The organism is Oerskovia sp. PE-21s, assembly GCF_056158145.1.
Window position 1 is genome coordinate 168,064 of record NZ_JBUXJM010000006.1, and the last position, 57,671, is coordinate 225,734.

The following is a 57,671-nucleotide window of genomic DNA, read 5'->3' on the forward strand; positions in this document are numbered from 1 at the left end:
GGGACGGGACGTGGCCTGTCGGAGCAGGAGGAGCATCGCGAACGAGATCGCCGTCGCGGCGACCACCCCCGACGCGCCCCCCACGTAGGCCGTGGTCTCCGCCAGGTCCGTCATGCCCCAGCTCGCGGGGTAGACCTCGCGAAGGCACCAGGCCGCGACGAGCGCAGCCACGAGGCCGCCTGCGATGAGGAGCACCGACACGACGACCGACCCCGGGTAGGCGCCGCTCCGGCCGGCGGGGAGCTCGTCGAGGGCCGAGGTGGGTGTGAACGCCAGGACCAGTGCTCCCCAGGCGAGGACCACGAGCACGGCCGCGACCACGTCGCTCGGTCGGTGCCACTCCCCCACGAGCGTCGAGATGCCCGTGGCCGCCGTGTACGTGCCGCCGAGGAGCGCGACGACGGGGCGATAGCCGCGCGGCACCGCCATCAGCAGCGCGACCGACACCGAACCGGCGACGGTCGTGTGCCCGCTGGGGAGGCTGTTGCCGTTCCACCCGCCGATGAGGTCCGGGCGGTCGAGGACGACCTTCTTCGTGAGCTGCGTCGTGACGTTGGCTCCCACGACGAGGAACGCGACCTGGACCGCGAGGCCCCATCGACGCCGCAGGAGCGCGATGCCCATCGCGGTCCCCAGCCCGAGGATGACGAAGGACACCGAGACGACGTCGAGCACGGGGGACGCGAACGACCACAGCGTCCCCTGCCCGTAGTCGGCGCCACGGAAGGCCGCCTGGTCCAGGAACTGCCCCTGCTCGGTCGCCACGAAGACGTTCCACACCTGCCACGTGAGGACGACGGCGGCGGCCGCGGTGAGACCCGCCACGACGCGTCCCGGCACGTTCGTCGCGCCTCTGCCGGGTGCGTGCACGGGGCGTGCACCGACGGCCCGCGGGGGGGCCGGCGGACGTGCGGTCGGCTGCGTCGTCGAAGGAGGGGGGAAGCTCACCCGTCCACCGTAGGTCACCGCGTGTGGGGATCCGGCAAAGAGAACGGGCAGGTCAGGGCGTGGCGGCGGGTGGTCTTTCACACCCCCGCCGGGAGCGCCCTGCGACGAGCGCGAGCCGGCCGGCCCCCGACGCGGGGTGCCGACCGGCTCTGCTCGCGGGGACGACCGGGCGTCCCCGCGACCGAGGAGTCACCTGGGATCGTCGACCCCGGCGGCCCGGGCGCGACCCTCAGACGCGCAGCTCCGCGGGGACCTCGCCGTGCCCGTCGTGGAGCAGGCACGCGACCGACCGGCCCGGTTCGCCGACACCCGGCAGGCCCAGCGACGTGGGACCCAGCGTCGGGTGGACGTCGGCGCGCGCGTCGCATGATCCTGCCGAAACGGGGCCTCACAGTAGATTCATAGGAACACCACAGGCACGACCGAGACACCGCGCGCACCATGGACGCATGACCACGACCCCCGCGCCCACGGAACCCCTCGTCTCCCCGCGCGCCCCCGAACGCCTGACCCGGGCCGACGGCTCCCCGGTGCGCGTCCTCGTGGTCGACGACGAGCCCAACCTCGCCGAGCTCCTCACCTCGGCCCTGCGCTACGAGGGGTGGGACGTCTCGACCGCCCTCGACGGGCAGTCCGCGATCCGCACGGCCCGCGACGTCGGCCCCGACGTGATCGTGCTCGACGTCATGCTGCCCGACCTCGACGGCCTCACCGTGCTGCGCCGCATCCGCGCGACCTCCCCCGACGTCCCCGTCCTGTTCCTCACGGCCCGCGACACCGTCGAGGACCGCGTCGCCGGGCTCACCGCAGGCGGCGACGACTACGTGACCAAGCCCTTCAGCCTCGAGGAGGTCGTGGCCCGGTTGCGAGGTCTGATGCGGCGTGGCGGTGCGACGGCCGCCCGCGAGGACTCGACCGTCGTGGTCGGCGACCTGGTCCTCGACGAGGACTCGCACGAGGTGTTCCGCGGGGGCGACCCCATCCACCTGTCGGCGACCGAGTTCGAGCTCCTGCGCTACCTCATGCGCAACGCCCGGCGCGTCATGTCCAAGCCGCAGATCCTCGACCGCGTGTGGAACTACGACTTCCGCGGGCAGGCCAACATCGTCGAGCTCTACATCTCCTACCTGCGTCGCAAGATCGACAAGGGCCGCGAGCCCATGATCCACACCCTGCGCGGGGTCGGGTACGTCATCAAGCCCGCCGAGGGACCCGCGGGCTCCCCGGGAGCGGCGACGGCGGAGCCCGCCCGGCAGGCACCGTGCCCGACGGCGCCGCGAAGGCCTGACGCGTGACCTCACCCCGGGCGTCGCTCACCGCTCGACCGCACACCCTGCGCCGACAGCTCGTCACGGTCCTCGTCGGGATCCTGCTCGTGCTCAGCGTGGCGCTCGCGGTGAGCTCGACGCTCGCGCTGCGTCAGAGCCTGGTCGACCGCCTCGACGACGAGCTCGTGCAGGCGAGCCAGCGCGCCGAGCGCGGACCCTTCGACCGGCCGGGCGACGGTGCGCCCCCCGCCCAGGACCCCGGTGCCGGGACCTCCCCGGGGGAGGCGCCGTCGTCGGGCACGGGGAACGGCGACCCCCTGCCGCCCGGGCAGGGCGCCGGGACCATCAACGTCGTGTACGCGGACGGCGAGGTGCAGTTCGCGGGGTACGTCGACGACCGGGGCGACCGGCGCGAGCTCGACGCCGAGCAGATCGCCGACCTGGAGTCCGTGCCCGCGGACGGCAGGCCGCACGACGTCGAGGTGACCGACCTCGGGGCGTTCCGCGCGATCTCGACCACGACCGAGCACGGGGAGCCGTCCATCACGGCCATGAGCACCGCCTCGGTCAGCCAGACGGTCGAGGGCTACCTCCTGGTCGAGGTGATCCTGGCGGGCGTCGGGATCGTGCTCGCGTCGGTGCTCGGCACGTGGCTCGTGCGCCGCTCGCTGCGCCCGCTCGACTCGCTCGCCGACGCCGCCGTGCACGTGGCCGGGCTGCCGCTCGACCGCGGCGAGGTCGGCGAGATCCCGCGCGTCGACGAGCAGTTCACGGACGAGCGCACCGAGGTCGGCCAGGTGGGGGCCGCGCTCAACCGCATGCTCGACCACGTCGAGGCGTCGCTCACCGCGCGCCACGAGTCCGAGACGCAGGTCCGCCAGTTCGTCGCCGACGCGAGCCACGAGCTGCGCACGCCCCTCGCGTCGATCCGCGGGTACTCGGAGCTCGTGCGCCGCTCCCCCGACGACGTGCCGCCGGACACCCTGCGCGCGCTCGACCGCATCGAGTCCGAGGCGCTGCGCATGGGCGACCTCGTCGAGGACCTGCTGCTGCTCGCCCGGCTCGACGCCGGCAGGCCGCTCGACCGGGAGCCCGTGGACCTCGCGGCGCTCGCGATCGACGCGGTCGCGGACGCGCACGCGGCCAGCCGCGACCACGTGTGGGAGCTGGACCTCCCCGTGGCCGAGGGTGACGGCCCGGTGCTCGACGGTGACGAGGCTGCCGCCGAGGGCGACGTGCTGTGGACCGACGGCGACGACACGTTCGACCTCCCCGACGTCTCGGTCGTGGGCGACGAGGCGCGCCTGCGCCAGGTCTTCGCGAACCTGCTGGGCAACGCCCGCGTCCACACCCCGCCGGGCACGCGCGTGGTCGTGGGCGTCCGGCCCGACGGCGACGACCACGTCGTCCTGTCCGTGACCGACGACGGCCCCGGCATCCCGGACTCGCTGCGCCCGTCCCTGTTCCAACGGTTCAGCCGAGGCGACTCGGCGCGCAACCGGGTCGGGGGCTCGACGGGGCTGGGCCTCGCGATCGCGCAGGCAGTGGTCCAGGCGCACGGCGGCGAGATCACGGTGCGCGACGCGGCGGCGACGGACCTCCCCCGGCCGAGCCCTACGGGCACGGGAGCCGACGATGCGGGCCGGGCTCCGTCGTCGGGCACGACGTTCGAGGTGCGGCTGCCGCGCGGCTAACGCCTGTCGGCGAACATGCGGTTGACGTCCGCGGAGCATGCGGTTGACGTCCGATCCGGGCCGAATTCCGACGCCAACCGCATGCTCGGCACCGAAGAGGTACCTGGAGACACCGGTCAGAGGGCCGCGTGGGCCTCCTTCTCCTGCTGGTACTCCTCGATCGTCAGCGTCCGCAAGCGCGAGTTGCGGCCCGTCGGGTTGTCGACGTAGCCCACGGCCGAGATGTACGGCTCGATCACGTGGATCTTCTGCAGCGGCGTCACGATGAGGAGCTGGAGGCCCAGGCTCTTGAAGAGCTCGAGCGCGAACCGCGTCGACTCGTCCGACCCGCGACCGAACGCCTCGTCGATCACCACGAACCGGAACGCCTTGGACCGCACCGCGCCCCAGTCGAGCTTGAACTGGTACGCGAGCGAGGCCGCGAGGATCGTGTAGGCGAGCTTCTCCTTCTGACCGCCGGACTTGCCGCCCGAGTCGGAGTAGTGCTCGTGCTCGACGTCGTCCTCGCGCGACCGCTCCGACGCCGAGAGCACGAACCAGCTCCGCACGTCGGTCACGCGACGCTTCCACGCCTCGTCCGCCTCGGCCTGCCCCTCGCGGCCCCGGAAGCGCTCGACGATCGCCTTGACCCGCAGGAACCGCTCCTCCGAGTAGTACGCGACGGTCTCCTCGCCCGTGTCCTCGTCGCGACGCCCCTCGAGGTCGAGCCCCAGGGCGCCGTCGGTGCACGCCCGCAGGTCCGCCCGGAACTCGCGCACCTCGGTGTTGGGCGTGGGCGCCATCTCGAGGCGGATGTACCGGCCGGGGTTGTAGTCGATCGCGCGCAGCGAGTCGTTGATGATCTCGACGCGCTCGCGGATGAGGTCGGCCTGCTTGGACAGCTCGGCGTGGAAGCCCGCGATGTCGCGGATCGTGTTGGTGTTGAGGTACGTCTTGAAGTCGACCTCGAAGCGCGGCAGGTCGTCGCGCGTGAGGCGCTCGTGCAGCGCCCGGTACTCGGGGGCGGAGCGCACGTCGTTGTCGAGCTCGGTCGTCTCGACCGGGTACGCGGCGCGGAACGCCGTCATCTGCGCGGCGATGCGCGTCCCGAGCTGGCCCTGGCGCGTCTGCGCCTCCTCGACCCGGCTCGTGAGCCGGGTGCGCAGCGCGCTCTCGACCGCGTCGGGCTCGACGTCGCCCGGCGCGCCGCCCTGCGCGGTGGCCTGGGCGTCGGCCTCGGCGTCGAACATCCGGGCGAGCTCGTCGACCAGCTCCGCGTCGAGCGGTCCCTGCTCGGTCAGGACGCGTGCCGACCGGTCGCGCTGCGCGCGGGCGCTGTCGAGCGCGTGCTTGTCGGCGCCGGCCGCGGAGAGCAGCGCGTCGCGCTCGGACGCGATGCCCGCGGCCCGGCGTGCGAGGTCGCGGAGCTGGTCGGCGATGCGGCTGAGCTCGGTCGACGCGCCCTCGATGCGGCGCTTCTCCTCGTGGAGCTCGGCGATCGCGCGCACGGGCTCCTCCCAGTCGAGCTCGCGCCACTCGCGGAACACGTCGAGCCGGTTGAGCGCGCCCGAGCGCGAGATCGCCGCGTTCTTCTCGCGCCCGACCTCGTCGCGGCGCTCCTCGAGGGCCGTGCGCCGCGTCGCGACGTCGGTGGCCTCCTCGAGCAGCGCGTCGATCTTGGCCTGGTTGCTCCAGCCGAGGACGTAGCCGCTGCGGTCGCGGACGGCACGACGGTCGTCCTTCTCGTGGTGGCTCGCCGAGTGCTTGACCTGGCCCTCGCGCGTCACGGCGCGCGGCACGCGCTGGAAGTCGGCGAGCGTGTCGGCGCACACGTAGTCCGCGCGGCGTTCGAGCTCGTCGCTCAGCCAGGTCGCGAGGTCGCCGTCCTTGACCTCGAGCAGGTCCGCGAGGAGCGGCCCGTCGTCCCGGCTCGCAGGTGTCCCGACGGCGCCGCGTCCCTTCCCCGAGCGGCCGCCGGCGGGCGCGGGCACCCGGTGGTAGACGAGCTTGGACCGCAGGTCGTGCGCGTTGATCCATGCCGAGACGGCGTCGTAGTGCTGGGCGGGCACGAGGAGCGAGAGCGCGAAGCCGCGCAGCACACGCTCGGCGGCCCCCTCCCACTCGGCGTGCTCGGCGCGCACGCCGACGAGCTCCCCTGCGAAGGGCAGGTCGGCGTCCGTGAGCCCGACGTCGGAGCACAGGCGGGCACGCAGGTCCAGGCTCGCGCGGGGCAAGTTGGACTCGCGGTCGGCCAGGGACCTCAGCTCGGCGTTGATCTCGCGGGCCTCGGCCTCGACCGCGCGCAGCTCGGCCGCGACCTCCCCGGCCCGTCCCTCGATCTCGCCGAGGGCGTCCTGCGCGTCCGACTGGAGGTCGGCAGCGCGCTCGCGCAGGGCCGTGAACTCGTCGCGTGACGCCACCGTCTCCAGGCCCGCCGCGATCAGGTAGCGCGCGTACTCGTCGGCCTTGGCGCGGCGCTCGGCGCGTTCGACCTCGCGGCGGGCGACCTCGCCCTCGATCTGCGCGAGGCGGTCTCCGCCGTGCCCGGCGCGCTCGACCTCGAGGCGCTGGCGCTCGGCGTCGAGCAGCGCGAGCTCCTCCTTGAGCCGGTCGAGCCCGTCGGCGCGGGCCGCGATCGACGCCTCGAGCTCGCCGATGCGCGCGTCGAGTGCCTCGACCCGGCGGCCTGCGGTGAATCCCCGCAGGGCCTCGCGCTGCGCGGACAGGGTCCGCACCTGCTCCCCCGCGGCGTCGTACGCGTCGGCGTCGGCGAGCAGGGGTGCGAGCTGGTCGATCTGCGCACGGGCCTTGACGACGGCGTCGTGCGCGCTCGTGAGGTCGTCGAAGTGCGCGACGAGCTTCTCGGTCCAGCGGGCCGCGTCGAACGGTTCGAGCATGTGCTCGCGCACGAACTCGTTGAGGTCGCCGACCGACTTCATCGACACCGTCTGGTGGAACAGCTCCATGGCCTGCTCGGACTCGATGCCGAGCAGGCGGCGGAAGTCGCGCCCGTACTCCGGGAAGTGGTCGCGGATCTGCGCGCCGGACTCGCGCAGGCGGCGGCGCAGGACGTTGATGTCCCCGTCGAAGCCCGCGAAGTCGTCGGCGATCGTCATGGGCGAGGTGCTCGTGACGTAGAAGCGCTCGGGCTGGCCCTGCGCGCCGTCCTTGAGCCAGAACACCTGGGCCAGCACGGCGCGCGAGTCGAAGCCGCGGTTGGCGAACTCGCCCAGGATGACCGAGTAGGTGTGCCCACGGCGCAGGCCCACGTGCCGGGAGGCGCCCGTGACCTCGTTGCGCTCGGACTTGTAGTGCCCCGCGACGTAGGAGCGCAGCGTGCGCTCGCGCGTGTCCGCGCCCGCGGCCTTGTTGTAGCTGATGCGGTTCGCGGGGAGCAGCAGCGTCGTGATGGCGTCGACGATGGTCGACTTGCCCGAGCCGATGTCCCCCGTGAGCAGCGCGTTGCGTCCTTCGAGCTCGAAGCTCCACGCGTACTTGTCGAACGTGCCCCAGTTGAGGACCTCGAGGCGTTCGAGGCGGTAGCCCGACCGTTGGTCCAGGTCCGCCGCCGCGTCGTGCAGCTCGACCGCGCTGAACAGTGCCTCGGCCATCAGGCCTCCTCGTGGGTGGTGCCGGTGCCGGGCTCGGTGCCGAGCATGCGCATGGTCGGCGCACCCACGGGTGCTCCGCCGTCGGGCAGGAGCGCTCCCCCGTCGCGCGACGCGAGCTCAGCCGCGTACTCCGCGAGGCGCGCGTCGAAGTCGGCGAGCCACTGCCCGTCGACGAACGCCTTGAGGATGCGCCGCACCTCGTACGTGTCCGGGGTGTCGGGCACCGGTCGCAGGAACCCGAGCTCGATCACGCGGCGCACGTTGGCCTCGACACGGTCGCGCGCGCGGGCCTCGTTGCTGGACCCGGGCAGGAAGACCTTGACGAGGTCCACGATCTCGTCGCGCGTCAGGACCAGGCGCGTGTCACCGCCCTCGGAGTCGAACTGCGCGAGCCGCTTGCGCAGCAGCGCGAGCAGCAGGCTCACGTCGAACGACAGCTCGCGGCGCGCGACGAGGCGCGGGATGAAGGTGCCGTCGTGCTCGTCCTCGGGCTGCGCGCGCAGGTACGCGTACCCCTCGGACTCGTCGATCACGATCTCCAGGCCCAGCGTCGCGACGAAGTCCCGCGCCTGCGCCTCGAGCGCGAGCAGGTCGCGCCACGTGCGCGTGCCGGCCTCGCGGTAGACGACGCCCTTGACGAGCGAGGTCACGACGAGCGAGAGCTCGGGGCTGGGCCCACCGGTCTGCCCGGGACGTTCGGTCCGGACGGGCTGCTGGCTCACGGGGTTCCCTCCTGGGGAGACGGCTGGTCGGACGGCGGGCTGGGCGGGGCGGACGGCTGGTCGGGTGCGTCGGGCGGCGCCTGCGCGAGCGAGCGGGCGACCGCGCCCGCGAGGTCCTTGGCCCCCGTCCGGGCGAACGTGACGCGCGGGACGCGGGCGACGCGCACGCGCGGCCCGGCGGGTCGCACCGGGAACCCGTCCTCGTCCACGGCCGGGACGGCCTCGGCGGCCGTTGACTCGGTGGTCTCGCCCTCGCCGACGGGCGCCCCGCCGAGGCCGCCCGGCACTGGGTCGTCGACGACGTCGACGACCCACCGCACCTCGTCGATGTGCGCAGGGTCGTGCACGACGGCGAAGCGCGGGTCGTCGAGCGACAGGTACGTCACGAGCTCCGCGAGCCCCTGCTCGAGCGGGTTCTCCTCGACGAGCTGCGCGAGCGAGACCTGGCCCCGACGGCGCAGCGCGTCACGGACGGTGCGGCTCAGACGCTCGGGGTCGACGTGGACCTGGGTGAACAGGGCCGATGCGTCGAAGTCGGCGACGCCCGCGGTCACGCCCTCGCTCGCGAGCGGCTCCTGGTGCTGGGGCCGGTAGAGGGGGCGTTCGGTCGGCAGGTGCACGTCGACCGAGGTCGCGTCCATGGTCGTCGCGAGCGGCCCGGTCTCGTCCGCACCGAGCCGCAGGCGGTCCGGTGTGTCGCGCAGCGCGAGGGCGCGCGACTCGATGCTGCGCAGCACGTCGATGACGCGCCGGTTCTCGAGCCACACCTGGTCGTCGAGGAAGCGGCGGAGCTGCTCGGACAGGACGCGTACGGTCGACTGCGTGCGCTCGCCCGCGTCGAGCCAGTCGTAGTGGATGCGGCGCAGGCGGCGTCCGGCCGCACGACCCGTGACGCCGGGAGCCGCCTCGCCGTCGTCCCCGACCTGCTCCTCGAGCGCGGGCAGCGCCTGGACCTTCTCGACGAGCTCGGCGAACTCCTCCTGCCGCTGGCGGTCCAGGAGGAAGTCGTAGAACGCGTGGAAGCTGCGCCCCTGGTCCGAGTCCGCGATCGCGGACCTGCTCCCGACGACGGCGTCCAGCAGGTCGCCCTTGGCGCCGTCCCAGCCCGTGATGCGCTCGCGCATCTCGCGATCGAGGGTCCGGAAGTTCGCCTCGACCTCGCGGAAGTCCGCGAGCAGGTCCGCGGCCGTGCCCGTGAGCTGCTGGTACCGGTCGCGCTGGGCCGCGGCGTCGAGCAGCGAGAGCTGGCCCGCGCGCACGCGCTCGATCTCCTCGTCGATCCGTGCCCGCCGCGCCTCGAGCTCGCGCAGGCGCGCGTCGGCGTCGGACTCGGTGCCGACCGTGAGCTGGCGCAACAGCTCGAAGACCGTGTTGAGGCGCGACTCCGTACCCACGAAGCTCCGCTCGCGCAGCGCGGAGACCCACGAGACGGCCTTCTCGACGGCCGGGGTCGCGTCGTAGTGCGCCTCCTCCGAACCCGTCGGGTAGAACTTGCGCAGCCAGCCCTGCTCGGGTGCGGACCAGTGGTCGAGGTACGCCTTGGGCGAGCGCGGGTACCGGCGCGCCCCAGCCGCGGCCTGCCCTTCGGCGTCCGCCCCCTCCTGCCCGACGACGTCGCTCCCCGTCGCGGGCTCGTCACCCTCCGGGGCGGGCCGGGGCTGCGCGCGGGCAGGGACCGGCCCGTCGATCGCGTACAGCGCGTCGTCCAGGAGGGAGACCAGCTCGGCCTCACCGATCGAACGGACGTTCTGCTCGACGAAGACCGTGCCGAGGAAGCTCAGCGCGAGCGGCGCGTTGTCCGAGCGCAGGAGGCGCCAGGCGGGGGTGCGCCGCAGGGCGTCGATGTCGTCGTGCTGCACTCAGGCCCTCTCGCGCGTGTCCGGTGTCGGTGTCGACCGGGGGCTGGGTCGTGCGCCGGTCGGGGCGGTCGCCGCAGGGGATCGCACGATCAGCCGCACCGAGCATCCTAGGCGCCGGGTCCCACGATCCAGGGATCGCCACGGTCACCCGACGCCCCTGCTGCCGCCGACCGGGTCCCTCCGTCGAACGATGTACGCGCGGCGAGCGAAGATCGGCGAGGTGGGCGACGCCGTCGGGCCGGCACCCGACCAGCATGGACACCATGTCGAGCCTCCTGGAGAACCCGCTGGTCCTGCTGATCCTCGCGTGCGAGGTCGGCTTCTGGGTCGTGCTCGGCGCGGGACTGATCTCACGGTACGTGCTGCACCGTCGGCGGCTCAGCACGGTCCTGCTGCTCAGCGTGCCCCTCATCGACCTGCTGCTCGTGACCGTGTCGATCGCGGACGTCGCGAGCGGGTCGCCGCCCGAGGCCGTGCACGGGCTCGCGGCCGTCTACCTGGGGTTCACCGTCGCGTTCGGGCACTCGATCGTCTCGTGGGCCGACGTCCGCGCCGCGCACTGGTTCGGTGACGGGCCCGCGCCCGTCAAGCCCCCCAAGGGCGGCCTGGCGGGGCTCGTGCACGAGATGCGCGAGCTCGGCAAGGCGCTGATCGCCGCCGTGATCGCGCTCGGAGTGATCGCGACGCTCTCGAGCGTCGCGGGCACCGGGCTCGTGGCCCCCGCCCAGTGGCCCGACGACCCGCTGTGGGCCTGGGCGCTGCGGGTCGCGATCGTGCTCGGGGCGTGGGTCGTGTTCGGTCCCGTGTGGGTGCTGCTCGGGCTCGGGAGCGACGCGAAGGACGCGGGTGCCGGGCGGGGCGAGGTGCCGGACCCCGTGGACCTCGCCGGGCCGGTGGCCCCGGACGGGCCGGGGGAATCGGACCGCCCCGAGGATTCGCGGACCCCGGCGGACCGTATGGGTGGCTACCGGTCGGACGGGGCATAAGGACGGAGAGGCTGGCCGAGCATGCGGTTGGCGCCTGCCGACCATGCGGTTGGCGTCCCGTCCCGGCCGGATTCCGACGCCAACCGTATGGTCGGCAGCGAGGCTGGGCGGGCGGAGGGGGTGGGCAGGGGTTGGGGCTAGGTGGGTATCAGCCGTCCAGCCAGTCCTTGGCCGCCGCGAGGAGCTCCGCGTCGTCGAGCGAGGCGTCGAGCCGCAGGCGCGGGTCGGTCCAGCCCGCGAGCGCCCTGGCCCGCTCGGCGAGCGAGTCCCACCCGGGCTCCGGGAGCGACGGGTACCGCGTGCCCCGGGTCACGAGGCGCTCGCGGTGCAGCTCCTCGTCCGCGAGGTAGACCTCGACGAACCAGAGCCGGGTGGCCGCCCGCGCCGCGAGGTCGACCCACTGCTGCCGGGCCGCGGGGTGGTCGTTGACCGCGTCGACGATCACGGCGTGGCCCAGGAGCAGGTTCTCCTCGGCAGCAGCCTCGACGGCGAGGTACGCGCCCAGGCCCGTGACGTCGTCGTGCACCGCACCCGCGCGCAGGAAAGCGTCCTCGACGGGGTCGACGCTGAGCATCACCGCCCCCAGGTCGCGCGCGAGGAGGCGCGCGAGTCGACTCTTGCCGGTTCCGGGCAGTCCCGCCATGGCGATCAGCACGATCGTGAGACTAGGCCCTCGCCGACCGCGAGGCTCGCTGGACGTGCCGTCGGCGTCCGCCGAAGGTGCCGAGAACGGGGTCGAGGTCGCCACCTGACCGGTAGCGACCTCAACCCCGTTCTCGACCGAGGGCGCTACGGCGTCGTCGCTCCCAGCGTGTACGCGCCCGAGCCCGCGTACGCGTGGACCACGTACCGGTAGTACCCGGCGGTCCCGGTGTACGTGATCGCCTCAGCCGCGCCGGACGACGTCGACTGTGCGACGTTCGCCCACGCGGACCCGTTCCACTTCTGCAGGTACAGGTCGAGGTCCGTGCCCGCCGGGCCGCTCAGGCACACCCGGTGCGTCCCGTTGCCTGCCGTGACGTACGAACCGTTCGGCTGCGCGACCGAGGTCCCGGCCGCGACGCTGCCCTGGTAGGTCCGGGCATAGCCCGGGCACCCGGCCGGCGGCGGCTCGGTGCCCCCACCGCCCGAGGTCACGAGCGTGAGCCCGTACGCGCCGAGCGCCTCGTTGACGGGCTGGAAGTACGTCGTCCCGCCCGACGAGCAGTTGCCCGACCCGCCCGAGGTCACCCCCTGCGCCTGGTTGCCCGCGAGGAGCGAGCCGCCCGAGTCGCCGGGCTCGGCGCACACATTCGTGCGGATGAGCCCCGAGACGGTTCCCTGCGGGTAGGTCACCGAGCTGTTGTAAGCCGCGATGGTCCCGCAGTGCCACCCCGTCGTGGAGCCGGACCGGCAGACGGAGGCCCCGACAGGCGCGGCCGTCGAGCCCGCGACCGCGACGCGCCCGCCGCTGTAGTTGTTGACCGCACCGACCGGGGTGTTGCCCGCGTCGACCTGCACCCAGGCGTAGTCGTTGCCGGGGAAGCTCGACCCGCGGAACGTGCCGCTCGGCCCCGAGGTGCGGGTGCCGACCGTGCCGCAGTGCCCGGCCGTGATGAAGCCCCCGTTCACGGCGAAGCCGACCGAGCAGCGCCCGCCGGAGCCCATGGTGTACGCGTTGCCGCCCACCACGTCGATCAGCGGGCGAGGCGCCTCTGTCGTCGTCACGTAGGTGATGGCCTCGGTGGGCACGCCCGCGCTCGCGGCGGCCTGCTCCGCGAGGGCGCGGCCGCCGTCGTGCACGTTGACGACGACCTGGTTGGTCGTGACGTCGACGAACCAGCTCGGCACCGCGGCCGGGTCGGCGAGCTCGCCGTCGAGCGCCGCCTTCCACGTGTCGAGCTCGGCGAGCGTGTGGTCGACGACCACGGGGGTCGCGCCCGCCGCACGGACCTCCTTGGCCTCGGCGTCGTCGGCGACGCCCACGTACAGCGTGTTCTTCGCGGGGTCGACCCAGGCGCCCGCAAAGGCGTCCAGGCTGTCGGCGAGAGCGTCCTCGGTGCTCGCCGCGTCGGACTGGAACGCCAGACGCTTCGTCGCGTCCTTGGCGCTCAGCCCCAGGTCCCGCTGGAGGGCACGGAGCACCTCGGGCGAGACCTTCGAGGAGGTCTGGGGTGAGATCGTCGGTGCATCGGGGCTGGGTGTCGCCGCGTTCGCGGCGAGCGCTGTGGGTCCGGCAACCATCGCCGTCGCGGCGCACGCCGTGGCGAGCGTCCTCCAGAATGATCGTGCCATCTCGCTGTCCCTTCGTCGGGTCCCGGGATCGCCGGGTGAACGAGGCCCACGCTAGGGAGCGGGACGCGGGCGGCACAGATGCCAGCCGGGTCATACCGGGGCGTTATGTACGGGTCTCCCCGTAGGTGTCGAGCCAGCACAGGTAGCGCGGGCTGCGGCTCACGGCGTCGTGGTGGGACCGGACGGCGGCGTCGACCATCACTTCGACGGGCAGGTGCGCCGAACCGCTGCGCCAGCCCACGTAGTGCGCCCACCGCAGCGGGGCGCCGTCGAGCGGGACGACCTGCGTGCCCGGGGTGTCGGGGAACGTCGGCTGGACGAGGGCGACCGCGTGGCCGGCCTGGACCAGGTCGATCACGGTCGGCCGGTCGGCCTCGCTCAGGCCCGACGGCGTGAAGCCCGCCCGCGCGCACGCCTGCGCGAAGCAGCGCTCGAAGCAGCCGTCCCCGGGCCCGCTGAGCCACACCTCGTCGGCGAGCTCGCCCAGCGGGACCGACGAGCGATCGGCGTGCGGGTGCGCGTCCGGCAGCAGGACGAACACCGGGTCGACGTCGACGCGCCACCACGCGACGCCGCCCGTCGTGGGCGGGATCGCGTCCGAGCACAGGCCGACGAGCGCGACGTCGAGCGTGCCCACCGCGACCTGCTGCGCGGTGTCGTCCACGGACCAGCTCGTGGCGGTCGTGACCCGGACGTCGGGCAGTGCCGTGACGAGGCGGTGCACGAACCGGCCCGCGAGCGCGCTCGCCACGGTCCCGACCCGCAGCGTCCCCGGGCCGTCCTCGTCACGGTTGACGTGCTGCTGGACGTCGTCGAGGAGCGAGGTCATGGCGGGCAGCACCATGCGGGCACGACCCAGGACGAGCTCCCCCAGGGCCGTGGGGTGGGCGCCGCGCTGGTCGCGCGTGAAGACCTGCCCGCCGAGCGCACGGTCGATGCGGTTGAGCTGCGCGGTCAGCGCGGGCTGCGCGATCCCGAGGGCCGCCGCGGCCCGTGTCACGCTCCCGTGGTCCGCGACGGCGACGATCAGCCGCAGGTGACGGAGCTCGAGGTCCATGCGCCTGAAACTAGCGCGGCGGGTGACGATCCGCGCCTCGTCGGGCGGAGGGCCGACCACGGCACCTGGGCCGGGGTCAGCCCAGGCGTCGAGCCGCCCGGCGCAGCATCGCGGTCAGCACGGGACCGTGGGCCAGCCGCACCGGGACGAAGTAGGCGCGCCCCTTCCAGCCGTGCAGACGCACGACGGTCGTGACGCGCACGAGGCGAGCGGCGCCGTCGACCCCTACCGCGCAGCGGAAGTCGAGGTGCGTGTCGTCCGCGACGACGAGTGCTTCCTCCCCCTCGACCCGGGAGACGTCGAACACGCTCTGGTCGCCGCGACTCACGCCGATGAGCGGGACGAGAGCCTGCCGCAGGACGAACGCGGCGCGCACCCACAGGGGCGTCGAGCGGACGTCGAAGATCGCGCGGGCCCACGCGGCAGGGTCGGTCGTGGCGCCGTCGGGCAGGGGCACGACCACGACGTCGGCGTGGTCGGGTCGGGGGACGTCCTCGAACGCGAGCGAGGAGAAGTGGGGCTTCGCGGGTGCTGCGGTCATGGGGATCGCCTTCCTCGAACCGGTCCGTACGGCACCGTACGGTGTATCCGTACGGTAGCGTACGGACCATGCCGCCGACCACCCGCCTCGATGCCGCCGCCTGGGTCGACGCCGCCTACGACGCCTTCGCGACCGCCGGGCTCGACGCCGTCAAGGTGGAACCCGTCGCGCGCACGCTCGGCGCGACCAAGGGGTCGTTCTACTGGCACTTCGCCGACCGGCAGGCCCTCGTCGACGCCGTCCTCGCCCGCTGGGAGGCCGAGACCGCGCGGATCGTCGAGGAGGTCGAGGCCACGCCCGGCAGTCCTGCGGACCAGCTCGCCGCGCTCTTCACCGCCGTGACCCGCCGCCGCTCGCCCCGCACGGGCGAGCAGCTCCTCTACGCGCAGACCGACCTCCCGGGCGTCGCCGAGGCCATGTCCCGCGTCACGGCCCAGCGGCTCGACGTCGTCACGCGCCTCCTGCGCTCGGCAGGCTTCTCCCCCGGCGAGGCCCGGGCGCGCGCGACCATCGCGCTCGCGACCGTCGTGGGCGCCGAGCACCTGACGCTCGCGACCCCGGACCTGGCGCCCACCGGGGACGACGCGCGGGCCGTGCGCGAGCTGAGCCTCGCGATGATCCTCGGGCGGGACTGACGGCACGCTCCGCAGGGGCCCCGCGGGCGGCCCCGCGCTGCCGAGCATGCGGCTGGCGTCCGTCGAACATGCGGTTGGCGTCGAAAACCCGCCGCTTCACGACGACAACCGCATGCTCGGCACCGGGAGGGAGCGGGCGGCTCAGCCGCCCTGGGCCGCGACCTCGGCGTCGCTGCGCAGGATGCAGAACTCGTTGCCCTCGGGGTCCGCGAGCGTGACCCACCCGGAGCCGTCGGGTCGCCGGTGGTCGGCGAGCCTGGTCGCCCCCAGGCCGACGAGCCGTTCGACCTCCTGCTCGCGCGTCCCGTCGGTGGGCCGCAGGTCCAGGTGGAGCCGGTTCTTGATCTCCTTGCCCTCCGGGACCTCGATGAACAGCAGGCGTCCGCGGGACTCGGCCGGGGCGTGGGTGCCGGCGGGCGGGAAGATCATGCACTCCTCGTGGCCGGGCAGGTTCGGGTCGTCGGGGTCCTCGACGTAGCCGAGGACCCCGCACCACCAGACCGACTGCGCGTAGGCGTCGCGGGCGTCGAACGTCGTGTGCTGGATGCGAGAGGTCATGGGCTCAACCTAGGGAGGCGCGGGGCGCGCCGCACGGCCTTTCCGGTCGCTGCAGCCGACCAGGAGGTTCCGTGCGGCCGAGCACGAGGTTGAGGCCGTCATCGCCGGGACAACGACCTCAACCCCGTGCTCGGCACCCTAGAGGCAACCCCGAGCGTCACGGGAGCAGGAAGCCGTCCCTCACCAGGCCACGGACCGCCGGGAGGAGCTCGCCCGCCAGGTCGCCCGTCGGGACCTCGAACAGCGACGCGATCGCCCCGATCAGCTGCCCGACGGTGAGCTCGCCGTCGCTCGCCCCCACGAGCGCCGCGAGCCCGGTCGACGCCTGGATCCCCCGGCCCAGGCCGTCGCCCTGCCGCACGATCACGACGTTCGGGTCCTCGGCGCCGGGCGTCAGGTAGCGCTCCTCGGTCACGTCGGGAGCCACCGTGAGACGCGAGGACGCGAGCGCGGCGTCGTCACGGGCTGCGAGCCAGTCGTGGGCCGCGAGCGAGGCGGCCAGGTGCCCGCCGAGCGGCTGACGCACCGACCCCGTGTGCTCCTCGAGGCGGCGCAGGCTCACGCCGTGCCCCTCGGCGGGCTTGCGGAGCGTGACGATCCCGAAGCCCACGGCCTCGACGTCGCGCGTCGCGAAGTCGTCGAGCCACGCCTCGTACGACGCCGCCCACGCCCCGGGCTCGCGCTCGGGGGTCGTGCCGCCGTCACGGATCCACGTCTCGGCGTACTCGGCCGGGTCCAGCACCTCGCGCTGGATGACCCAGCCGTCGAGCCCGGCCTCTTCCAGCCAGGCACCCACTCGCTCGGTCCAGGGCTCGCCGCGCCGGTGCTCCCAGTTGCCGAGCATCTGCGCGACGCCGCCCGGCGCCAGCACGTCCCCGACGCCTCGGACCAGGTCCCGCACCAGGTCGTCGCCCGCGCGCCCACCGTCGCGGTACTCGTACTCAGGAAGGGCGCTGGTCGCTCCCGAGGTCCCGCGCGGCGTGATGACGAACGGCGGGTTGGAGACCACGAGGTCGAACTGCTCGCCCGCGACCGGGTCGAGCATCGAACCCTCCCGCAGGTCGAGGCGCACCCCGTCGAGGGCGGCGTTGAACTCGGCGAACCGCAGCGCACGCCGGGAGATGTCGGTCCCGACGACCGACTGCGCGTGCCGCGAGGCGTGCAGGGCCTGGATGCCGCAGCCGGTCCCGAGGTCGAGCACCCGGCCCACCGGGGTACGCATCGTGACCTGCGCGAGCGTGATCGAGGCGCCGCCCGCGCCCAGCACGTGGTCGCCCGCGAGGCGTCGCCCGGTCGCGAGCTCGCCCAGGTCGGAGGCCAGCCACCACGTGACCGGACCGGCCGCGTCGGCCGCGGCGTAGGGGCGCAGGTCCACCAGGGCGCGGACGCCGTCGTCGGGCCCGTTGCCCGCCGCGGCCACGAGCCCGAGGCGAGCGGCGCCGTCGGCCCCGACGCCCGGCAGGGCGGCGTCGAGGTCCGCGCGCCGGACCTCGAGGCCCAGCAGGAACAGCGCGGCGAGCACCGCACGGGGGTCCTTGCGGCCCGACGACGCCGCACCCGTCGCGTCGTCGAGCGCGGCCCGGGCGACACGCAGGGCGGGCACTGCCTGCTCGCGGTGCAGGGCCGCCGCCGCGAGCGGACCGAGGAAGTCCTCGACCCCGTCGACCGTGTAGGAGGCGGCTGCGAGGTCGTCGCGCAGCAGCGGCAGGAGGCGTGGGTCGATCGTGGGTTCACCGAGGGACATGCCCCTATCCTCCCCCGAGCGGCCCGCGGGGCACCCTGCCCCCGGCACCCACGACGAGGGGCCGGCCTCGCAGCGCGCGCTGCGTGACCGGCCCCTCCGGGACTCTCGGGTCAGGCCTTGCAGTTCTCCGCGGAGAACGTCTCGAGGTTCTTCATCGCGGCCGTCACCTTGTCGCTCTCGATGTCCTCGCCGACCGCGGTCGCCTTGTCGAGGAAGGCCGGGTCGGTCGGGTCGAGGTCGTCGAGCTCGGTGAACGTCGCACCGGCCCCGGACATGGCCTCGGTCAGGACGGTCCAGTCGGCGGCGACCTCGTCGGGGGCGGTGATCTTCTTCATCTCGGCGGCGAGGGTCGTGAACGCGTCACCCGTGCTCGCGAGGTCCGACGGGTCGACGTCGGCCATGGTGGCGTCGAGGTCCTCGCCCGCCTTGCAGAACGCGGCGACATCGGCGCCACCGCCGCTGCAGGCTGCGAGCGAGAGGGTCAGGAGGACGGCGGTCGCGAGGCCGCTGACGGTCGTGGTCGAGCTCTTTCGGTTGGTCACGGACCCCATCCTGGAGCATTGCTGAGAGCAACGTCGCCAGAATTCGCCCCGAGGGGACTTCTCCCCATCCGGTTCACCCGGTGCAGGTGGTGTCCAGGTAGGCCGTCACGCGGGCCGACGCCGCCGTCATCGCATCGGTGTCGAGGTCCTTGCCCGCGTCGTCGAGCGCCTTGACGATCGCCTTCGGGGAGTCTCCGTCGGCCTTCGCGAGCGCCTTGGCGGCGGTCGAGACGTAGGACGTCACGGTCTTCCAGTCGGCCGCGACGTCCGCCGGGGGCTCCACGCTCGTGAGCGCGACCCGGGCGTTCTCGAAGCCGGTCACCAGGGTGCGCGGGTGGTCCACGCTCATCGACACCTGCGCGGTGTTGGCCGCGGCCCATGCCGTCTCGGTCGCGGCACAGAACGACGTGTCGACGGCCGGTGCCGCCTCGCCGCCCTCTGCCGCGGCGGCCGCCCCGGCGTCCGCGTCCGCCGCGGAGGCGGCGTCGGTCGCGGCGTCGACAGCAGCGCTGTCGGGCGTGCTCTCGCTCGCGGCCGCCTTCGGCGACGAGGCGGACGACGCGGCGTCGTCGCCTCCCGAGCAGGCCCCCAGGGCGAGCAGCGCGACGACGGCGAGCGCCGTCGTCGGGCGCTGGAACGAGGTCTTCATCCCTCCATGATGCGGGCTGGTGACCCTGCGCAGAAAATCCGCCACCGACGACCGTTCCCGCCCTGCTCCGCGACCGTCACCGGTCCTCCACGGCGTTCGTCGCCCCCTTGGTCCGTTTCCTCCCTAGGATGACCGCGTGAGCGCGACGCAGCGAGAGATGGTCGACCCCTCCCACGACACCGGGCCGGAGGTCGATCCCCTCCTCGCACGCCCTGACACTCCCCTCACCGGCCCGCCGGACCTCGCTGCGGGCGCCCGCCGCCGGAGCACCGACGCCCGCGTCCCCGTCCAGGCCCGCAGCAGCGACCGCCAGCGCGTCATGGTCGAGGCCGCCGCGCGCCTCCTGCTCGCCGAGGGGTTCCCCGCAGTGACCCACCGACGGGTCGCCCGGGCGGCGGGCGTGCCGCAGGGCTCCGCCTCGTACTACTTCCCGTCGAGCTCCTCGCTCGTCACAGCCGCCGTCGAGGCCGCCGAGGAGCTGCGCGGCACGGCCGCGACCGAGAAGGCCGCAGGCCTGGCGCGACGCGACCGCTCGACCGCGAGCACGGCTCGGCTGCTCATCGAGACGTTCTACGCGCCCTCGGTCGACGACCAGGTGGTCGACGTCCGGCTCGACCCCGTGCTCACCGCGATGCGCGACCCTGCGCTGCGCCCCATCCTGCGCGCGTCCCGCCCCCGGCTGCTCGCGGCCCTGCGGACCGTGCTCGAGGCGAGCGGGTACGACCACGTCACCGACGTCGACCTCCTGGGGCACTTCATCGACGCAGCACTCCTGTCCGCGGCGGCCGACGGGACCGAGGACGTCCTCGACAAGGCGACGGGGACGACGGCCCGGCTGCTCGAGCACTGGCGCTGACGCGGCGATACCCCACCACTCGCCGCACCTGACAGGTCAGGCCGGGTCTCCGCCGGCGCGACGGGAGAGCACGCGGTACTCCGGTGGGAGCGCGCCGAAGTGCAAGCCGTTCTCGTCGAGCGCGTTCTCGACCGTCAACCGTCCGTCCTCGAACGTGAGGCTCACCGCGACCATGCCGTTCGCCATGTCCGCTCCGCGCCACTCGACGAGATCGACCGCGAGCACGTGCTGTCCGTGGAGCCGGGAGAGGTCCTTGACCGCGTCGTCGCGCCACACGAGGTCGAACTCGACGTCCGGCCCCATGTCGGGGAACGCGACGGCCGCACGAGGGTCCACCGTGCTCCATGTCAGCGAGAGGTCGTCGAACTTCGAGTGCTGGATCTCGAGCTGCACGCCGTCGAGTTCCAGCAAGACCGGCGCATCGGCGAACCAGGTGTCCTCGTGGAGGTCCCAGAGCAGCCAACCGCGCGTGAGGGGACGCCCCACGAGCGCGGAGAGGCGTGCGCCATGGGCGGCGACGAGATCGCCCACGCCCCTGAGATCCGCCGGGCGGTAGCCCGGAACGCCAAGGAAGCTGTCGCTCATGGTCGCCCGCCTGCTCTCATGCTCCGCATCCTGACACGGCCCCGATCGGCCCGGCGCATCCACGGACGCGCCCACCCCTCTGCGCTCGTGTCATGCCCGCCACAGATCAGGAGAGTGCCACCTGACCGCTCCGACCGGGCATAATGCCCTCATGACGGGGGACGATACGAGACCGGAGGGGCCCTTGTCGCTCGCCGAGCACGCCCGTGGGCTGGATGCGGCACATCCCGTCGGGCCTCTTCCCGGGAACGGACGCCCGTTGCCCGACGACGCGGCCCACCGCACCCGGCGAGCGGTCCCCGAGCCCGACCCCAGGATGAGAGGCGCTGCGGCGGCCGATCTGCTCGCTGACTACTTCGCGGCGCCGCACGGGGACGTCGCTCGGCTGGAGGCCGCCCTGCACGCGGTGGACATCCCGTACCGCAAGAACGACCACGTCCACTCGGTGGCGTTGCGCGCGGACCCGGACCTCGTCCTGTCCACCGGGCGGCGGCTCGTCGAGCACGGACAGGATCGGTGCGGGGTCTCCATCGGCCTCGCCCTGCTCGCAGTGCACCGGCTCCCGCCCGAGACCGTCGAGGTCGTGCTGACCATCGGCCTCCTGTCCGAGACCTTCGCGCCGCTCGCCGCAGAGGCGCTCGTGCGGGCCAGGGGCGGTCACCTGCACCTGCACCGGCTCGCGGAGCGCTCCACCGGCTGGGGGCGCGTGACCTACGTCGAGGACCTCCTCAGGTGGGGTGGGAGCCAGCGCGACTGGCTGCTACGCCACGCGTGCGACGGAGACTTCCGCAACGGCTACTTCGCCGGCGCCGTCGCACTGCGGGCCAGCCTGCACGAGGCGATCACACGCGAGTCGGCCGACGACGCTCTGATCGACCACACGGGGCGGCTCCTGCACGTCATGTCGTACGCCACCGGCATGGGCATCGACCTCGCGGGCTACCCGCCAGCGCCCCTCGTGCTGGCAGCGTGGGTCCGTCACCTGTCGGGCCAAGAGGCGACAGGTGAACGCGCGTCGGTCGCGATCGCGCTGAGCCACGAGCTCCGGTCGCGCGAGCCGGCGCGGGTCGGGTGCACGCCCGACGAGCGAGCCGCTGTGCTCGACGGCCTCGACCGAGTGCTCGAGCGGTCCAACTGGGTCGTCGCCGCGGCGGAGGAGATCGACTGGAGCACCGAGTGGACGCGGTGGATGATCGACAACTGCCACCTGCCGATCGCGCTCCGCGAACGGGTCGAGGGCGCCCGCTGACGGGGTCCGCTGCGCCCCGCGACTCCGGCGCCGTCACGGCCCGGGCTCTCGACGGTCTCTGACGTGTCAGGACGAGCGTGACCTCGGGGCCACGCTCGTCCTGACCCCCCGGAGGGCGCGACCTCAGCTCGTCCGCACCGCCTGCGGCTCCTCCGACATCTGCTCGCGGTCCACGCGCGCAGCGCGCAGCCTCGACAGGATGACCGCCCCAAACGCGATGCCCGCCGCGATCACGGCGATCCCGATGCGCAGGGCGTGGTTGGCGTCCGCGGGCACGCTCAGCGCGACCACGGCGGGAGCGATGAGCACCGCGACCAGGTTCATGACCTTGAGCAGCGGGTTGATCGCCGGACCGGCCGTGTCCTTGAACGGGTCGCCGACGGTGTCGCCGACGACGGTCGCCTCGTGCGCCGGGGACCCCTTGCCGCCGTACGCGCCGTCCTCGACGATCTTCTTCGCGTTGTCCCACGCCCCGCCCGAGTTCGCCAGGAAGACGGCCATGAGCACGCCCGCCCCGATGGCCCCCGCGAGGAAGCCCGCAAGCGGACCCACGCCCAGCCCGAAGCCCACCGCGATGGGTGCGAACGCGGCCAGCAGGCCCGGCGTCGCGAGCTCGCGCAACGAGTCGCGCGTGCAGATGTCGACGACCTTGCCGTACTCGGGGCGCTCGTCGTACGTCATGATCCCGGGGTGCTCGCGGAACTGCCGGCGCACCTCGTAGACGATCGCGCCGGCAGCGCGGGTCACGGCGTCGATCGCGAGGCCCGAGAACAGGAACACGGTCGCGGCGCCGAGGATCACGCCGACCAGGGTGATCGGCGAGATGATCGAGTAGTCGAGCATCGAGACGACGAGGCCGCCTGCCGGGTTCGTGATGTCCGCGAGCGCCCCGCCCACGGCGTCGGCGTACGACCCGAACAGCGCGGTCGCCGCGAGGACGGCGGTCGCGATCGCGATGCCCTTGGTGATGGCCTTGGTCGTGTTGCCCACGGCGTCGAGGTCGGTGAGGATCTGCGCGGCCTCCGGGTTGCCGTCACCGGCCTCGCCGACGGACATCTCGTAGATTCCTTGCGCGTTGTCCGAGACGGGCCCGAACGTATCCATCGCGACGATCACGCCGACCGTCGTCAGGAGCCCGCAGCCCGCGAGCGCGATGAGGAACAGCGACAGCCACACCGAGCCGCCCGCGATGAGGAAGACCCCGCAGATCGCTGCCGCGATGATGCCCGCGGTGTAGACCGCGGACTCGAACCCGACCCCGATCCCGGACAGGACGACCGTGGCCGCTCCCGTGCGGGAGGTGGCGGCCACGTGGAGGGTGGGCTTCGACGTCGTGCCCGTGAAGTAGCCCGTGACCCACAGGATGATGCCCGCCAGGACCACGCCGATGAGGACCGCGAGCGCCGCGACCACGCGCGGGTCGCTCGTGACGTCGCCTAGGTCCGCGGTGCCCGACAGCTCCGAGAACGACGACGGCAGGTAAGCGAACGCCGCGACGCCTGCGAGGACCGCGCCGAGCAGCGCCGAGAGGTAGAACCCGCGGTAGATGGCCCGCAGGCCGTTCTCGCTGCCCCGCACGCGCGTGATGAAGACGCCCAGGACCGCGACGAACGCGCCGATGGCCGTGACGATCAGCGGGAAGACGAGCCCCTGCTCGCCCATCGCGGCCTTGCCGAGGATGAGGGCCGCGACGAGCATGACGGCGTACGACTCGAAGAGGTCTGCGGCCATGCCCGCGCAGTCCCCCACGTTGTCGCCCACGTTGTCCGCGATGGTCGCGGCGTTGCGCGGGTCATCCTCGGGGATCCCCTGCTCGACCTTGCCCACCAGGTCCGCACCGACGTCCGCCGCCTTGGTGAAGATCCCGCCGCCCACGCGCATGAACATCGCGAGCAGTGCAGCCCCGAACCCGAACCCCTCGAGCACAGCCGGAGCGTCCCCTCGGTACAGCAGCACCACGCCGGCCGCACCGAGCAGGCCTAAACCCACGACGGACATCCCCACCACGCCACCGGTCCGGAACGCGACGCGCGCCCCCTCGGCCCGTCCCCCGGGCCGGGTCGCGGCGGACGCGACGCGCACGTTCGCGCGCACCGCGAGCCACATCCCCAGGTAGCCGATGCACGCGGAGAACCCGGCACCGACGAGGAACGCGACCGACCGGCCCACCTTGATCCCGGCGTCGCCGGGCAGGAGGAACAGCAGGCCGAAGACGATCACCGCGAACAGCGCCAGGGTCCGGAACTGCCGGTTGAGGTAGGCCGAGGCCCCCTCCTGGATGGCCTGCGCGATGTCCTGCATCTTCGCGGTGCCTTCGGGAGCGGCCAGTACCTGGCGTCTGAGGACGAACGCGAAGACGAGCGCGGCGAGGCCTATGGCCCCGATCACCGCGACGATCGTGAGACTGGTGGAGCTGAGCGTGAGCATCCGTCCTCCTTGACGACTGCTGGACCGGGGTCACCGGCTGGTCCTCCGGCACCCCCGGAGGATGCGCCCGAGTCTAGCCATGTGTGGCGTGCGTCACGAGACGTCGTGCGCGACGTCGCAGAGTGGGCGTCGAGCCGTCTCGTCGTGGGCCCGCGCGTGACGTAGCATGTGGAGACGTTCCAAGATTGGAATCCTTCAACTTTAGCCCGGAGCGCGACGTGACCGACCTGATCGACACCACCGAGATGTATCTGAAGACGGTCTACGAGCTGGACGAGGAGGGGATCGTCCCTCTGCGTGCGCGGATCGCGGAGCGGCTGGGTCATTCGGGTCCGACGGTCTCGCAGACGGTGGCGCGCATGGAGCGTGATGGTCTGGTCGTGGTGACGGGGGATCGTCATCTCGAGCTCACCCCGGACGGGCACGCCAAGGCGCAGCGGGTGATGCGTAAGCACCGGTTGGCGGAGCGGTTGTTGACGGACGTGATCAAGCTCGACTGGGAGTTCGTGCACGTCGAGGCGTGCCGGTGGGAGCACGTGATGAGCGAGCTCGTGGAGAAGCGGTTGATCGGTCTGCTGGACCACCCGCACCACGACCCGTACGGCAACCCGATCCCGGGCCTGTCGGAGCTGGGCGAGGACATCGTGGAGATCGAGTACCTCGACGGGGTCGTGTCGCTGCCCGCGTACGTGGCCGCGGCCGACCGTGCCGGGCGCGCGCCGGGCGCGCTGCGCGTGGTCGTCCAGCGCATCGCCGAGCCCCTGCAGACCGACACGGACCTGCTCGCGCGCCTGGCGGCCGCGGGCATCCTGCCCCGCCAGGAGGTCACGATCACCCCCGAGGCCGGGTCGTACACGGTTTCCGCGCAAGGAGCCGAGACCGTCCTGGACCTGCCCGACGACGTCGCGCGCCACCTCTTCGTCACCGCCCCCTGACCACCACCCACCCCAGCACACCCCCACCGCCCCGCACCCCCACCCGGGATGCGGGGCGACGTGCGTCACGCGCCGGACTTCACCCCCAACGATCCACGCGCACCACGCGTCATGATCAGTGACACCGCCCACCACGGGCGGTCGGGCTGAGGACGAAGGGGGAACGGTGGCCGACTGGGACGACGAGCTCACCGCGCTGACCAGACAGCGTGGGACCGCGCTCGTGGGGTACGCCTACCTGCTCTGCGGGAACAGGCGCGACGCGGAGGACGTGGTGCAGGACGCACTCGTCAAGGTGTTCTCGAGACTCCGCGGGAGGGGCGCGACGACGGAGGGGCGGACCGCTCCTGCCACACCTCCGGGCGGGACCCGGCTCTTCACGCTCGACGAAACGGCTGCGCAGGGGGCCGACCGCCCCGTCGCCCACCTCGAGGGGTACGTGCGCCGCGCGATCCTCACCCTCTACCTCGACGGGTACCGCCCTCGACGGCACTGGCTCGGACTGCGCCATCTCGTCGGGCAGCGCGAGGGCGTGGCCGGACCGGAAGCCCCCGCCTCGGCCCGCGCCGACACGGCCAGGGCGCTCGCCGGCCTGACGCCACGGCAGCGTGCGTGCGTCGTGCTCCGGTACTACGAGGACCTGACGGTCCCGCGCATCGCCGAGGAGCTCGGTTGCGCCGAAGGGACCGTCAAGCGTCACCTGTCGGACGCGATGGCCGTCATGCAGCAGACCCTGGGCGCCGCTTCCCCGATCGCAGGGTCCACCGCGACGCCAGCGACATCCCCCGCACCCACCGCCGGGCCCACCACCGACCCGGCACCACCAGCCAAGGCACCGCACACGACGAACGGGAGGAACATCGCGTGAGCACCATCGACAACGGACCCTCGAACCACGAGGACGACCTGGGCCGCGCGCTGCGAGCCCTGGTCGACGACGCGTCCCTGCCCGGTCTCGACGCCCACCTCGACGTCGTCCGCGGACGGACGCGACGCCGTCGGGCAGCGAAGAAGGTCGCCCTCGGAGCGACGACCCTGTGCGTCGCCGGGGCCCTCGGCGTCGCCGCGCTCTCGATCCCGCAGGACGTGCGGCCCGAGCCGATCGCGCCGGCGGAGTCCCCGTCGCCGACGGCGACCCCCTCGCCGACACCCGAGCCGCCACCGACGTTGCCGGCCGCGATCACCGCCTCTGCCCTCGCCTGCCAGCAGCCCGCCCCGACCCCGACAGGTGACGACCTGCCCGCCCGTCTGAGCATCGACATCCCCGACCTTGCGGCTCAGACCCCAGGTTCGGCGACCGCGCCGGTCCTCATGACGTTCGACGACAAGGTGCGGCTCCGCTACGACGACTCGGCCACGGGGGCTTACGTGGTCGTTCAGGACGGGGTCGTCGTGAGCTCCTCGCTCCCCGCTGCGGAGACCACGGGCGAGGCCACACCTACCCCGGGGTCGTCGGCCGGCTGTGAGATGGAGGTCACGACGGTCCCGACGTGCGGTGCAGCCAGCGGTCAGCTCTCACGACTGCCGGCAGGAAGCTACGAGGTCTTCGCACTGCACCGGTTCCCCCTCACCGGCTACTCGGCCCAGCGACCGGACGGGACTTGGGGCGACGAGGCGACCGGGACGCTCTTCGACGGATGGCTCGTCTCGGAACCCGTCCCGTTGACGATCACGCCGGAGCCCCGGCCCGACCCGGTCGAGGTACGCGACGCGCTCTGGGACGACACGTCCATGGTCTTCGAGGCGCTCCGTAGAGCCTCGCGCACCGGGGCTCCGGCCGTGGTCGACCTCACCTTCGAGTCCGACAACTTCCAGGAGATCCAGATCGTCACCACGGGCGACGGGAAGCGGACGCTCACCGTGCACAAGAATTCTGACGTCGCACCTCGAGAACGGACCGCGAGCGACGACGGCTGGAGGCTCGAGCTCGAGGGCGGGGCCGTCTTCACCGACGCCGGCTTCTCGCGACTCATGGGGACCTACGCGGTCACCGAGAACTCCTCGGGGCAGGTGCCGACCTTCGCCCTTCGCGTCCTGGACGGTGGAACTCCGAAGGCGGCGCCCGCGACGACCGACCGGGAGACGTGCCGAGCCTTCAGGTTGACCGAGGACACGATGACGAGCGTGTACGAAGCCTTCAGCACGGACATCTACGCACTCGCGGCCGACCTGCGACCAGCCGTCTCGTCGCCGGAGTACCAGGAGATCCGGTCCAGGTGGCTCGACGCCCCTCGCTTCTGGTGGGCCGTCCAGGCGCACGGAAAGCTCGTCCGAGACAGCGAGCTGGGCGGAGACTTCGTCAACGGGGCGTGCGGGGAGTATTGGGAGTAGCCCCTCGGCGACGCCGAGCCCGCACCCACACGCCGACGGCCTGGGGCCTCGATCGCCAGGTGGTGATCGAGGCCCCAGGCCGTCGGCGCCTCGCCGCGGGTGTCCTGAGAACGGCCGCCGCCCGACGAGGACGTCGCTCTACCCCAACGTTTCGCCGCTGGTGTTCGTTGAGAGCGGTGACACGGCACGCTGATCGACGCAGGAGGACTTCATGGCCCGTTGGGAACAGGTGCTGGACGAGATCGTCCGCACCCGTCGGAGAGCGCTCGTGGGGTACGCGTACCTGCTGTGCGGCGATCTGCGGGAGGCCGAGGACCTCGTCCAGGAAGGGCTCGTGCGAACGTTCCGGCGCGGGCGTGCCGCGACCGACTTCCAGCTCGCCGAGAGCTACGTCCGCAAGGCGATCCTCACGACCTACCTCGACGGGTTCCGGCGACGTCGCCACTGGGAGAACGTCCGGCACCTGCTCCACGACCCTGACGGGACCGGAGAGACCGGACCGGGCACCCCGGCCGCCACGGACGACCGCGTCGACGTGCAGAAGGCACTCATGACGCTCTCGCCCCGTGAGCGCGCGTGCGTCGTCCTGCGCTTCTACTCCGACCTCACGGTCCGGCAGGTCGCCGATCAGCTCTCGCTCGGCGAAGGCACGGTCAAGCGCTACCTGAGCGATGCCAACAGCAAGCTCGCCGCCTGCCTCGGGCCGATCGACACCCCGTCCGACGACCTCGACGTCACTCCCCTGGGAGGAGCCCGATGAACGACAAGCAGCTGCCCTCGACTCCCCTGCACCTGGACGCCGCCTTCTCCGACATCGCCGCGAGCGCGGGCGCCGCGGCCACCGACGGAACCACCGGGACCGTGGAGGTCCACCGTCTCGTCAAGAGATCCCGACGCCGGCGCGCGGCCGCCTTCGGTACGGGCGGGTTCGTCCTCCTGGGCGTCGCGGGCATCGGGCTCTCCGGGCTCCTCGCCCCTGCGCCCGTCGAGATCCTGCCGGCTCCCCCGGTCCCGACGCCGACGCCGACCTCCGACGTCGTCGAGCCGCTCGGCGGCACGTTCGCCCCCGTCTGCGGGGACGACCTCTCGGAGCTCCTCGCGACGACCACCCCCCTGACGCTCGGCCCTGACCCGTCCGACGTCGCAGGTGAGACACCGCTCAAGGTCACGAACACCGGTGACGCCTCCCTCACCACGTCGTCGACGGGCTTCGTCGCCGTCTACCTGCTCGACGCCGAGGGTCAGGTGGTGTCGTCCTCGACGACCGGCGAGCCCCCTACCGAGGGCGCGAGGACGTCGCTCGACCTCGCTCCCGGTGAGTCCGGCCCGCTCGGGCTCGCGGGCATCGGGCGCTGCGGCGACGCCCCGCTTCCCACGGCTGGGACGTACACGGCCGTCGGGACGCTCGCGACCGAGCTCACGCCTGTCGGTGGCACGGCCACCGCGAGCACCGTCGTCGGGGGCCCGTGGACCGTGGCGATCGACGACCAGGGGAGGGTCACCAGCCTCGACGGCCACGCGGTCGCCCTGCCCGTCGAGCCGGAGACGCCCCCCGAGGCCCCGGAGCCGCCGACCTTCCTGCCCGGCGCCTTCGACGGTGAGAAGGTCACCTTCCCCGCACCGCAGACGATGGACGTCCCCTTCCAGTGCGGACAGCCCGCACCGGCGGCAACGGGCGACGAGCTGCTCGCGCGGCTCGAGGTCGTCGGTCCCGTGCCGGTGCTGGACGCCTCGTCCCGACCCACGATCCCCGGGAGGGTCACGGTCAGCCCGCACGCCCGGCCCGACGTGGTCGACTTCTTCTTCCTCTACGAGTACGTGATCTCGCAGGACGGCGTGATCGTCTCGAGCCCCCAGACCCCTACCGACTCGTACGGCAACGTGGAGCTGGAACCAGGCAGGACGCTGGACAACCAGATCTCGCTGGTCCCGACCGCGACGTGCGGGAACGGTCCTGGCACCCCGGAACCGTTGGCCCCCGGCACGTACCAGCTGCACGCGACCCTCCCCTGGATGATCAACTCGTACGCGCTGCAGCAGACCGACGGCACGTGGGGAGGCACCCAGCAGGCGACCGGGGGACATCTGTTCAAGGGGACGCTCGTGTCCGCACCCGTCACGTTCACGGTGCAGTAGCGGTCGCCCCGCACCGTGCGCGGGTCCGCCCGACGAGTCGTCGGGACGACCCGCGCACGGCACGCGCCTGCGCGCACCCGCCGTGTTCCCCCGTCGTAAACCCCGCTCCTGCGCTTGAATGGTGGCACCGCCTGCCTCGAGGAGCACGTATGCCCCGCTCGACCTCCCTCTCTCGCACCTCCGCCCCACCCTGGGCGGAGACCGTCGCCTCGTGGGCGGGGAGGATCGTGCAGGCCGTGGCCTTCTGGCTCGTGCTCGCCCTGGTCCTGCTGCTGTTCGCCCCGGGCTTCGTCCGGACGGTGAGCGACTGGTTGGCGGTCCTGAACATCCCCACGTTCCCGAGCGTGTTCTCGGTGGTCCTGGTCGGGGTGATCGCGAGCGGGCTGCTGCGGCGCCAGCGCGCAGCGCTGTGGTTCGTGGTGGTGGTGTGGCAGTTCCCGGTCGCGGTGCTGGGGCTCGCCGTGGGCCTGCTGTGGGTCTTCGACGAGGACAAGCAGGCGCTGCGCGCGGACGGACTGGTCCTGTCCCCCCTCGAGATCGCGTCGTGGGTCGTGGCCGTCGTGGCGGTGGTCCTGCTGATCGCGGCCCGGTCCGCGTTCCCGGCCCGAGTCAGCAAGGGTGCGTGGTGGCGGGCGATCCTCGTGCTCGTGGGCGGCGTGGCCGTCTCGGCGTTCCTCACGCTCCTGCTGCTCGAGGTCGTGCCGAACACCCTGCACGGGATCCGCAACCGGGTGAACTGGAGCCTGTCCGTCGCACTGGGTCTCAAGCCCAGCGACTACCCGTTGCACGCCGACGGCTCCGGTCCCGGGTGGCTCGCGCTCGTCGCGGGCCTGGTCTCGGCGCTCGCCCTGGTGCTCGCGATCGCGGTCTTCATGCGCTCGGCCCCGCACGACGCCAAGGTAGAGGCAGCCGACGAGCTCGCGGTGCGCAAGCTCCTGCTCGAGCACCCGAGCGACGACTCGCTCGAGTACTTCGCGACGCGCTGGGACCGGAGCGCGATCTTCTCCCAGGACCAGCGGGCGGCCGTGTCCTACCGGGTGATCTCCGGCGTGTGCCTCGCGGCGGGCGACCCGATCGGCGACAAGGCGAGCTGGCCCGACGCGATCGAGCAGTGGCGCGCGCACGCCCGCCGGTTCGGCTGGGTGCCTGCGGTCCTGTCGACGAGCGAGCTGGGGGCCAAGGCCTTCCAGGCCGTGGACCTGCACCCGATCGCCCTGGGCGACGAGGCCATCATCAACACACGGACGTTCACGCTCGACGGCCCGGCGATGCGCTCGGTGCGGCACGCGGTCGCACGCCCCGAGCGCGAGGGCTACCGGGTCCTGGTGCGCCGCCAGGCCGAGATCCCGGCCGACGAGCTCGCTGCTCTGGTCGCCGCGGCCGACGAGTGGCGTCACGGCGAGGAGCGGGGCTTCTCGATGTCGTTGAGCCGCCTCGGGGACGCCGCCGACCCGCGCGAGATGATCGTCTCCGCGCACGACGCCGAGGGGAACCCCCGCGGGCTCCTGTCGTTCGTGCCGTGGGGCCGCCGCGGCCTGTCGCTCGACGTCATGCGCCGCCACCCGCAGGCCGTCAGCGGCGTCACCGAGCTCATGGTGACCGAGCTCGTCAAGGCCGGCCGCGGGGCGGGCGTCGACCGGATCTCGATGAACTTCGCGATGTTCCGCGGCTCGTTCGAGCAGGGCGCGCGCATCGGCGCGACCCCGATCCAGCGTTTCAACCGCCGGGTGCTGCTCATCGCGTCGCGGTTCTGGCAGCTCGACTCGCTGTACAAGTCGAACGAGAAGTACCTGCCGGACTGGAAGCCGAGACTGCTGTGCTTCCAGAACGCGGGCCAGCTCACGCAGGTCATCTTCGCGGTGGGCCAGGCCGAGGGCTTCCTGCCGAACACCCCGAACCTGTTCCACCGCCGCGACCGCTCGCCGGACCTGCACCGGCCCGAGGTCTCCGCGGCCTTCGCCGAGGCGGTGCGTGCCCAGGAGACCGCGCTGCTCACGGTCTCCGCCCCCACGCGTCGCCTGACCGAGCAGCAGGCCACGCGCCACGCGAAGCTCGGCGTGCTGCGCGCGGCGGGCATGGAGCCCTACCCCGTCTCCGTCCCGCGCACCGTCTCGATCGGCGAGGCGGTGCGCCGGGGCCACTCGATCGGGCAGCCGCAGGGCGCGCCGGTGCCCGACGTCGCGGCACCGGCCGGGACGAGCACGTCGCCGGGCGACGTGGCCCCCCAGGGCGACGTGTCCGTCGTCGGGCGTGTGGTGCGCCTGCGCGACCACGGCGGCGTGATCTTCGCGGACCTGCGCGAGGGGACCGACGAGATCCAGGTCATGTTCACGGCCGACCGCCCCGGTCCCGACCTGGGGCTCTGGCGGCGCGCGGTCGACCTGGGCGACCAGGTGAGCGCCACGGGCGACCTGACCCGCAGCCGCCGCGGCGAGCTGTCGCTGCACGCGAGCGCGTGGCAGATGGCATCCAAGGCCCTGACCTCGCCGCCCGACAAGCACCGCGGCCTCGCGGACGCCGAGGCCAAGGTCAGGCTCAAGCACATGGAGCTGGCCCTCGACACCCGGACGGCGCAGATCCTGCGCGGACGCAGCAAGGCCGTGAAGTCTCTGCGCGACTCGCTCGCGGCCCGCGACTTCATCGAGGTCGAGACCCCGATCCTGCAGCGCGTGCACGGCGGTGCGAACGCCCGACCCTTCACGACGCACATCAACGCGTACGACCTCGACCTGTACCTGCGCATCGCGCCCGAGCTGTTCCTCAAGCGGCTCGCGATCGGCGGTGTCGGTCGCGTCTTCGAGCTGGGCCGCAACTTCCGCAACGAGGGCGTCGACGCGACCCACAACCCCGAGTTCACGTCGCTCGAGGCGTACCAGGCGTACGGCGACTACACGACGATGCGCGAGCTCACGCGCGACCTCATCGTCGAGGCCGCGGTCGCCGTGCACGGCGAACCGGTGTCCCGCCGGGCGGACGGGACCGTGGTCCGGCTCGACGGCGAGTGGCCCGTCCGTACCGTGCACGGGGCCGTGTCCGAGGCCGTGGGCCAGGAGGTCACGCCGGACACCCCGATGGCCACGCTCCAGGCGATCTGCGAGGAGAAGGGCGTCCACTTCACGCCCGACATGACGCACGGAGCGATCGTGACCGAGCTCTACGACGCGTTCGTCGAGGGGCAGACGGTCGAGCCGACGTTCTACACCGACTTCCCGCTCGAGACCTCTCCCCTGACCCGCACGCACCGCCGCGACCCGCGGCTCGCCGAGCGGTGGGACCTCGTGGCGTTCGGCGCCGAGCTGGGCACCGCCTACTCGGAGCTCATCGACCCCGTGGACCAGCGCAACCGGCTCACGCAGCAGTCGCTGCTCGCCGCGGCGGGCGACCCCGAGGCCATGGAGGTCGACGAGGAGTTCCTGTCCGCCCTCGAGTTCGCGATGCCGCCCACGGGCGGGCTCGGTATCGGGGTGGACCGCGTCTACATGATGCTCATCGGGGCGAGCATCCGCGAGACGCTCGCGTTCCCGTTCGTCCGCCCGTCGGGGCGGGGCTGACAGGTCGTGGCCCGGCCGCCCGCCCGGGCGACAGTCGACCCGCGCCAACCCTGACGTACCGGACACCAGTCGGCCGGCCGCGGAAGAGTACGCGGGCGGGATCGGACGAGTTTTCCGCACCATCGTGCGGCCCCGGTCACATCGGGGCCCGACGGGGTTCCGCGCATCGATAACGAACGAGTAACGTAGGCCGCGATCGGGTGCACGACGGACGGCAACGACCACTGGCTCCCGCACCACGAAGTCAGTACCGACCTCCTGCCGGAGGCCGTCCCAGAGCACAGGAGTCACGTCAGGTGGAAACGTCCGCACCGGTCCAGCAGCGCCCGCACGGCGCGGCGCCGACCCCCACGCGGCGTCAACGTCAGGCCGAGCTTCGCGCGCGAGAGCTCGCCGCGGCCGGACGCGAAGGACGCCCTCCCGCCGACCACCTGCAGGTCGAGCACCGGCATACCGCCAGGACGCGTCCCGCGACGTTCGCCGTGCCGCAGGCCGCGCCCCACCCGGCCCCTCTCGTACCGTTCCCCGTGCCGACCGCAGCCACCCCGGTCGCCCCCGCTCCGCAGGTCGCCGTCACGGCAGCGACTCGGACCGCTCCGTTCCCGCCGACCGGCATCCGGCGCGCGGCCCCTGAGGCCGTGGCACCGCTCCAGACCCCCTCGGGCGAGATCCCCGTCGTCATGGTCCCTGCGCCGACCCCTCTGCGCTCGGCGCCGACACCGGTCGTCGCCGCACCGGCAGACGCCTCCACGACGCCGGCGCTCGACGGCCCGGTCTTCCCGCCGCTGAGCCGGCGCGAGCGCAAGTCGGGTGCCCCCGCGACCGCGGCCACACCGGTGGCTCCCGCGACTCCGGCACGCGGCACGTTGTTCGGCTCGCGTCTCGTGGCGCGCGCCGCGACGGGCGCCGCGTTCGTCGGCGCCCTGGCGTGCGTGCCCATGATCATCCCCGGCACGGCGTCGGGCGACCTGGCCCCCGGCGGGCAGCAGGCGGACCTCGCCGACGACGAGGGGACGAACACCACGACCCTCGCTGCCGACGACGACATGATCGCCAAGGCGGAGGCTCTGCTGGCCCGCGCCGAGGCCTCCTCGGCCCCCACCCATGAGCTCGAGACGGCGCGTGCCGAGCTCGTCGCGCTCAAGGAGTCGATCCTCGCCGAGCGCAGCGAGGGTTCGCAGCGGGCGTCGCGCTCGACCGAGCGCGCGTCGCTCGCGGACAGCGTCGAGGTCGCCGACACGACGGTCGCACAGGACGAGGTGGCGACCGGTCCGGTCACGACCGCAGACCTCGGCCAGGCGATGGACAAGATGGCCATGCAGCTCAACGACTTCGGCGAGACGTCCAAGTCGGTCGTCACCCCGGCCCCCGCGACCCCGGCAGAGCTCGCGGCCGAGCGCCGCGTCCGTGCGGCCACGCTGCTCGACCAGTGCGGCTCCGCCAACTTCGCGAACGGCAAGATCCCGGCGTCCGCACTCACGTCGTTGTCCTTCGCCCCGAGGCACTCGCTGCGCTGCGATGCGGCCGCGATGCTCGAGGAGCTGTCCGCCGCGTACGCGCAGCGGTTCGGTGCGGCCATCCCCATGACGGACTCGTACCGCTCCTTCTCGGAGCAGGTCTCGACCCGCGCCGCCAAGCCCGGCCTGGCGGCCGTCCCGGGGACGTCCAACCACGGCTGGGGTCTGGCGATCGACCTCGCCGCTCCGGCGTCGAGCCCGGGATCGGCACAGTACAAGTGGCTGCGCGCGAACGCCCCGCTGTACGGGTGGGACAACCCGGCGTGGGCTCGTCCCAACGGGTCGAAGCCCGAGCCCTGGCACTTCGAGTACGCGGCCGGCTGGTAGCCGCCCGCTCTACCGGAAGGCGGCGTCCGCGTCGGGTGCGAGCGCCCCGTCGGGGACCTCTCCACGCAGGACCTGCGCGACGACGTCGGGCCTCGTGAGCGGGAACAGGTGCCCCTCCCCCGGGAGGCCGTAGACCTGCGCGCCCAGGCGCGCCCCGAGCTCGCGCTCCTCCCGCAGGAACGGGCCCTGCCCGCGCGTCCCCCACCCGACGAGCTGGACGGGGCGTACCGCGAGCCGGTCGAGCGCGTCGGAGCGGTCGGCGAACAGCTCGGTGACGCGCTCGGCCTGCGACCAGCTCTGCTCGTACTGCCCCACCAGCAGGCGCCAGGCCTCCGGCGTGCCGTAGCGGCGGGCGGCCTCGTCGTCGGGCATGGGGTCGGGGCGGTGCGTCCCGTCGTACCAGGCCCGACGGCGCAGCGCAGGCCCGCGCCTCGTCACCGCCCCGCAGCGCGAGAGCAGGGTGCCGCCCGCGTGGACGAGCCTCTCGGCGAGCAGCGTCGCGCCGACCGGGGCGGGCCGCTCGGGACGGCGCGGCAGGAAGGGAGCCGTCGGGTCGAGCAGGACCACGGCCCCGAGCTCCTCGGGGAACGACAGCGCCCACTCGATCGCGGCGAGACCGCCGACGCTGTGCCCCACGAGGCCGATGCTCGCGGGCGCATGCCGACCGGCCAGGCCGAGCGACGCCCGGATCGCGGCGACGGGCGCGGTGACGGCGGTCTCCCACGAGTCGAGCACGAGGACGGTCGCGGCCGGGAACTGGTCCCGCACCACGCGCGCGAGCGGCTCCATGTCGGAGGGGGCCAGCAGGAGGCCGGGCAGGATGACCCACGTGGCGGGGGGCGGGGTCGCCGTCGTCATGGGGCCCAGTCCATCACGCGTCCCTGGGACCCGCCTCGGAGGAGGCTGTGGAGGGGCCCGCGGGGATCCGCAGGACCTGCACCGCGAGGACCAGGACGACGGAGAACGCGACGATCTGGATGCGCTGCGCGATGCCCGTGCCGAGGGGCAGCGGGCTGCCGAACATGCCGATCGTGCCGGTCACGACCCCCAGGACGGGCCCCAGGGCGCCGGCGAGGCGGGCCGTGCCCCCGAGGAGGGTGCGTCGTCGGGGACGCGCGAGCCACACGACGCCTGCGCTCGCGACGAACGAGCCGATCCCCGACGCGACGCTCGAGAACGTGTGCGCCTGGTGGGCCGGGCTCAGGACCCCTGCGTCCTCGCGCGCGGCGCAGCTCCCGACCGACAGGGCACAGTCGAGCGGCAGCAGGGCGTCGGCCATGGTGGCGAGCCCGAACACCACGAGCGCCCAGGCCGTCACCCGCTGCACGAGGGTCGCCGCCGGGTGCCCGGCCGCACGCCGCCGCCGGTACGCGACGCCCAGGACCGCGAGGCCCGTCACCACGAGGGCCCCGGCGGCGAGGTCGGTGCCCCGGAACAGCGCGGACGTCGGCTGGTCGAGCGCGGCGAGCTCGGACAGGTAGGAGCGTGCCGGGTCGAGGGGCCACCCGGCGGCAGCCTCCAGGACGACCCCGACGTAGAGGATCCCCGCGAGGGTCAGGAGGACCTGGGCGACCGCGACGAGCGGGCTCGTGCGTCCGGTCCGGAGGGCCTGCGCGGACCTCACGCGACCAGTGCCTGCACGCCCGCGACGATGCGGTCGATCCCGAACTCCAGCTCCGCCTCGGCCGAGTAGGCGGACTGCTGCGCCTCGCCGACCGTGGCACCCACCCTCCCGGCGACGGCGAACGTGCTCATCTCGCTGATCCGTTCGAGGAGCGGGGCGTTCACGGCCCACCACTCGTCGTCGGTCTGCCCGCTCTCCTCGTGCGCGAGCCGGGCCGCGCGCGCCCGCCGCGCCGCGGTGGTCGCCTGCCCGACGACGAGCGTCACGGTCGCGTCCATCGCGACGTCGTCGAGCCCGATGCCGTCGATCGCCCGCAGCTCGACGTCGTACTTGCGGGTCTCGCCCGGGCCGAGGACGGGGCGCGCGAGGTCGATGTCGAGGAGCCACGGGTGCCGCGCGAACAGGTCCCAGTTGGCGCGTGCCACCGAGCGCAGGCGATCCTGCCAGGTCGCTCCCGGAGCCTCCCCGTGCGGGTAGAGCTCGCCGTACGCACGGTCGACCACGAGGTCGACGAGGTCGTCCTTGTTCTGGACGTACGTGTAGAGCGACATGGTGCCGATCCCCAGCTCGGCGGCCACCTTGCGCATGGACAGGCCGGTGAGCGCCCCCTCGGCGTCCGCGAGCCCGACGGCGGCGCTCGCCACCTCGTCGGGCGTCCGGGACTGCTGGGGTCCCCGCGCGCCACGGTCCGCGTGCAGGCCCCACAGGAGGGCGAGGGTGCGCGCGGGGTCGCGCGGGGTCGTGGCGGGCGGTGCGGGAGCCGTCGGGGTCGGCACGGGCTGCCTCCTCGTGAGCGATCGGGGATCATCGAGGGGGCCCGACGGATGCCCGACCTGTCGGGAATGATCTGCGTACATCGTACGTTGATCGCTCGGAAGACTGCCGTACGACGCACCAGGAAAGAGGTCCTGTGCCGCGACCAGCGCCACACCCGACCACCGGCTCGACCTCGGGCGGCGGGCACCCGCCAGGCGTCGACACCCTGCTCGACGCCTGGGCGGCGGGCGACGGCAGCCCCGCCGAGGTGTTCTGGGGAGCAGTGTGCGCCGAGGCCCTGGGACACGTCGCGGCCGGTCACCTCGTGCCCGCGGTCGCCGCAGGCTCCGCAGGGTGGCGGGTGGCCCCGCTCGACGGTGCCGCCCTCGACCGCGTGGACGCCCTGGCGGATGCCATGCCCGAGGGAGCCGAAGGGGCGCTGGTGGGCGAGATCGCCCCTCGCGCCGACCATGACGTCGACGGGTTCGTGCTCCGGGAAGGCTCCGACCGGGCGACGCGCGCCGACACCGTGCGGCGGATCATGGACGTGGTCGCGAGCACCTGGGTCCGACGCGCTGCGACGGCCGTCGGCGTGCCGCCGGGGCCGGCTGGGCAGCTGGTCGAGGCCGCCCCTGACGACCGACCTGCCGCGGAGGACGAGGCACAGGACGGCCTCACCGCCTGGGCCCGTGACGTCGCCGCGCTGCTCGACCCACGGGTCACGGTGAGCCTCCGGCTCGAGCCCCTGTCGAGCGACCGACCCACCGCCGACGGCGACCTCGCGAAGAGCGACTGGCTCGCGACCGTCGTCACGCACGGTCGTGACGGTGCACGGACGGCCGACGAGCTGTGGACCGCCGCCCGCACGGACCCCGGCGCGCGCGACGCGCTCGGCGACGTCCTTGTCCGGCTGCGCGCGGGAGCCCATGCCTGGCCCCCGCTCGACGGGCTGCTCGACCAGCCCGTCCCCGGCGACCTCGTCCTCGCCCCGGCCGACGTGCGCGAGCTCCTCGCCGGGGGCGCTGCGGCACTCGCCGCGACGGGGATCGGCGTCGAGTGGCCCGCTAGCCTCGCCGGCCAGGTCCGGTCCGTCGCGGTCTTCTCGCCGACCGAGGCCCCCGACGCGGCCGGCGCCCTCCCCGCCCTGCTGCGTGCCGGGCCCGTCACGGGCCGGTCAGGGGTCGCGTCGAGCCCCATGACGCTCACGCACGAGCTGACGCTCGACGGGGTCCGCCTCACCGCGGCCGAGCGCGAGCACCTGGCGCGCGTCCATGCCGAGGGGCGCTCCGCCGTCGTGCGCCTGCGGGGGCGGTGGGTCCTCGCCGACCCGGCCGCGGCGCACGCCGCGACGCGGCGCGCGGCCCAGCCCGTCTCAGCGCTCGATGCCGTCGCGGCAGCGCTCACGGGCGTGGCCCGCGTGGGAGAGCAGGACCTGGCCGTGACGCCGACGCCGTGGCTCGACCGGCTCCGCGCCGAGCTCGAGGACCGGGCCCCGGCGCGCGACGTCGTCGTGCCGGACGGGCTGGACGCCTCGCTGCGCGACTACCAGCTCGACGGCCTGCGCTGGCTCGCGCGGCTGACCGGTCTGGGGCTCGGCGCGTGCCTCGCCGACGACATGGGCCTCGGCAAGACGATCACGCTCATCGCGCTGCACCTGCACCGCGCCCGGCCCGACGACGCCGCACCGCCGCAGGTGAGCGGCGCGGGCACGGGACCCACCCTGGTCGTGTGCCCGGCCTCCCTCCTGGGCAACTGGGAGCAGGAGATCCGCCGGTTCGCGCCCGGCGTCGCGGTGCGCCGATTCCACGGGGCGTCGCGCGACCTGCGTGGGGTCGACGACGGGTTCGTGCTGACGACCTACGGGACCGTCCTGTCCGACGCCTCCCGCGCCACGCCCGTGCTGGGTGCGCACCGGTGGGGGCTCGTCGTCGCGGACGAGGCGCAGCACGTCAAGAACCCCGGGTCCGGCACCGCGAAGGCGCTGCGCACGATCCCCGCCGCGGCGCGCGTCGCGCTGTCCGGGACCCCGGTGGAGAACAACCTCACCGAGCTGTGGGCCGTCATGGACTGGCTCAACCCGGGGCTCCTGGGCACGCGCGGGCAGTTCCGGCGACGCTGGGCCGACCCGATCGAGGGGACCCGCGACCCGGTCCTCGCCGAACGCCTCTCGCGCCTGGTGCGACCGTTCCTGCTGCGGCGGCGCAAGTCCGACCCGGGGATCGCGCCCGAGCTGCCGCCCAAGACCGTGACCGACCAGGTGGTGCCGCTCACGGCCGAGCAGGTCGGGCTCTACGAGGGCGCGGTCCGGTCGGCCCTCGAGGAGATCGACCGGGCCGAGGGCATGGGGCGCCGCGCCATGATCGGCGGCCTGCTCACGCACCTCAAGCAGATCTGCAACCATCCGGCGCAGTACCTGCACGAGGAGGATCCCCGGTTGTCGGGGAGGTCGGGCAAGCTCGACGCGTTCACCGAGCTCGTCACGACGATCCGGGCCGAGGAGGGCGCGGTCCTCGTGTTCACGCAGTACGTCGCGATGGCCCGGCTCCTCGAGACGTACCTCGGCCGGCGCGGCGTGCCGACCATGCTGCTGCACGGCGGGACACCCGTGGCGCAGCGCGAGCAGATGGTCGCACGCTTCCAGGCGACCGAGGAGATGCCGCCCGTGTTCCTGCTCTCGCTCAAGGCCGCCGGGACCGGTCTCAACCTCACCCGGGCCGACCACGTCATCCACTTCGACCGCTGGTGGAACCCCGCCGTCGAGGAGCAGGCGACCGACCGTGCCTACCGGATCGGGCAGACGCGACCTGTCCAGGTGCACCGCCTGACCAGCGAGGGAACCATCGAGGAGCACATCGCCCGCATGATCGAGTCCAAGAGGGAGCTCGCCGACGCCGTGCTGGGCGCCGGGGGTGTCGAGGGAGCGATCTCGGAGCTCAGCACCGCGGAGCTCGCCGAGCTGGTGTCGCTGCGGAGCGACGAGAGGAGACGCCCGTGAGCGCCGTCGGCTTCCCCGCGTTCCCTCCGACGGGTACCGCGGCCAAGGGTGCAGTCCGTCGGGGCCAGTCCTGGTGGGCGCGCGCCTGGGTCCGGGCGATGGAGGAGTTCGCCCTCGACGCGGGGCCGCTCAAGAAGGGTCGGGCCTACGCGCGGACGGGTCGCGTGGGTCCGATCACGGTCGGCCCGGGAGCCGTCCAGGCTCGCGTACAAGATGACGACGGCGAGATGTACCACACGGTCGTCTCGCTCGAACCGTTGACCGACGACGAGTGGGACCGGTTCCTGCACGCCCTCGCGTCCCGCTCGGGTCGGCTCGCGGCGCTGCTCGCGGGCGAGATGCCCCGCGACGTCGTCGCCGCCGCCGTCGACGCCGACGTCTCGCTGCTCCCCGGCATCGGCGACCTCGAACCCGAGTGCGACTGCCCCACCTGGGACCTGCCCTGCCTGCACGCGGCAGCGCTCAGCTACCAGGCGGGCTGGCTGCTCGACGCCGACCCGTTCGTGCTCTTCCTGCTGCGCGGGCGGACCCGCGAGCAGATCCTCGACGCGCTGCGCGACCTCTCGTCGCCGGGCCACGCGCCCGAGCAGGAGGCCGCACGGGTCGACGCACCACCCGACCCGGCCGACACCCCGGCGAGCAGCGCGAGGACGGGGCAAGCGCCGTCGGGCCCGCGGGTCCTCGGAGAGCTGCCCCCACCGCCCGACGTCCCCGAGCCCCCGGCCGCCGCCGACCTGCTCCCCGGCGTGCCGGACGAGACGGGCGACGGGACGCCCGTCGACCTCGTCGGCCTGCGGACCGTGCTCGCCGCCGCGGCCCGGTCCGCGGCCGACCGACTCACCGCGCTGGACCGCTGAGGGTGCGCTCCAGCAGGACCATGACCTCGTAGTGCGTGGTCTGCGGGAACATGTCCAGGACGCGGCCCCGCACGGGCCGCAGCGACGGCATGGCCGCGAGGTCGCGGGCCAGCGACACCGCGTTGCAGCTCGAGTAGACGACCTGCTGCACGGTCGAGGACTCGAGCCAGCCCGCGAGGTCGGCGCCGATCCCGCGCCGAGGCGGGTTCACGATCACCAGGTCGGGGACGCGCTGAGCCGTCAGGGCGAACGCCGTGGCGTCCCCGGCCCGGAAGGTCACGTCGTCGAGCCCCGCCTGGGCCGCGCTGCGCTCGGCGCTCACGATCGCCTCGCGGCTCGACTCGATCCCGACCACCTCTCGACCCGGCGTCGCGCAGTGGAGCGCGAAGCCGCCCACACCGCAGTACAGGTCCCAGACGCTGCCCGGCGCGGCCTCGTCGACCCATTCGCGGCCCTGCCGGTACAGGGCCGCGGCGACCTCGGTGTTGGTCTGGAAGAAGCTCTGCTGGCGCAGGTGCATCTCGATGCCGTTGACGCGCATGGTCAGCGTGTCGGCCTCGGTCAGCAGGATCTCCTGCTCGCCCTCGAGCGCGGCCTTGTGCTCGGGCAGGATGTTGACCGACACCACGCGGGCCCTCGGCAGCGCGTCGAGCAGGGCCGGCAGGTGCTTGCGCAGGCGCGAGACCGGCTCCTGCGAGCGCAGCACGAAACGCACCATGAGCTCGCCGTCCGGGGACTGCGTGACCAGCACGTTCTTGAGCTCGCCGCGCCGTGTCGTCACGTCGTAGGGCGTGAGGCGTGCCCGGGTGACGAAGTGCGCGAGGACGGGGAAGACGGCCTGGAGGTCGGCCGGGTAGAGGCCGCAGTCCTGGAGGTCGACGCCGCGTCCGCCCGCGTCGAGGATGCCGAGCGTCGGGCTCTCGACCGTGCCGCCCACGACCATCTTGGCCTTGTTGCGAAAGCCCGACTCGCGGCTCGCGACCGGTCGCTCCCACCGCAGGTCGGTGTGTGCCGCGAGGAGCTCGCCCGCGTGCCGCTGCTTGTCGGCGAGCTGCGCGGCGTAGCCCTGGCCCATGAGGGTGCACGAACGGCACTCGTGGGCGTCGAAGTGGGGGCACTGCATTCCGCCGATCCTACGGGGCGGTCCTGCGAGGGACGGCCCCGCTCCGGGTGCTACGGCTTCTCGCCGATCACGACCGTCGCCCCGAGCTCGTCGTCGGTCTCGACGCGTGCGACGAGGCCCTCGCGTTCGAAGAGGCCGACCGCGACGGGCGCCTGCCGCTCGCTCGTCTCGATCAGGAGGTGGCCACCGGGGGCCAGCCAGGCCGTGGCCTCCGCGGCGACCCGTCGGTGCACGTCGAGGCCGTCGTGGCCGCCGTCGAGCGCGACGCGGGCCTCGTGGATCCTCGCCTCGGGCGGCATGGTCTCGATCGCACCGGTCGGGACGTAGGGCGCGTTGACGACGAGGACGTCCACGATCCCGCGCAGGCGGGTCGGCAGGGCGTTGTACAAGTCCCCCTCATGCACCTGTCCATCGAGGTTCCGGCGGGCGCAGCGCACCGCGGCGGGGTCGACGTCCGCGGCGTGCAGGTCGATGCCCGGGTGCGCCGCGACCAGCACCGCACCGAGCGCGCCCGTACCGCAGCACAGGTCGACGACCGTCGCACGCTCCCCCGTGAGCCCGCTCGCGAGCGACGCGAGGAGCGCCGTGCGGCGTCGCGGCACGAACACCGTGGGTTCGACCCGGATGCGCAGCCCGCAGAACTCGGCCCACCCGACGACCTGCTCGAGGGGCAGCCCCGCCACCCGGCTCGCCACCATGGCGTCCAGCTCGGCCGGGGACGTCGCGGCCGCACGGAGGAGGTCCGCCTCCTCCTCGGCGAACACGCATCCCGCTGCGCGCAGGGTGGACACGACGTCTGACGGGCTCATGGCGGGACTCACGCTACTACCCGGCCCCGCGCACGGGCGGATAATGGACACGTGCCCGACGACGTAGCCCCCGCCCCCGCCCGTCCCACCACCCTCGTGGCCGCCACCCCACGGGGCCCGTCCCCGCAGGCGCGAGCCCACGCAGAGGACCTCGCGCGATTCGTCGAGGCCTCGCCCTCGTCGTTCCACGCGGCCCACGAGGTCGCGCGCCGCGCCGTCGAGGCCGGCTTCACGCTGCTCGACGAGGCCGACGCCTGGCCGCGCACGACCGCTGGAGGGCGCTACGTCGTCGTGCGGGACGGCGCCGTCATCGCGTGGGTCACGCCCGCCGGGGCGAGCCCCACGACGCCCTTCGCGATCCTCGGCGCGCACACCGACTCCCCCGGCTTCAAGCTCAAGCCCCGGCCGACCACGGGCCGCGAGGGCTGGTGGCAGGCAGGCGTCGAGGTCTACGGCGGCCCGCTGCTCAACTCGTGGCTCGACCGCGAGCTCGAGCTCGCAGGACGGCTCGTGACGCTCGACGGCCGCAGCCACCTCGTGCGGACCGGACCCCTGCTGCGCATCCCGCAGCTCGCGATCCACCTCGACCGTGCCGCGAACGACGGCCTCACGCTCGACAAGCAGCGCCACACCCAGCCCGTGTGGGGCCTCGGCACGCTCGGTGCCCCCGACGCCGACCTGCTCGCGCTCCTCGCCGAGCACGCGGGCGTCCGGGCAGCGGAGGTCGGGGGGTACGACCTCGTCGTGGCCGACACGCAGGCGCCGCGGATCTTCGGCGCGCACGAAGAGCTGCTCGCCTCGGGACGGCTCGACAACCTGCTGTCGGTGCACGCCGGTCTCGTCGCGCTGCTGGAGGCGGCGGCCGGGACCCCGAGCGGCGAGACGCCGATCGCGGTCCTCGCGGCGTTCGACCACGAGGAGATCGGCAGCGAGACACGCTCGGGGGCCAGCGGCCCGTTCCTCGCGGACGTCCTGTCGCGCGTCAGCGGCGGGCTCGGGGCGAGCGACGAGGACCGGCACCGCGCGCTCGCGGGGTCCCTGTGCGTGTCGAGCGACGTCGGGCACTCGGTCCACCCCAACTACCCGGAGCGCCACGACCCGGCGAACCGCCCCGTGGCGGGCGGCGGTCCGATCCTCAAGATCAACGCCAACCAGCGGTACGCGACCGACGCCCACGGTGCGGCGACCTGGGCTGCGGCCTGCGCGGCCGCCGGGGTGCCGAGCCAGGAGTTCGTCTCGGAGAACACCGTGCCGTGCGGGTCCACGATCGGGCCGTTGACCGCGACCCGCCTCGGCATCCGGACGGTCGACGTCGGCGCGCCCATCCTCTCGATGCACTCGGCGCGCGAGCTCACGGCCGTCGCGGACCCGTACTACCTGTCGCGCGCGATCGGGCAGGTCTTCGCGGGCTGAGACCGGCGGGAGTCCGTCCCCAGGTCACCGTCACCAGGTCACCACGTCACCGAGGTAGGGCGTAGTGCGCGAGGTAGAACGTAGTGCGCGAGGTAGAACCCCTCGCGCACTACGTCGCGCAGAACGTTCTACCTCGCCGGCCGCACGGGTAGCGCCCGCTCGACGGTTCGGCGCCCGCAAGCACCAGGTGGGAGACTCTGAGACGTGCCCAGCCCGTCGCGAACCCCGGAACCGGACGCCGCGTCGGACGACACGGCGGGCGTCGGCCGTCCGGGTGCGAGTCCCAGCGGCCAGCCCTTCTCCGACCGGCCAGGCGCCCTCCTCGACGTCCTGCTCGCGGGTGGCCGCCGCGCCGACCGGCTGACGCACGTCGAGCACCTGCCCGGTCGCCCCGGCCAGCAGGCGGACTGGCCAGGCTGGGCCGACGCCTCGCTCGTCGCGGGCTACCGCTCGCTGGGCGTCGAGCGCCCCTGGGCACACCAGGTCGAGGCCGCCGAGGCCGCCTGGTCGGGGCGGCACGTCGCGCTCGCGACGTCGACCGGCTCGGGCAAGTCCCTGGCCTTCTGGCTGCCCGCGCTCACCGCGGTGCGCGCCGACCGCGCCACCGAGACCCTGGCCCCGGGCCGGATCGAGAGTGCCCGCACGCGCGGCACGGTCCTCTACCTGAGCCCGACCAAGGCCCTCGCGGCCGACCAGGTCAACGGCCTCCAACGCCTCCTCGACGCCTCGCGCGCGGGCGACGTCAAGGTCTCGACGTGCGACGGCGACACGTCGTTCGAGGAGCGCAAGTGGGTGCAGGAGTACGCGGACGTCGTGCTCACCAACCCCGACTTCCTGCACTTCGCGCTCATGCCCAACCACCGGCGCTGGGCGCGGTTCCTGCGCAACCTGCGCTACGTCGTCGTCGACGAGGGGCACTCCTACCGGGGGGTGTTCGGGGCGCACGTCGCGCTGGTGCTCCGGCGCCTCGCGCGGCTCGCGGCGCACTACGCGCCGGCACCACAGACGTCTCCCGGTGGGCTGTCAGACCCAGGGAGCCCTCAAGGTCACGCTGCTTCTGACAGCGCTGCGCCACGGAGGGGCCTCACGTTCGTCGTCGCCTCGGCCACCACGGCCGACCCTTCCGTGAGCGCAGGTCGTCTCATCGGGGTCCCGCCCGAGCAGATCGTCACGGTCGACGCCGACACGAGCCCCGCCGGGCGCAAGACGTTCGCGCTGTGGCAGCCGCCCGAGGTCCTGGGCTACGAGGCCGCGCAGGCCCGCGCCGCGGCAGCGAACGACCCGGCGGCGGATGCGGCCCTCGCGGAGTCCCTCCTGATCGACCCCACGGCCCACGACGAGCTGGGCCTGACGAGCGACCCCGACGAGCCCGCGACCCCGGGCGACTCCCCCGAGCGCCCGCGCCGGTCCGCGACGGCCGAGGCCGCGGACCTCCTCGCCGACCTCACGGCGGCAGGCGCGCGGACCCTCGCGTTCACGCGCTCGCGCCGCGGCGCCGAGGCCGTCGCGACCCAGACCCAGGACCACCTGCGCGTCGTCTCGCCCCAGCTCGCGCGCCGGGTCGCGGCCTACCGCGGCGGCTACCTCCCCGAGGAGCGCCGGGAGCTCGAGCAGGCGCTGCGCAGCGGCGCGATCCGGGGCCTCGCGACGACCAACGCGCTCGAGCTCGGGGTCGACATCTCGGGTCTCGACGCGGTGCTCATCGCGGGCTGGCCGGGCACCCGCATGTCGGTCTGGCAGCAGGCCGGGCGGGCGGGGCGGGCGGGCGCCGACGGCCTGGTCGCGTTCGTCGCACGCGAGGACCCGCTCGACACCTACCTCGTGCACCACCCCGAGGCGATCTTCGCGGCGCCCCTGGAGGCCACGGTCTTCGACCCCGCCAACCCGTACGTCCTCGCGCCGCACCTGTGCGCTGCGGCCGCCGAGGTCCCGCTCCGGCAGTCCGACCTGCCGCAGTTCGGCGACCCCGCCGCGGTGACCGAGCTCCTGGGCGTGCTGGTCGCGCGGGGTGCGCTGCGCCGTCGGGCCTCCGGGTGGTACTGGACGCACGCCCAGTCCGCGGCCGCGATGACGGACCTGCGCGGCTCGGGCGGTTCGCCCGTGCGCGTCGTGGAGGCGGGCACGGGACGCCTGCTCGGCACGGTCGACGCGGCGTCGGCCGACGGCTCCGTCCACGACGGCGCGGTCTACGTCCACCAAGGAGTGAGCTACGTCGTGGAGTCGCTCGACCTGCGCGACGGCGTCGCGCTCGTCGCACGCCGGGACGTCGACTTCGGGACGTGGTCGCGCTCGGTCACGGAGATAGCGATCCACGGCGTCCGTGACGAGGAGCCGGGCGCGGTCCCGGTGACGGTCCCCAACGACGCCACGCACCCGGCGATCCAGCGCTGGTGGGGGCCGATCGGTTGGGGGTTCGGGCCGGTCGAGGTCACGAGCCAGGTCGTGAGCTTCCAGCGCCGACGCCTGCCGGACCTGCAGATCCTGGGCACCGAGCCGCTCGACCTGCCCGAGCACACGCTCCCGACGACCGCCGTGTGGTGGACCGTCCCGGCCGAGGTGCTCGAGGCCGCCGGAATCGACGCCGACACCGCGCCGGGAGCGTTGCACGCGGCCGAGCACGCGTCGATCGGGCTCCTGCCGCTGCTCGCGACGTGCGACCGCTGGGACCTGGGCGGGGTCTCGACCGCGATGCACGTCGACACCGAGCAGGCGACGGTCTTCGTGTACGACGCGTACCCCGGCGGTGCGGGCTTCGCCGAGCGGGGGTTCCACCTGGGCGCGACGTGGCTCCGCGCGACGCGGGCAGCGATCTCGCGCTGCCCGTGCGCGGACGGCTGCCCCGCGTGCGTGCAGTCACCCAAGTGCGGCAACTTCAACAACCCGCTCGACAAGGCCGCGGCGGTCCGTCTGCTCGACGCGGTGCTCGCGTTCGCGCCGTCCGACTGACGGCTCGCCCCCTCACCGCGCCGACGCCGGTCCCGCGCGGGCTGCGGCCCGCGCGGTGCCCAGCACCCCGGCCCACCCCGTCGCCTCGCGCGTGACGTCGACCCGGACCACCCCGTCGCCCTGCTCGACGCAGGCCACGACGGCGGCACCGTTGCGCTCCGCGGTCTCGCGCGCCGTCGGGCAGGCGTCCCACCCTCGCTGGAGGGCGGTCGCCGCGGCGAGCGCTGCGAGGTCGGCCGCTGCCTGCGCCCGCCCACGGGCCCCCTGGGCCGAGGCGAGCGCCGCGAGCGCCAGCCCCAGCACGAGGACGACCGCGATCAGACCGAGCGCCAGCACGGTTCCGGAGCCGCGGTCACGGGGGCTCACGGCTCGCTCCACGCGACCGCCGCCCCGCGTGCCTGGAGCGGCGAGCGCGACAACCAGCCGCCGACCACGGGATGGGAGACGCGCACCTCGACCCACGGGTCGCCGCGCGTGACGGTCACCGTGGCGTCGGGCCCGGCCACCCGCCCGACGACGGCGCGCACCGCCGCGTCGTCCTCGCCGATCGCGACGGCCCGGGCTGCGGCGCGCGCGGCGTCGGCAGCCTGGAGCTGTGCGTTCGCCGCCGCAGCGAGCGTGAGGACGGCCACCAGCACGAGGACGACCGCGGGCAGCGCGAGCGCGAGCTCGGCGGTCACGGTGCCGCGCTCACGGTCGCGGAACCTGCGCCCGGGCCGCCACCGCGCGCTGGTGGCCGTCTCGCTCATCCGATCGACAGGGCGCGCTGGATGATGCCGAGCAGCATCTCGCGCACCTCGCCGCTCTTGAGGATCGCGATGAGCAGCCCGGCGAACCCGACCGCCGCGATGGTCGCCACCGCGTACTCGGCGGTCGCGAGACCGGCCTCCGGGTCCTCGCCGCGGACCCGGGCGAGCAGCCCCGCCCATCCCGCCCTCGCTCCGTACACAGCCTTCATGGGTGTCTCCTCCTGGTCCGTGGCCCGCCCGTCGCGCGCCGTGCCGCCCACTGTGGTGGGCCCGAGCCCCGGCGCGCTGGGCCGAGGGACACCGCTGTGGAGCGAGGTCCACGTGGGCGACCTGTGCACGGCCCGTCCAGCGGGCCACGAACCGTCAGGTGGCGTCCTGCTGTTCCAGCCACGTGAGGATCACGCGGTTCGTCTCCTCGGGCAGCTCCTGCTGGATCCAGTGACCGCAGTCCAGGTCGACCACGTCCACGTCGGGCACGAACTCCGCGAGCCGCTCCGACCGCGCGACCATGTCCCGTGCGCCGTAGATCATGAGGGCGGGCTGCTTGACGACCGGGTCCACGTCCGCCAGCAGGTGCCAGTTGCGGTCGAGGTTCCGGTACCAGTTGATGCTGCCCGTGAACCCGGTCGACTCGAAGGCGGAGACGAGGACGGCCAGCTCACCGTCGCTCAGGACGGGGTCACCGAGCGGCGTCGTCGCTCTGGCGAGATCGATGAGCGCCATGCCCGGCCGGGGCTCGGCGGGGGGCTCGTTCTTCCGGTACAGGTTGCGCAGGAACTGGTGGGGGTTCTCGTCGAGCACGGCGTCCGCGACGCCTGGGAGGCGGTTGAAGTGGACGAAGTAGAAGTCGGCGCCCAGCGCCGCCTCCATGCCCTCGATCCAGGGCCTGTCGCCGCGCTCCTGGTAGGGCAGGCTCAGGTTGATCACCCTGCTGACGCGCTCGGGGTGCAGCAGGGTCAGTCCCCAGACGACGAAGGCCCCCCAGTCGTGGCCGACGAACGTGGCGTCCTCGTAGCCGTAGTGGTCGAGGAGCGCGACCAGGTCTCCGGACAGGTGCTCGATGTCGTACTCGGTCACGTCAGCCGGCCGGGACGAGCCGCCGTAGCCGCGCTGGTTCGGGACGATGACGTGGTAGCCCGCTGCCGCCAGGGCGGACATCTGGTGGCACCAGGAGATGGCGTGACCTGGCCAACCGTGGCACAGCACGACGGGCCGCCCCGCGTTGTGCCGTCCTGCTTCGAAGACTTCGAGCTCCACGCCGTCGACCTGCACCAGGGTGGGCTCGGGGAAGTCGGGGGCGCTGGGACGCATCGGTGAGTTCATGTCGCCATGATGCGCACCGGTACCGGTCAGCCCGTGGCCGGTTCTCCTCGCGTCCGCCACCTCTTCCCGTGAAACTGGTCGGCAGCGGCTGTCGATTCCGTCGGTGGTCACGCGTCATCGTGATGAAGGACCCACCACCCACTCATCTGGAGGAATCATGAGCACCGAGTACGCGATCCTCATCCACGCCCCGGAGGACGGCACGCCTGCCATGCGTCCGGACCTGGCCGCGGAGATCATGGCCCAGCACGACGAGTTCACGCGCCGCGTCGTCGCCGAGGGGCACCGCATCACGGGCGGCGTAGAGCTCGAAGCCGCCGGGACGGCGACCCTGGTCCGCCCGGGCGTCGGGACGACCGAGGGCCCGTTCACCGAGCTCGCCGAGCAGATCGGCGGCCTCTACCTGGTCGTGAGCGACGACCTGCCCGGGCTCGCGACGATCATCGACGAGGTGTTCGCGGGCGACGGCTGCACGTACGAGATCCGCCCCACGGTCGACCACGGCGGGTCCGACGACGCGACCGACCCCGAGGCTGCCGTCGCGTCGACCGCCGGCGCGGGGGCCTGACCCGTGAAGGTCATGTTCCTGCTGTACGAGGACGAGCAGGTCTGGGCCGCGGCCTCCGCCGACGAGCGGTCGCGGTACATGGTGCAGCACGACGAGTTCGCGGCGTTCCTGCGCGAGCGCGGGAGGTTGGAGGCCGCCGAGGCGTTGAGCACGGTCTCGGCGGCGACCACGGTCCGGCGCCGCGACGGCGACGTCGTCGTGACCGAGGGACCGTACGCCGAGCTCACCGAGCAGCTCGGCGGGTTCTATCTCGCGGACCTGCCGAGCATCGACACCGCGATCGAGGCCGTCGCCCTCCTGCCGCAGTACACGGTCGAGCTCCGTCCGGTCGTGGACGTGGACGACCTATGACCCGGCGCCCCGGAGGCCACGGGTGACCGAGGCGGACGACGCGCTCTCGGCCGCCTGGCGGGAGCACTGGGCGCGGTTGCTCGCGATGCTCGTCGCGCGCTACCGCCGCCCGGACCTCGCGGAGGACGCGCTCGCGGACGCGTTCGCCGCTGCGGCCCGTACCTGGCCCGAGGACGGCGTGCCCGACTCCCCCGCCGCCTGGCTGCGCACCGCGGCCGGGCGGCGGGTCCTCGACCGCCTGCGCGCGGAGGCGGTCGCCGTCCAGAAGGTCCCGCTCATGATCGTGGAGGCACGGTCGGCGGCGGACGCCTCGGACGCGCTGCCCGGCCCGCCCGACGACGGCGCGCACCTGCCCGACGAACGGCTCCGGCTCGTCTTCTCGTGCTGCCACCCGGCGCTGTCGGTCGAGGCGCGCACGGCGCTGACCCTCCGGTTCGTCGCAGGTCTGCCGGTCGCGGACATCGCACGCCTCTTCCTGGTCCAGGACTCGACCATGGCTGCTCGCCTGACGCGTGCGAAGAAGCGCTTGGTCGCGGCAGGCATCCCGTTCGAGGTCCCGCCGCCCGAGCGGCTGGACGGACGGCTCGACGACGTCGCCTCGGTCCTGTACCTGACCTTCACCGCGGGCTATGCGCCGGGCACGGGGTCGGACGTCCTGCGGGTCGAGCTCGCGGGCGAGGCGATCCGCCTGGGGCGCCTGCTCGACGAGCTGGTGCCGGGGCACCCGGTCGTGCGCGCGCTGCTGGCGCTCATGGTGCTCCAGCACTCGCGCCGGGACGCGCGGACGGCCTCGGACGGGTCGCTCGTGCTGCTCGCGGACCAGGACAGGTCGCGGTGGCACGGTGAGGAGATCGCGGCGGGCCTCGCGCTGCTCGCGTCCGTGCCCGACGACGTCACGGGCCTCGCGCACGAGTACCGCCTCCAGGCGTCGATCGCTGCCACACACGCCGTCGCGGGACGCGCCACCGACACCGACTGGGGCGCGATCGCCGACCTGTACGCGGACCTGGAGGCGGCCACGGGCTCGGCGATGGTGCGCCTCGCGAGGTCGGTCGCGGTCGCCGAGGCCCGGGGGCCGCTCGCCGCCCTGGCCCTGATCGACGAGTTCGAGGGGATCGACGAGATCCTGCGGACGAACCATCGGCTGCCCGCGACGCGTGCCGAGCTGCTGTCGCGCGCCGACCGGCCGACGGAGGCCGCGGCGTCGTTCGAGGAGGCCGTGCGTCGCTGCGGGAACGCGGCCGAGCGAGAGCACCTGACGCGGCGGCTGGTCGAGGTGCGCGCTGCCGCGCGGCGGTGAGCTCCTTCGGCACGGCCGCCCAGCGGACGGCTCCGGGCCGCCCAGCGGCTCAGTCCCCCAGCACCCCGCCGCCCAGCGACAGCAGGACGGGCAGCAGACCGATGAGGACGAAGGCCGGCAGGAAGCACACGCCGAGCGGCAGCACGAGGTGCACCGCGAGCCGCGCCGCGGCCTGGCGCGCGGCCGCCTGCTGGTCGCTGCGCAGCTGCTCGCCCGCCGCGCGCAGCGCCTCCCCGGGCGCGGCCCCCTGCTCCCACGCGAGACCCAGCGCCGACTGCACCACGGCCAACCGGGGCGGCGCACCGGCCCACGCCTCGACCCACCCGGCCCCGAGCACGACCGCAGCCCCTGCGCGGTGGAGCGCGGCGCCGTCGGGCCCTCCGATCGCCTGCCCCACGGCCTCGAGCGCACGCGGGACGCTCGTCCCCGCGCGGACCGCGGCCCCGAGCAGCTCGAGCAGGACACCGATCTCCACCGGTCCGACCGCCCCCGCCCCGCTCGCGACACGCACGCCTCGCGTGAGCCCGACGAGCCGGGCACGCACCCCGGCCCGCGCGACCCACCACGGGCTCGTCGCGACGAGAGCCCCGCACGCGACGACGACTCCCACGGACCAGTCGACACCCGTGGACCCGTCGCTCACGGCGGCGCCCCCACCGCGCGGGCTCGTGCCACGAGCCGCCCCGACCACCGGCGACCGACCAGCAGGAGCACCGCACCGGCGAGCAGCCCGGCCGACCCCGCTCCCCCGCCGAGCGCCGTCGCGACCGGGTCCACCCCCAGCGCGACGCCGAGCAGCACCCCGACGAGCGGCAGCCACAGCAGCACGCGCGCCGTCGCGGCGGGCCCCGCGAGGGACGCCTCACGGTCGGCCCGGGCCTCGGACTCGGCCGCGAGCGCCCGCGCGATCGACTCCAGGACCTCGCCGAGCGGCGCGCCGACGTCGGCGGCCAGGCGGCTCGCCGCGACGACCGCCGCGACCTGCCCCTCGGCCTCGAGCGACCCGCGAGCACTCACCACGGCGAGCAGGTCGCCGCGGTCGGGCACCCCCTGCTGGTCGACGCGCACCCCGGCGGCCGAGACCCAGGCGGTGCCCGGCGCAGCACCTGCACGCAGCAGCGAGGCGACGTGCGCGACGACCAGCCGCACCGAGGACCCCGTGCCCGTGCGCCGCCACGCGAGCAGCCGGACTCCTGGGGACCTGCGAGCCGGACGCCGCCCGGCGAGCTCCCTCGCCGGGCGCCCGGACGGCGCGACCGCACCCCACACCACGCACGTGACGAGCAGGCCGAGGATCACGCCCCGCCCCACCGGTCCACGAACGCGTCCCACCCGGCGCCGTAGACCGGGTCCTGCCCCCGGTCCCATGTCGCGACGGGGTCGACCACGAGCTCTCCGCGGGCGTCGCGCCGCACGACCCCGATCTCGGCGAGGTACCGCACGCGTCCGGACCGCCGCAGGTGGAGGACCACGTCGAGGGCCCCGGCGGCCTGGGCAGCGACGGCCTCGCGCGGCATGCCCGCGAGCGCGGCGAGCGCCTCCAGGCGGGCGGGGACCACGGCCGCCGCGTTGGCGTGGATGGTGGCGAGTCCGCCGTCGTGGCCCGTGTTGAGCGCCATGAGCACCTCGCGGACCTCCGCACCGCGGCACTCGCCCAGGACGATCCGGTCGGGCCGCATGCGCAGCGCGTTGCGGACGAGGTCCGCGAGGTCGACGGCCCCGGCCCCCTCGACGTTGGCGCGCCGCGCCGTGAGGGGGACGACGTGCGGGTGGTCGGGCACGAGCTCGCGGGCCTCCTCGACGCACACGACGCGCTCGTGCCCGGGGACGAGGGACAGGAGCGCGGCGAGCAGGGTCGTCTTGCCCGTCCCGGTGCCGCCCGAGACGAGCATGTTGGCGCGTTCGGCGACGAGGCGACGCAGCACGGGAGCCCAGCACCCGTGCAGGGCTCCCGTCTCGACGAGCTCGTCGAGCGTGAAGGCCCGGGACCGGAGCACGCGCAGCGAGATGACGGCGCCGGACTCGCACACGGGGGCGATCGCGGCGTGCAGGCGCGTGCCGTCGGGCAGCCTGGCATCGACGAGCGGGCTCGCGTCGTCGAGCCGCTGCCCGCCCGCCGCGGCCAGCCGGACGGCGAGCGCCCGCACCTGCGCGGGGCTGCCCAGGTGCAGGGGGACCCGTTCGAGCCCGACGCCGCGGTCGACCCACACCTCCGCGGGAGAGTTGACCAGGACGTCGGTCACCTCGGGGTCGTCGAGCAGCGGTTGGAGCGGGCCTGCACCGTAGAGCTCGGCGCGGGCGCGCCGGGTCAGGTCCGCGAGCGCGTCGCTGCCGAGCACCCGGCCCGAGCCGCGCAGGGCGGCGTGGAGCTGGGCGTCGTCTGCCGGGGCGCCGCCGACGAGCTGCCCGCGCACCTCGGCGAGCAGCGCGTCGTCGAGCGCGTCGCCGCTCATGCTGCGCCCCGCGAGGCGGCCCCGGCGCCACCGACCGCGACGGCCAGCTCGGTCCCGGCGCGCCCGAGGGGGCGCCGGGGACGGACGTCCGGCCCTTGCCCGCGCTCGACGCGCGCGGCGTGCCCGCGGTCCCAGGCGACGACCCCGGCGAGCGGCAGCCCGACGACGTCGCTCACGTCCCACGGGTCGAGGCGACCTGGTGCGGGTCGCCGCGCTACGAGTCGCAGGGCTCGGCCGGCGCCGTGCCGGGCCGCGAGCGCGGCGGTCGCGACGGCCCCGGCGACCGAGGGCAGGTCGAGCGGGGTCACGAGGAGGAGCGTGTCGCAGGCCCCCACGAGCGCGGCGTGCTCCGTGCCACCGGACCCGGCACGCTCGCCCGTGCTCTCCAGCACCGAGCGCGGCAGGTCGAGGACCAGGGCGTCGCACGCGTCGGCGAGGGCCGAGCAGACGTCCACGACCACGCCGTCGTCGAGGGTCACGGGGTCGCTGCGGTGCGCGCTGAGGACCGGCACGTGCCGCCAGGCGGGCAGGAGCCCGGCGAGGGCGTGCCCGTCGACGGCGCCGCGCGCGTCGCGCAGGTCGGACCAGCGTGGTCCGTCCCGGTGGTCGACGCCTAGCACCACGTCGATCCCGCCGCCTCGGGTCTCGAGGTCGACGAGCACCGTACGGCGTCCGGCCCGCCTCAAACCGTCCGCGAGCACGGCCGCGACCGTGCTCGTCCCTGCTCCGCCGCGTGCGCCGATCGCACCCACCACGGCTGCCACTGCCCTGCCCATGGACGTCCCCCCGTCTCCGGCCCGGGTCCGGGCCGGGTCCATCATGGGGCGAGATGCGAGCGCGCGGGGGCTGCGCCGTCGGGCCTGTGGAGAACCGGTGCCGCGCCGCGCCTGTGGACGACGGCCGAGGGCGGTCCGGCCTCAGGGAGCGAGCGCGAGGTACTGGTGCGCGTACGCGATGACCATCCCGCCCTCACCGACCCCCGCCGCGACCCGCTTGACCGAGCCCGAGCGCACGTCGCCGATCGCGAAGACGCCCGGCGCGCTCGTCTCGAGCGCGAACGGCCGCCGGTCGGCCGTCCACCCCGACGTGGCCGCAGCGTCCCCGCCCGTGAGGACGAACCCGTGCGCGTCCCGCGCGATCTCGGGCGCGAGCCAGCCCGTCACCGCGTCCGCGCCGATCATGACGAACACGACGGGCAGCGCCCGCCGGGTCGTGGCCCCCGTCGAGGTGTCGAGCACGTCGACGGACTCGAGCGCCCCGTCGCCGTGCAGGTCGGCGATCTGGTGGCGCGTCTCGACGCGGATCCCGGGGTTCGCACCGATCTGGTCGATCAGGTACCGCGACATGCTCGCCCCGAGGGACGGCCCGCGCACCAGCATCGTGACCGACCGGGCGTGCCGCGAGAAGAAGATCGCGGCCTGCCCCGCGGAGTTGCCCGCGCCGACGATACAGACGTCCTGCCCCTGCGCGAGCGCGGCGTCGCTGCGCGCGGCTCCGTAGTACAGGCCGTTGCCGAGGAAGCGCTCGACCGCGGGCAGCGCGAGCGAGCGCCACTCGACGCCCGTCGCGACGATCACGACGGGAGCTCGCACCGTGTCGCCGCCGTCGAGCACGACCCGGTGCGCGCCCGGGTCGATCGCGCCGACCGTGCGCGTCACGACGATCTCCGCCCCTAGGCGCTGGGCCTGCGTGAGGGCACGGCTCGCGAGGTCGTCCCCCGAGATGCCGTACGGGAAGCCCGTGTAGTTCTCGATGCGGGTAGAGGTCCCGGCCTGGCCGCCCGGTGCGAGGCTCTCGACGACGAGCGTGCGCAGCCCCTCCGCGGCCGCGTTGACCGCCGCGGTCAGCCCCGCGGGACCGGCCCCCAGGACGACGACGTCGTACTCGTCGTGCGCCGGTTCCACCGCGAGCCCCACCGCGCGGGCGACGTCCCGCATCGCGGGGTCGGCGAGCCGGGACCCGTCGCGGAGCTCGAGCACGGGGTGCACGACGTCAGCCGTGCCGTCGGGCTCGTCCTCCGGCTCGACCACGACCCGGTCGAACGGGACGTGGTTGCGCGTCAGGAACGTGGCGAGGTCCCGGACCCTCGCGTCGAACCGTGGGCCGATCACGCACGCCTGCGCGACGGGCTTCTCCGACGCGTGCGCCTGGAGCGCGTCGAGGTACGAGCGGGCGAGGCTCGCGACGTGGTCCGGCACGGAAGGGGCCATGGCCGCGAGCGTGTAGAACACGGGGGCCTCGAGCTTGATGACGCGCGACGCCTCGGTCGCGCGACCGCTCGCCGGGAACGCGGTGCTCAGCGTCATGGGGACCTCGCCGAAGAACGTGCCGGGCGTGCGCACCCCGATCACACGTTCGGTGCCGGCCACCATCTTGGTGATCTCGGCCCGGCCCTCGATCACGACGAAGAACGCGCGCTCGTCGCCCTCGTGCGCGAAGTACTCCCCGGGCAGGAGGCGGATGTCCTCGACGGCGCCCACGAGGAACTCGAGAGGCTCGGGCGGCAGGGGCTCGAACATCGCGACGGCGCGGAGCTCGGCGAGCGTGATCATGCGTGCCTCCAGCGGGCGGGCCACGGCGACGAAGGTCCGCGACCCCGGTGCCGCGGCGCTGTCCCCCGGTGAACGTACCGCGCGCTCGTGATCTCGACATCCGCTCGCGCGGGACCTCCCTGGAACCAGGACATACCGCCCCGCTGTCCGCCCGCAGCGGCTAGGCTCGCCGGGTGACCCATTCCCAGGACTCACCGCAGACCGGCCCTCGCCCCACGACCGGAGCCCGCGACGGGCGCCCGCGGAAGGTCGCCGCGTTCTTCGACCTGGACAAGACGATCATCGCGACGTCGTCGACCGCGGCCTTCTCCAAGCCCTTCTACGCGGGCGGCCTCATCAGCCGTGGCGACGTGCTGCGCAGCGCGTACGCGCACTTCCTCTACATGGTGGGCGGCGCGGACGCGGACCAGACCGAGCGCATGCGCGCGCACCTGAGCGCGCTCGTGACGGGCTGGGACGTGCGGACCGTGTCGCAGATCGTCGAGGAGACGTTGCACGAGTACATCGACCCGGTCGTCTACGCCGAGGCGGTCGACCTCATCGTGAGCCACCACGACCGGGGGCACGACGTCGTGATCGTGTCGGCGTCGGGGTCCGAGGTCGTCGAGCCCATCGCCGCGGTCCTGGGCGCCGACCACTACGTCGCGACCCGCATGGAGATCGTCGACGGACGGTACACGGGCGCGATCGACTTCTACGCGTACGGCGAGAACAAGGCCATCGCGATCCGCGAGCTCGCCGAGACCCACGGCTACGACCTCGACGCGTCCTACGCCTACTCGGACTCGATCACGGACGCCCCGATGCTCGCCGAGGTGGGCCACGGCTTCGCGGTCAACCCCGACCGGACGTTGCGGCGGCTGGCGGGCGA

Annotated in this window: 49 protein-coding genes (2 of these 49 only partly in view); 21 read left to right on the forward strand and 28 right to left on the reverse strand. The window is 73.9% G+C overall.

Translation table 11 applies throughout. From position 1 onward, the window contains the following. A protein-coding gene (locus ACZDYF_RS13310; RefSeq protein ID WP_475057609.1) for a phosphatase PAP2 family protein crosses the window boundary here: on the reverse strand, positions 1–840 show its 5' portion. 12 nt of this gene lie to the left of the window's left edge; only the first 840 of its 852 coding nucleotides appear in the window; it begins with the start codon at positions 838–840; its stop codon lies beyond the left edge, outside the window. Positions 841–1,397: 557 nt separating this feature from the next. On the opposite strand from ACZDYF_RS13310, the gene ACZDYF_RS13315 reads away from it, so the two are divergent. Both ACZDYF_RS13315 and ACZDYF_RS13320 read left to right on the forward strand, forming a co-directional pair. Continuing rightward, positions 1,398–2,243, forward strand: a complete 846-nt coding sequence (locus ACZDYF_RS13315; RefSeq protein WP_475057612.1) for a response regulator transcription factor — start codon at positions 1,398–1,400, stop codon at positions 2,241–2,243. Beyond that, complete coding sequence (locus ACZDYF_RS13320) at positions 2,240–3,910, forward strand: sensor histidine kinase (protein ID WP_475057615.1); 1,671 nt, start codon at positions 2,240–2,242, stop codon at positions 3,908–3,910. Before ACZDYF_RS13315 ends, ACZDYF_RS13320 begins: the two co-directional genes overlap by 4 nt. A gap of 116 nt (positions 3,911–4,026) precedes the next feature. Here ACZDYF_RS13320 and ACZDYF_RS13325 read toward each other — a convergent pair whose 3' ends face one another. From ACZDYF_RS13325 to ACZDYF_RS13335, 3 genes are read right to left on the reverse strand one after another with little or no spacing between them, the layout of a single operon-like run. Further along, on the reverse strand, positions 4,027–7,500 hold the full coding sequence (locus ACZDYF_RS13325) for an ATP-binding protein (protein ID WP_475057619.1): 3,474 nt from the start codon (positions 7,498–7,500) through the stop codon (positions 4,027–4,029). Beyond that, complete coding sequence (locus tag ACZDYF_RS13330; protein WP_475057622.1) at positions 7,500–8,222, reverse strand: DUF4194 domain-containing protein; 723 nt, start codon at positions 8,220–8,222, stop codon at positions 7,500–7,502. Before ACZDYF_RS13330 ends, ACZDYF_RS13325 begins: the two co-directional genes overlap by 1 nt. Then, complete coding sequence (locus ACZDYF_RS13335; RefSeq protein ID WP_475057625.1) at positions 8,219–10,081, reverse strand: DUF3375 domain-containing protein; 1,863 nt, start codon at positions 10,079–10,081, stop codon at positions 8,219–8,221. The genes ACZDYF_RS13330 and ACZDYF_RS13335 overlap by 4 nt, the downstream gene beginning before the upstream one ends. 263 nt (positions 10,082–10,344) lie before the next feature. Here ACZDYF_RS13335 and ACZDYF_RS13340 point away from each other — a divergent pair, with 263 nt between their 5' ends. Continuing rightward, on the forward strand, positions 10,345–11,067 hold the full coding sequence (locus ACZDYF_RS13340; protein WP_475057628.1) for a hypothetical protein: 723 nt from the start codon (positions 10,345–10,347) through the stop codon (positions 11,065–11,067). Between the two features lie 148 nt (positions 11,068–11,215). Here the strand turns inward: ACZDYF_RS13340 and ACZDYF_RS13345 are convergent, their stop codons facing one another. From ACZDYF_RS13345 to ACZDYF_RS13360, 4 genes are all read right to left on the reverse strand, one after another. After that, a complete protein-coding gene (locus ACZDYF_RS13345; RefSeq protein WP_364076611.1) occupies positions 11,216–11,722 on the reverse strand; it encodes a P-loop nucleotide/nucleoside kinase family protein in 507 nt (168 codons plus the stop codon). Positions 11,723–11,856: 134 nt separating this feature from the next. Next, positions 11,857–13,341: a S1 family peptidase gene (locus ACZDYF_RS13350; protein ID WP_475057631.1), complete on the reverse strand. Its 1,485-nt coding sequence runs from the start codon at positions 13,339–13,341 to the stop codon at positions 11,857–11,859. Positions 13,342–13,444: 103 nt separating this feature from the next. Further along, complete coding sequence (locus tag ACZDYF_RS13355; protein ID WP_475057634.1) at positions 13,445–14,398, reverse strand: LysR family transcriptional regulator; 954 nt, start codon at positions 14,396–14,398, stop codon at positions 13,445–13,447. Positions 14,399–14,474: 76 nt separating this feature from the next. Continuing rightward, entirely contained in the window at positions 14,475–14,939 is a 465-nt protein-coding gene (locus tag ACZDYF_RS13360; RefSeq protein WP_475057637.1) for a DUF2867 domain-containing protein, read from the reverse strand. A gap of 68 nt (positions 14,940–15,007) precedes the next feature. Here ACZDYF_RS13360 and ACZDYF_RS13365 point away from each other — a divergent pair, with 68 nt between their 5' ends. After that, positions 15,008–15,574 carry a TetR/AcrR family transcriptional regulator gene (locus tag ACZDYF_RS13365; RefSeq protein ID WP_475057641.1) on the forward strand — a complete coding sequence of 189 codons (567 nt, stop codon included), beginning with the start codon at positions 15,008–15,010 and terminating at the stop codon, positions 15,572–15,574. Between the two features lie 141 nt (positions 15,575–15,715). On the opposite strand, the gene ACZDYF_RS13370 is transcribed toward ACZDYF_RS13365, so the two are convergent. The 4 genes from ACZDYF_RS13370 to ACZDYF_RS13385 form a co-directional block, all read right to left on the reverse strand. After that, complete coding sequence (locus ACZDYF_RS13370) at positions 15,716–16,132, reverse strand: VOC family protein (RefSeq protein ID WP_204807512.1); 417 nt, start codon at positions 16,130–16,132, stop codon at positions 15,716–15,718. A gap of 157 nt (positions 16,133–16,289) precedes the next feature. Beyond that, on the reverse strand, positions 16,290–17,876 hold the full coding sequence (locus tag ACZDYF_RS13375; protein WP_400274336.1) for a DUF7059 domain-containing protein: 1,587 nt from the start codon (positions 17,874–17,876) through the stop codon (positions 16,290–16,292). Positions 17,877–17,986: 110 nt separating this feature from the next. Further along, positions 17,987–18,418, reverse strand: a complete 432-nt coding sequence (locus ACZDYF_RS13380) for a hypothetical protein (protein WP_475057647.1) — start codon at positions 18,416–18,418, stop codon at positions 17,987–17,989. 73 nt (positions 18,419–18,491) lie between these two features. Continuing rightward, the gene (locus ACZDYF_RS13385; RefSeq protein ID WP_475057650.1) at positions 18,492–19,067 is read right to left on the reverse strand and encodes a hypothetical protein; all 576 of its coding nucleotides are present in this window, start codon (positions 19,065–19,067) and stop codon (positions 18,492–18,494) included. Between the two features lie 136 nt (positions 19,068–19,203). Between ACZDYF_RS13385 and ACZDYF_RS13390 the strand changes: the two genes are divergently transcribed. Then, a complete protein-coding gene (locus tag ACZDYF_RS13390) occupies positions 19,204–19,923 on the forward strand; it encodes a TetR/AcrR family transcriptional regulator (RefSeq protein WP_364076632.1) in 720 nt (239 codons plus the stop codon). Positions 19,924–19,959: 36 nt separating this feature from the next. Here ACZDYF_RS13390 and ACZDYF_RS13395 read toward each other — a convergent pair whose 3' ends face one another. Then, positions 19,960–20,508, reverse strand: a complete 549-nt coding sequence (locus ACZDYF_RS13395) for a hypothetical protein (protein WP_475057653.1) — start codon at positions 20,506–20,508, stop codon at positions 19,960–19,962. A gap of 316 nt (positions 20,509–20,824) precedes the next feature. On the opposite strand from ACZDYF_RS13395, the gene ACZDYF_RS13400 reads away from it, so the two are divergent. Continuing rightward, entirely contained in the window at positions 20,825–21,757 is a 933-nt protein-coding gene (locus ACZDYF_RS13400; protein ID WP_475057656.1) for a hypothetical protein, read from the forward strand. A gap of 123 nt (positions 21,758–21,880) precedes the next feature. On the opposite strand, the gene ACZDYF_RS13405 is transcribed toward ACZDYF_RS13400, so the two are convergent. Beyond that, complete coding sequence (locus tag ACZDYF_RS13405) at positions 21,881–24,184, reverse strand: sodium-translocating pyrophosphatase (RefSeq protein WP_191792301.1); 2,304 nt, start codon at positions 24,182–24,184, stop codon at positions 21,881–21,883. Between the two features lie 218 nt (positions 24,185–24,402). On the opposite strand from ACZDYF_RS13405, the gene ACZDYF_RS13410 reads away from it, so the two are divergent. The 7 genes from ACZDYF_RS13410 (at position 24,403) to ACZDYF_RS13440 (ending at position 34,981) form a co-directional block, all read left to right on the forward strand. Further along, a complete protein-coding gene (locus ACZDYF_RS13410) occupies positions 24,403–25,119 on the forward strand; it encodes an iron-dependent transcriptional repressor DtxR (RefSeq protein ID WP_475051931.1) in 717 nt (238 codons plus the stop codon). A gap of 166 nt (positions 25,120–25,285) precedes the next feature. Beyond that, entirely contained in the window at positions 25,286–25,987 is a 702-nt protein-coding gene (locus ACZDYF_RS13415) for an RNA polymerase sigma factor (RefSeq protein ID WP_475057660.1), read from the forward strand. Further along, the gene (locus tag ACZDYF_RS13420; RefSeq protein ID WP_475057663.1) at positions 25,984–27,450 is read left to right on the forward strand and encodes a hypothetical protein; all 1,467 of its coding nucleotides are present in this window, start codon (positions 25,984–25,986) and stop codon (positions 27,448–27,450) included. The genes ACZDYF_RS13415 and ACZDYF_RS13420 overlap by 4 nt, the downstream gene beginning before the upstream one ends. Positions 27,451–27,661: 211 nt before the next feature. Next, entirely contained in the window at positions 27,662–28,210 is a 549-nt protein-coding gene (locus ACZDYF_RS13425) for a sigma-70 family RNA polymerase sigma factor (protein WP_475057666.1), read from the forward strand. Then, positions 28,207–29,586, forward strand: a complete 1,380-nt coding sequence (locus ACZDYF_RS13430) for a hypothetical protein (RefSeq protein WP_475057669.1) — start codon at positions 28,207–28,209, stop codon at positions 29,584–29,586. Before ACZDYF_RS13425 ends, ACZDYF_RS13430 begins: the two co-directional genes overlap by 4 nt. Before the next feature lie 149 nt (positions 29,587–29,735). Continuing rightward, the gene (gene lysX / locus ACZDYF_RS13435; protein WP_475057672.1) at positions 29,736–33,137 is read left to right on the forward strand and encodes a bifunctional lysylphosphatidylglycerol synthetase/lysine--tRNA ligase LysX; all 3,402 of its coding nucleotides are present in this window, start codon (positions 29,736–29,738) and stop codon (positions 33,135–33,137) included. A 296-nt stretch (positions 33,138–33,433) separates the two neighbouring features. Beyond that, the gene (locus ACZDYF_RS13440) at positions 33,434–34,981 is read left to right on the forward strand and encodes a M15 family metallopeptidase (protein ID WP_475057675.1); all 1,548 of its coding nucleotides are present in this window, start codon (positions 33,434–33,436) and stop codon (positions 34,979–34,981) included. Positions 34,982–34,990: 9 nt separating this feature from the next. On the opposite strand, the gene ACZDYF_RS13445 is transcribed toward ACZDYF_RS13440, so the two are convergent. Genes ACZDYF_RS13445 through ACZDYF_RS13455 form a run of 3 tightly spaced genes read right to left on the reverse strand, consistent with a single transcriptional unit; the run spans position 34,991 to position 37,381 of the window. Continuing rightward, a complete protein-coding gene (locus ACZDYF_RS13445; RefSeq protein WP_475057679.1) occupies positions 34,991–35,839 on the reverse strand; it encodes an alpha/beta fold hydrolase in 849 nt (282 codons plus the stop codon). A 13-nt stretch (positions 35,840–35,852) separates the two neighbouring features. Next, positions 35,853–36,605, reverse strand: a complete 753-nt coding sequence (locus ACZDYF_RS13450) for a DUF998 domain-containing protein (protein WP_475057682.1) — start codon at positions 36,603–36,605, stop codon at positions 35,853–35,855. Then, a complete protein-coding gene (locus tag ACZDYF_RS13455; protein WP_307823957.1) occupies positions 36,602–37,381 on the reverse strand; it encodes a TetR/AcrR family transcriptional regulator in 780 nt (259 codons plus the stop codon). Before ACZDYF_RS13455 ends, ACZDYF_RS13450 begins: the two co-directional genes overlap by 4 nt. A gap of 134 nt (positions 37,382–37,515) precedes the next feature. On the opposite strand from ACZDYF_RS13455, the gene ACZDYF_RS13460 reads away from it, so the two are divergent. Next, positions 37,516–40,356: a DEAD/DEAH box helicase gene (locus ACZDYF_RS13460; RefSeq protein WP_475057685.1), complete on the forward strand. Its 2,841-nt coding sequence runs from the start codon at positions 37,516–37,518 to the stop codon at positions 40,354–40,356. Continuing rightward, a complete protein-coding gene (locus ACZDYF_RS13465; RefSeq protein ID WP_475057688.1) occupies positions 40,353–41,213 on the forward strand; it encodes an SWIM zinc finger family protein in 861 nt (286 codons plus the stop codon). Before ACZDYF_RS13460 ends, ACZDYF_RS13465 begins: the two co-directional genes overlap by 4 nt. Here ACZDYF_RS13465 and rlmC read toward each other — a convergent pair. After that, positions 41,194–42,336: a 23S rRNA (uracil(747)-C(5))-methyltransferase RlmC gene (gene rlmC, locus ACZDYF_RS13470; RefSeq protein WP_475057691.1), complete on the reverse strand. Its 1,143-nt coding sequence runs from the start codon at positions 42,334–42,336 to the stop codon at positions 41,194–41,196. The genes ACZDYF_RS13465 and rlmC overlap by 20 nt on opposite strands. Positions 42,337–42,386: 50 nt before the next feature. After that, on the reverse strand, positions 42,387–43,145 hold the full coding sequence (locus ACZDYF_RS13475) for a putative protein N(5)-glutamine methyltransferase (RefSeq protein WP_475057694.1): 759 nt from the start codon (positions 43,143–43,145) through the stop codon (positions 42,387–42,389). Positions 43,146–43,241: 96 nt separating this feature from the next. On the opposite strand from ACZDYF_RS13475, the gene ACZDYF_RS13480 reads away from it, so the two are divergent. Further along, positions 43,242–44,558, forward strand: coding sequence for a M18 family aminopeptidase (locus ACZDYF_RS13480; RefSeq protein ID WP_191792179.1), 1,317 nt, complete (start codon positions 43,242–43,244; stop codon positions 44,556–44,558). Positions 44,559–44,888: 330 nt separating this feature from the next. After that, positions 44,889–47,504, forward strand: a complete 2,616-nt coding sequence (locus tag ACZDYF_RS13485; RefSeq protein ID WP_475057923.1) for a DEAD/DEAH box helicase — start codon at positions 44,889–44,891, stop codon at positions 47,502–47,504. Positions 47,505–47,516: 12 nt separating this feature from the next. On the opposite strand, the gene ACZDYF_RS13490 is transcribed toward ACZDYF_RS13485, so the two are convergent. From ACZDYF_RS13490 to ACZDYF_RS13505, 4 genes are all read right to left on the reverse strand, one after another. Continuing rightward, positions 47,517–47,870: an Rv3654c family TadE-like protein gene (locus ACZDYF_RS13490; RefSeq protein WP_475057697.1), complete on the reverse strand. Its 354-nt coding sequence runs from the start codon at positions 47,868–47,870 to the stop codon at positions 47,517–47,519. After that, positions 47,867–48,253 (reverse strand): TadE family type IV pilus minor pilin, encoded by a 387-nt coding sequence (locus ACZDYF_RS13495; RefSeq protein WP_204807465.1) that lies wholly within the window; start codon positions 48,251–48,253, stop codon positions 47,867–47,869. Before ACZDYF_RS13495 ends, ACZDYF_RS13490 begins: the two co-directional genes overlap by 4 nt. Then, on the reverse strand, positions 48,250–48,462 hold the full coding sequence (locus tag ACZDYF_RS13500; protein WP_475057701.1) for a DUF4244 domain-containing protein: 213 nt from the start codon (positions 48,460–48,462) through the stop codon (positions 48,250–48,252). Before ACZDYF_RS13500 ends, ACZDYF_RS13495 begins: the two co-directional genes overlap by 4 nt. Positions 48,463–48,616: 154 nt before the next feature. Next, the gene (locus tag ACZDYF_RS13505) at positions 48,617–49,576 is read right to left on the reverse strand and encodes an alpha/beta fold hydrolase (protein ID WP_475057705.1); all 960 of its coding nucleotides are present in this window, start codon (positions 49,574–49,576) and stop codon (positions 48,617–48,619) included. Positions 49,577–49,733: 157 nt separating this feature from the next. Here ACZDYF_RS13505 and ACZDYF_RS13510 point away from each other — a divergent pair, with 157 nt between their 5' ends. From ACZDYF_RS13510 to ACZDYF_RS13520, 3 genes are read left to right on the forward strand one after another with little or no spacing between them, the layout of a single operon-like run. Beyond that, on the forward strand, positions 49,734–50,144 hold the full coding sequence (locus tag ACZDYF_RS13510; protein ID WP_475057708.1) for a YciI family protein: 411 nt from the start codon (positions 49,734–49,736) through the stop codon (positions 50,142–50,144). Between the two features lie 12 nt (positions 50,145–50,156). After that, complete coding sequence (locus ACZDYF_RS13515; RefSeq protein WP_191792148.1) at positions 50,157–50,495, forward strand: YciI family protein; 339 nt, start codon at positions 50,157–50,159, stop codon at positions 50,493–50,495. Between the two features lie 22 nt (positions 50,496–50,517). Continuing rightward, positions 50,518–51,795: an RNA polymerase sigma factor gene (locus ACZDYF_RS13520; RefSeq protein WP_475057711.1), complete on the forward strand. Its 1,278-nt coding sequence runs from the start codon at positions 50,518–50,520 to the stop codon at positions 51,793–51,795. 49 nt (positions 51,796–51,844) lie between these two features. Here the strand turns inward: ACZDYF_RS13520 and ACZDYF_RS13525 are convergent, their stop codons facing one another. From ACZDYF_RS13525 to ACZDYF_RS13545, 5 genes are all read right to left on the reverse strand, one after another. Further along, entirely contained in the window at positions 51,845–52,438 is a 594-nt protein-coding gene (locus ACZDYF_RS13525; RefSeq protein WP_475057714.1) for a type II secretion system F family protein, read from the reverse strand. After that, positions 52,435–53,094, reverse strand: a complete 660-nt coding sequence (locus tag ACZDYF_RS13530; protein WP_475057717.1) for a hypothetical protein — start codon at positions 53,092–53,094, stop codon at positions 52,435–52,437. The genes ACZDYF_RS13525 and ACZDYF_RS13530 overlap by 4 nt, the downstream gene beginning before the upstream one ends. Further along, the gene (locus ACZDYF_RS13535) at positions 53,091–54,248 is read right to left on the reverse strand and encodes a TadA family conjugal transfer-associated ATPase (RefSeq protein WP_204807451.1); all 1,158 of its coding nucleotides are present in this window, start codon (positions 54,246–54,248) and stop codon (positions 53,091–53,093) included. Before ACZDYF_RS13535 ends, ACZDYF_RS13530 begins: the two co-directional genes overlap by 4 nt. Next, positions 54,245–55,024, reverse strand: coding sequence for a septum site-determining protein Ssd (gene ssd, locus ACZDYF_RS13540; protein WP_475057721.1), 780 nt, complete (start codon positions 55,022–55,024; stop codon positions 54,245–54,247). Before ssd ends, ACZDYF_RS13535 begins: the two co-directional genes overlap by 4 nt. Before the next feature lie 141 nt (positions 55,025–55,165). Further along, positions 55,166–56,824, reverse strand: a complete 1,659-nt coding sequence (locus tag ACZDYF_RS13545; protein WP_475057724.1) for an FAD-dependent oxidoreductase — start codon at positions 56,822–56,824, stop codon at positions 55,166–55,168. A 149-nt stretch (positions 56,825–56,973) separates the two neighbouring features. On the opposite strand from ACZDYF_RS13545, the gene ACZDYF_RS13550 reads away from it, so the two are divergent. Beyond that, positions 56,974–57,671: the 5' portion of an HAD family hydrolase gene (locus ACZDYF_RS13550; RefSeq protein WP_364076688.1), read on the forward strand. Its footprint extends 178 nt past the window's final position; only the first 698 of its 876 coding nucleotides appear in the window; it begins with the start codon at positions 56,974–56,976; its stop codon lies off the right edge, out of view.

Coding starts and splice junctions, on each gene's coding strand:
- ACZDYF_RS13315 (WP_475057612.1), top strand. CDS start 1,398: ATGACCACGACCCCCGCGCCCACGGAACCCCTCGTCTCCCCGCGCGCC.
- ACZDYF_RS13325 (WP_475057619.1), bottom strand. CDS start 7,500: ATGGCCGAGGCACTGTTCAGCGCGGTCGAGCTGCACGACGCGGCGGCG.
- ACZDYF_RS13340 (WP_475057628.1), top strand. CDS start 10,345: ATGTCGAGCCTCCTGGAGAACCCGCTGGTCCTGCTGATCCTCGCGTGC.
- ACZDYF_RS13350 (WP_475057631.1), bottom strand. CDS start 13,341: ATGGCACGATCATTCTGGAGGACGCTCGCCACGGCGTGCGCCGCGACG.
- ACZDYF_RS13355 (WP_475057634.1), bottom strand. CDS start 14,398: ATGGACCTCGAGCTCCGTCACCTGCGGCTGATCGTCGCCGTCGCGGAC.
- ACZDYF_RS13360 (WP_475057637.1), bottom strand. CDS start 14,939: ATGACCGCAGCACCCGCGAAGCCCCACTTCTCCTCGCTCGCGTTCGAG.
- ACZDYF_RS13365 (WP_475057641.1), top strand. CDS start 15,008: ATGCCGCCGACCACCCGCCTCGATGCCGCCGCCTGGGTCGACGCCGCC.
- ACZDYF_RS13370 (WP_204807512.1), bottom strand. CDS start 16,132: ATGACCTCTCGCATCCAGCACACGACGTTCGACGCCCGCGACGCCTAC.
- ACZDYF_RS13375 (WP_400274336.1), bottom strand. CDS start 17,876: ATGTCCCTCGGTGAACCCACGATCGACCCACGCCTCCTGCCGCTGCTG.
- ACZDYF_RS13385 (WP_475057650.1), bottom strand. CDS start 19,067: ATGAAGACCTCGTTCCAGCGCCCGACGACGGCGCTCGCCGTCGTCGCG.
- ACZDYF_RS13395 (WP_475057653.1), bottom strand. CDS start 20,508: ATGAGCGACAGCTTCCTTGGCGTTCCGGGCTACCGCCCGGCGGATCTC.
- ACZDYF_RS13400 (WP_475057656.1), top strand. CDS start 20,825: ATGAGAGGCGCTGCGGCGGCCGATCTGCTCGCTGACTACTTCGCGGCG.
- ACZDYF_RS13405 (WP_191792301.1), bottom strand. CDS start 24,184: ATGCTCACGCTCAGCTCCACCAGTCTCACGATCGTCGCGGTGATCGGG.
- ACZDYF_RS13425 (WP_475057666.1), top strand. CDS start 27,662: ATGGCCCGTTGGGAACAGGTGCTGGACGAGATCGTCCGCACCCGTCGG.
- ACZDYF_RS13430 (WP_475057669.1), top strand. CDS start 28,207: ATGAACGACAAGCAGCTGCCCTCGACTCCCCTGCACCTGGACGCCGCC.
- lysX (WP_475057672.1), top strand. CDS start 29,736: ATGCCCCGCTCGACCTCCCTCTCTCGCACCTCCGCCCCACCCTGGGCG.
- ACZDYF_RS13445 (WP_475057679.1), bottom strand. CDS start 35,839: ATGACGACGGCGACCCCGCCCCCCGCCACGTGGGTCATCCTGCCCGGC.
- rlmC (WP_475057691.1), bottom strand. CDS start 42,336: ATGCAGTGCCCCCACTTCGACGCCCACGAGTGCCGTTCGTGCACCCTC.
- ACZDYF_RS13475 (WP_475057694.1), bottom strand. CDS start 43,145: ATGAGCCCGTCAGACGTCGTGTCCACCCTGCGCGCAGCGGGATGCGTG.
- ACZDYF_RS13495 (WP_204807465.1), bottom strand. CDS start 48,253: ATGAGCGAGACGGCCACCAGCGCGCGGTGGCGGCCCGGGCGCAGGTTC.
- ACZDYF_RS13500 (WP_475057701.1), bottom strand. CDS start 48,462: ATGAAGGCTGTGTACGGAGCGAGGGCGGGATGGGCGGGGCTGCTCGCC.
- ACZDYF_RS13505 (WP_475057705.1), bottom strand. CDS start 49,576: ATGAACTCACCGATGCGTCCCAGCGCCCCCGACTTCCCCGAGCCCACC.
- ACZDYF_RS13510 (WP_475057708.1), top strand. CDS start 49,734: ATGAGCACCGAGTACGCGATCCTCATCCACGCCCCGGAGGACGGCACG.
- ACZDYF_RS13515 (WP_191792148.1), top strand. CDS start 50,157: ATGTTCCTGCTGTACGAGGACGAGCAGGTCTGGGCCGCGGCCTCCGCC.
- ACZDYF_RS13535 (WP_204807451.1), bottom strand. CDS start 54,248: ATGAGCGGCGACGCGCTCGACGACGCGCTGCTCGCCGAGGTGCGCGGG.
- ssd (WP_475057721.1), bottom strand. CDS start 55,024: ATGGGCAGGGCAGTGGCAGCCGTGGTGGGTGCGATCGGCGCACGCGGC.